General features: G+C 70.8%; 35 protein-coding genes (1 of these 35 cut by a window edge). 17 read left to right on the top strand and 18 right to left on the bottom strand.

What is annotated here, in order from left to right:
* Window positions 1-8,514, bottom strand: partial view of a type I polyketide synthase gene (locus HNR67_RS44435; protein ID WP_185002990.1) — the 5' portion only. It extends 5,412 nt beyond the left edge of the window; 8,514 of the gene's 13,926 nt are visible here — the first part of the coding sequence; it begins with the start codon at window positions 8,512-8,514; its stop codon lies beyond the left edge, outside the window.
* Window positions 8,507-16,462 (bottom strand): type I polyketide synthase, encoded by a 7,956-nt coding sequence (locus tag HNR67_RS16160; RefSeq protein ID WP_185002988.1) that lies wholly within the window; start codon window positions 16,460-16,462, stop codon window positions 8,507-8,509. Before HNR67_RS16160 ends, HNR67_RS44435 begins: the two co-directional genes overlap by 8 nt.
* A gap of 362 nt (window positions 16,463-16,824) precedes the next feature.
* On the opposite strand from HNR67_RS16160, the gene HNR67_RS16155 reads away from it, so the two are divergent.
* Both HNR67_RS16155 and HNR67_RS16150 read left to right on the top strand, forming a co-directional pair.
* Window positions 16,825-17,679 (top strand): metallophosphoesterase family protein, encoded by an 855-nt coding sequence (locus HNR67_RS16155; protein ID WP_312987372.1) that lies wholly within the window; start codon window positions 16,825-16,827, stop codon window positions 17,677-17,679.
* Window positions 17,676-18,320, top strand: coding sequence for a 4'-phosphopantetheinyl transferase family protein (locus HNR67_RS16150; protein ID WP_185002986.1), 645 nt, complete (start codon window positions 17,676-17,678; stop codon window positions 18,318-18,320). The genes HNR67_RS16155 and HNR67_RS16150 overlap by 4 nt, the downstream gene beginning before the upstream one ends.
* A 59-nt stretch (window positions 18,321-18,379) precedes the next feature.
* Here HNR67_RS16150 and HNR67_RS16145 read toward each other — a convergent pair whose 3' ends face one another.
* The gene (locus tag HNR67_RS16145) at window positions 18,380-23,959 is read right to left on the bottom strand and encodes an SdrD B-like domain-containing protein (protein ID WP_185002985.1); all 5,580 of its coding nucleotides are present in this window, start codon (window positions 23,957-23,959) and stop codon (window positions 18,380-18,382) included.
* A 426-nt stretch (window positions 23,960-24,385) separates the two neighbouring features.
* On the opposite strand from HNR67_RS16145, the gene HNR67_RS44430 reads away from it, so the two are divergent.
* Together HNR67_RS44430 and prcB are read left to right on the top strand one after the other, a co-directional pair.
* Complete coding sequence (locus HNR67_RS44430; RefSeq protein ID WP_246492526.1) at window positions 24,386-25,483, top strand: NlpC/P60 family protein; 1,098 nt, start codon at window positions 24,386-24,388, stop codon at window positions 25,481-25,483.
* Window positions 25,484-25,524: 41 nt separating this feature from the next.
* Window positions 25,525-26,304, top strand: a complete 780-nt coding sequence (gene prcB / locus HNR67_RS16135; RefSeq protein ID WP_185002984.1) for a proteasome subunit beta — start codon at window positions 25,525-25,527, stop codon at window positions 26,302-26,304.
* Between the two features lie 843 nt (window positions 26,305-27,147).
* Here prcB and HNR67_RS16130 read toward each other — a convergent pair.
* The 15 genes from HNR67_RS16130 to HNR67_RS44425 form a co-directional block, all read right to left on the bottom strand.
* A complete protein-coding gene (locus HNR67_RS16130; RefSeq protein WP_246492525.1) occupies window positions 27,148-27,978 on the bottom strand; it encodes a nitroreductase/quinone reductase family protein in 831 nt (276 codons plus the stop codon).
* Between the two features lie 294 nt (window positions 27,979-28,272).
* The gene (locus tag HNR67_RS16125) at window positions 28,273-28,911 is read right to left on the bottom strand and encodes a hypothetical protein (RefSeq protein ID WP_185002982.1); all 639 of its coding nucleotides are present in this window, start codon (window positions 28,909-28,911) and stop codon (window positions 28,273-28,275) included.
* Window positions 28,912-28,951: 40 nt separating this feature from the next.
* Window positions 28,952-30,700, bottom strand: a complete 1,749-nt coding sequence (locus HNR67_RS16120; protein WP_185002981.1) for a hypothetical protein — start codon at window positions 30,698-30,700, stop codon at window positions 28,952-28,954.
* Window positions 30,701-30,776: 76 nt separating this feature from the next.
* Window positions 30,777-32,777: an AAA family ATPase gene (locus tag HNR67_RS16115; protein ID WP_185002979.1), complete on the bottom strand. Its 2,001-nt coding sequence runs from the start codon at window positions 32,775-32,777 to the stop codon at window positions 30,777-30,779.
* Between the two features lie 179 nt (window positions 32,778-32,956).
* Window positions 32,957-33,358: a hypothetical protein gene (locus HNR67_RS16110; protein ID WP_185002978.1), complete on the bottom strand. Its 402-nt coding sequence runs from the start codon at window positions 33,356-33,358 to the stop codon at window positions 32,957-32,959.
* Between the two features lie 21 nt (window positions 33,359-33,379).
* Entirely contained in the window at window positions 33,380-33,784 is a 405-nt protein-coding gene (locus HNR67_RS16105) for a hypothetical protein (protein WP_185002976.1), read from the bottom strand.
* A 19-nt stretch (window positions 33,785-33,803) separates the two neighbouring features.
* Window positions 33,804-34,271 (bottom strand): stress protein, encoded by a 468-nt coding sequence (locus HNR67_RS16100; RefSeq protein ID WP_185002975.1) that lies wholly within the window; start codon window positions 34,269-34,271, stop codon window positions 33,804-33,806.
* Window positions 34,272-34,291: 20 nt separating this feature from the next.
* Window positions 34,292-34,807 (bottom strand): stress protein, encoded by a 516-nt coding sequence (locus HNR67_RS16095; RefSeq protein ID WP_185002973.1) that lies wholly within the window; start codon window positions 34,805-34,807, stop codon window positions 34,292-34,294.
* A gap of 139 nt (window positions 34,808-34,946) precedes the next feature.
* Window positions 34,947-35,975: an ABC transporter permease gene (locus tag HNR67_RS16090; RefSeq protein ID WP_221489921.1), complete on the bottom strand. Its 1,029-nt coding sequence runs from the start codon at window positions 35,973-35,975 to the stop codon at window positions 34,947-34,949.
* On the bottom strand, window positions 35,972-37,507 hold the full coding sequence (locus HNR67_RS16085; RefSeq protein ID WP_185002971.1) for a sugar ABC transporter ATP-binding protein: 1,536 nt from the start codon (window positions 37,505-37,507) through the stop codon (window positions 35,972-35,974). Before HNR67_RS16085 ends, HNR67_RS16090 begins: the two co-directional genes overlap by 4 nt.
* Before the next feature lie 12 nt (window positions 37,508-37,519).
* Entirely contained in the window at window positions 37,520-38,479 is a 960-nt protein-coding gene (locus tag HNR67_RS16080) for a sugar ABC transporter substrate-binding protein (protein ID WP_185002970.1), read from the bottom strand.
* Between the two features lie 39 nt (window positions 38,480-38,518).
* Entirely contained in the window at window positions 38,519-39,595 is a 1,077-nt protein-coding gene (locus HNR67_RS16075) for a LacI family DNA-binding transcriptional regulator (RefSeq protein ID WP_185002968.1), read from the bottom strand.
* Between the two features lie 335 nt (window positions 39,596-39,930).
* Complete coding sequence (locus tag HNR67_RS16070; RefSeq protein WP_185002967.1) at window positions 39,931-40,653, bottom strand: VOC family protein; 723 nt, start codon at window positions 40,651-40,653, stop codon at window positions 39,931-39,933.
* 174 nt (window positions 40,654-40,827) lie between these two features.
* Window positions 40,828-41,376 (bottom strand): snapalysin family zinc-dependent metalloprotease, encoded by a 549-nt coding sequence (locus tag HNR67_RS16065; protein WP_185002965.1) that lies wholly within the window; start codon window positions 41,374-41,376, stop codon window positions 40,828-40,830.
* 107 nt (window positions 41,377-41,483) lie between these two features.
* Complete coding sequence (locus HNR67_RS44425) at window positions 41,484-41,840, bottom strand: hypothetical protein (RefSeq protein WP_185002964.1); 357 nt, start codon at window positions 41,838-41,840, stop codon at window positions 41,484-41,486.
* Between the two features lie 48 nt (window positions 41,841-41,888).
* Here HNR67_RS44425 and HNR67_RS16055 point away from each other — a divergent pair, with 48 nt between their 5' ends.
* From HNR67_RS16055 to HNR67_RS15995, 13 genes are all read left to right on the top strand, one after another.
* Window positions 41,889-42,842 carry an o-succinylbenzoate synthase gene (locus tag HNR67_RS16055; protein ID WP_185002962.1) on the top strand — a complete coding sequence of 318 codons (954 nt, stop codon included), beginning with the start codon at window positions 41,889-41,891 and terminating at the stop codon, window positions 42,840-42,842.
* A 70-nt stretch (window positions 42,843-42,912) separates the two neighbouring features.
* Entirely contained in the window at window positions 42,913-43,689 is a 777-nt protein-coding gene (locus HNR67_RS16050; protein ID WP_185002960.1) for a DeoR/GlpR family DNA-binding transcription regulator, read from the top strand.
* Window positions 43,690-43,795: 106 nt separating this feature from the next.
* A complete protein-coding gene (locus HNR67_RS16045) occupies window positions 43,796-44,878 on the top strand; it encodes an ABC transporter substrate-binding protein (protein ID WP_185002958.1) in 1,083 nt (360 codons plus the stop codon).
* Entirely contained in the window at window positions 44,868-46,424 is a 1,557-nt protein-coding gene (locus tag HNR67_RS16040) for a sugar ABC transporter ATP-binding protein (RefSeq protein WP_185002956.1), read from the top strand. The genes HNR67_RS16045 and HNR67_RS16040 overlap by 11 nt, the downstream gene beginning before the upstream one ends.
* A complete protein-coding gene (locus tag HNR67_RS16035) occupies window positions 46,421-47,380 on the top strand; it encodes an ABC transporter permease (protein ID WP_185002955.1) in 960 nt (319 codons plus the stop codon). The genes HNR67_RS16040 and HNR67_RS16035 overlap by 4 nt, the downstream gene beginning before the upstream one ends.
* Window positions 47,377-48,378 carry an ABC transporter permease gene (locus HNR67_RS16030; protein WP_185002953.1) on the top strand — a complete coding sequence of 334 codons (1,002 nt, stop codon included), beginning with the start codon at window positions 47,377-47,379 and terminating at the stop codon, window positions 48,376-48,378. Before HNR67_RS16035 ends, HNR67_RS16030 begins: the two co-directional genes overlap by 4 nt.
* Window positions 48,379-49,080: 702 nt before the next feature.
* Window positions 49,081-51,114, top strand: coding sequence for a hypothetical protein (locus HNR67_RS16025; protein WP_221489919.1), 2,034 nt, complete (start codon window positions 49,081-49,083; stop codon window positions 51,112-51,114).
* Window positions 51,115-51,119: 5 nt separating this feature from the next.
* Complete coding sequence (pelF, locus tag HNR67_RS16020; protein ID WP_185002951.1) at window positions 51,120-52,568, top strand: GT4 family glycosyltransferase PelF; 1,449 nt, start codon at window positions 51,120-51,122, stop codon at window positions 52,566-52,568.
* Entirely contained in the window at window positions 52,565-54,022 is a 1,458-nt protein-coding gene (locus tag HNR67_RS16015; protein ID WP_185002950.1) for a hypothetical protein, read from the top strand. The genes pelF and HNR67_RS16015 overlap by 4 nt, the downstream gene beginning before the upstream one ends.
* A gap of 33 nt (window positions 54,023-54,055) precedes the next feature.
* Window positions 54,056-55,051: an SDR family NAD(P)-dependent oxidoreductase gene (locus HNR67_RS16010; protein ID WP_185002948.1), complete on the top strand. Its 996-nt coding sequence runs from the start codon at window positions 54,056-54,058 to the stop codon at window positions 55,049-55,051.
* Between the two features lie 32 nt (window positions 55,052-55,083).
* Window positions 55,084-55,830, top strand: a complete 747-nt coding sequence (locus HNR67_RS16005; RefSeq protein ID WP_185002946.1) for a sugar phosphate nucleotidyltransferase — start codon at window positions 55,084-55,086, stop codon at window positions 55,828-55,830.
* A 110-nt stretch (window positions 55,831-55,940) separates the two neighbouring features.
* Window positions 55,941-56,858: an NAD-dependent epimerase/dehydratase family protein gene (locus tag HNR67_RS16000; RefSeq protein WP_312987360.1), complete on the top strand. Its 918-nt coding sequence runs from the start codon at window positions 55,941-55,943 to the stop codon at window positions 56,856-56,858.
* Window positions 56,846-57,568 carry a spherulation-specific family 4 protein gene (locus HNR67_RS15995; protein WP_185002943.1) on the top strand — a complete coding sequence of 241 codons (723 nt, stop codon included), beginning with the start codon at window positions 56,846-56,848 and terminating at the stop codon, window positions 57,566-57,568. The genes HNR67_RS16000 and HNR67_RS15995 overlap by 13 nt, the downstream gene beginning before the upstream one ends.
* The last annotated feature ends 103 nt before the right edge of the window (window positions 57,569-57,671 follow it).

Here is a 57,671-nt window from a genome sequence, read left to right as displayed (position 1 = left end):
TTCGCGTTCGGCCGCGGTGCGCCCGGCGAACCGGTCCACCGGGGCCTCCGCGACCACCTGTTCGGCCGCGAGCAGCAGTTTGACCTCGGGGATCTCGCTGATCAGCGGCCGCTCCCGCATCGCGGTGAAGCCGGGGGCGAACCGGGCCCAGTCCACCTCGGCCACGGTCACCGTGACGTCGTCGGCGTCCAATGCCTGCTGCAGTGCGGAGATCGCCAGCTCGGGCGCCATCGCGGGCAGGCCGAGCCGCCGCAGCTGGTCGGCCACGGAGCCGTCGGCGACCATGCCGCCGCCGTCCCACGGTCCCCAGGCCACCGCGGTGCCGGTCTTGCCGAGCGCGCGGCGGTGCTGCACCAGCGCGTCCAGGTAGGCGTTCGCGGCGGCGTAACCGCCCTGGTGGCCGCTGCCCCAGGTGCCCGCGATCGAGGAGAACACCACGAACGCGTCCAGCTCGCCGGTCAGCTCGTCCAGGTTGCGGGCGCCGTCGACCTTGGCGCGCACCACGTTCGCGACCGCGTCCGAGGTGGTGTCCATGAGTGCGGCGAACTCCACCGCGCCCGCGGTGTGCAGCACGGCGTTGACCGGGTGCTCGGCGAGCAGTGCGGCCAGGGCGTTCCGGTCGGCGACATCGCAGGCGGCCAGGGTGACCCTGGCACCCAGCGCGGTGAGTTCCGCGCGAAGTTCGGTCGCGCCGGGGGCGTCCGCGCCGCGGCGGCTGGTGAGCACCAGGTGCTCGGCCCCGTTGCCCGCGAGCCAGCGGGCGACCCTGGCGCCGAGTCCGCCGGTGCCACCGGTGATCAGCACGGTGCCGGTGGGCTTCCAGGTGCGGCGGCTGACGGCGGGGGCGCGGTCCAGGCGGCGCACGTGCACCCCGGAGGAGCGCACCGCCACCTGGTCCTCGGTGCCCGCGGCCAGCACGCCGGCGATCCGGCTGAAGGCTCGGTCGTCCAGGCGTTCGGGCAGGTCCAGCAGGCCGCCCCAGCGCTGGGAGAGTTCCAGTCCGGCCACCCGGCCCAGGCCCCAGACCAGGGCCTGCTCAGGTGCGCGCACCGGGTCGGCCTTGGCCACCGACACCGCGCCGCGGGTCAGCAGCCACAGCGGCGCGGCGATCCCGGCGTCGCCGAGGGCCTGCACCAGGGTGAGCGTGCCCGCCAGGTCCAGCACGGCCAGCACACCATCCACTTCGGACAGTTGGGCGGCCAGCCCGGCCCGATCGGTGCCCGGCTCAAGCACCAGCTGTCGGATCTGCGCGCCCTGCCGGGTCAGCCCCTCGGCCAGCTCAGTCTCCGGGGTGGCGCTGACCAGCAGCCAGTTCCCGGACAGCTTTCCGGTGAACCCGGTGCGCGAGCGCCAGTTCACCCGGTACCGCCAGCCGTCCACAGTGGACTCGGTCTGGCGACGCTTCCGCCAGGCGGCCAGGGCGGGCAGCACCTCGCGCAGCGGGGCGGCGTCCACGTCCAGCACCGAGGCGAGTTCGGTCAGTTCGGCCTTGTCCACGGCGGCCCAGAACTCGGCCTCCACCTGGTCGGCCTCGGTGACCTCGGTCCGCCCGGCCTCCAGCCAGAACCGTTCGCGCTGGAAGGCGTAGGTGGGCAGTTCGATCCGCCGTGCGCCGGATCCGGCGAAGTAGCCGGTCCAGTCCACCGCGACCCCGCGCACGTGCAGCTCGGCCAGTGCGCCGACCGCGGCCAGCGGTTCCGGCCGGTCGCCACGCAGTGCGGGCACAAAAGCCGCCTCCGCCAGGCATTCCTGGCCCATCCCGGACAGCACCCCGCCCGGCCCCAGCTCGACGAAGGTGCGCACACCCTGCTCGCCGAGGGTACGCACGCCGTCGGCGAAGCGCACGGCCTCGCGGACATGCCGCACCCAGTAGTCCGCCGTGCCCAGTTCCGCACCGGCGATCGCGCCGGTCACGTTGGACACCACCGGGATCTCCGCCGCGCCAAAGGCGACGCTGTCCGCGACGGTCCGGAACTCGGCCAGCATCGGCTCCATCAGCGCCGAGTGGAAGGCGTGGCTCACGGTCAGCCGCTTGCTCTTGCGCTCACCCAGCCGCGCGACCAGGTCGGTCACCGCGGCCTCAGCGCCGGAGACCACCACGGAGGTCGGCCCGTTGATCGCGGCGATGTCCACGGCGAGCCCGTCCAGCAGCGGCCGGACCTCGTCCTCGGTGGCCTGCACGGCCAGCATCGCGCCACCGGTGGGCAGCGCCTGCATCAACCGGCCCCGAGCCGCGACCAGCTTGGCGGCGTCGCGCAGCGACAGCACCCCGGCGACGTGCGCGGCGGCCAGTTCGCCGATGGAGTGCCCGGCCACGAAGTCCGGTCGCACACCCCAGCTCTCGTACAGCCGGAACAACGCGACCTCGATCGCGAACAGCGCGGGCTGGGTGAACTCGGTCTGGTGCAGCTCGGCGGAGTCCAGGATCTCGCCGACCGGCCGGGCGAGGTGCCGGTCCAGCTCGGCGCAGACCGTGCCGAAGGCGTCCGCGAACACCGGGAACGCACCGGCCAGCTCGCGGCCCATGTCCAGCCGCTGGGAACCCTGTCCGGAGAACAGGAACGCGGTCTTGCCCGCCACCGGCGAGCCGAGCACCACACCCGCGGCCGAGCGGCCCTCGGCGAGGGCGGCCAGTGCGGCGGCCGGGTCCTCGGCGACGAGCACGGCGCGGCGGTTGTGCGTGGCCCGGCTGGTGAGCAGCGAGTAGGCAAGATCCAGCTGGTCAGCGCTGGTCAGCGGTTGCAGCGCCGCGGCCTGGGCACGCAGCGCGGTCTCGCTGCGTGCGGACAGCGCGAGTGGGAGCACGGCCGGGGCGACCGGCTTGCTCGGCACGGGCACGGATTCCGGTGCCTGCTCCAGGATGGTGTGCGCGTTGGTGCCGCTGATGCCGAAGGCGGACACCGCGGCCCGCCGGGCCCGCCCGGTCCGCGGCCAGTCGACCTGCTCGCTCAGCACCGACACCGCACCCGCGGACCAGTCCACGTGCGGCGAGGGCTCGTCCACGTGCAGGGTCTTGGGTGCGATCCCGTGTTGCAGGGCCAGCACCATCTTGATCAGTCCGGCCACACCGGCGGCGGCCTGGGTGTGCCCGATGTTGGACTTCACCGAGCCGAGCAGCAGCGGGTGGGTCCGCTCCTGGCCGTAGGTGGCGAGCAGGGCCTGCGCCTCGATCGGGTCGCCGAGTTTGGTGCCGGTGCCGTGCGCCTCCACCACGTCGACGTCCGAAGTGGACAGTCCGGCGTCGGCCAGTGCGGCCCGGATGACCCGCTGCTGGGCCGGTCCGTTGGGGGCGGTGAGGCCGTTGCTGGCGCCGTCCTGGTTGACCGCGCTGCCGCGGATCACCGCGAGCACCGGGTGGCCGTTGCGCTGGGCGTCGGAGAGCCGCTCCACCAGGAGCATGCCCGCGCCCTCGCCCCAGCCGGTGCCGTCCGCGGCGGCCGCGAACGCCTTGCACCGGCCGTCGGGGGCGAGCCCGCGCTGGCGGGAGAACTCGACGAAGACACCGGGGGTGGACATCACCGTGACGCCACCGGCCAGGGCCATGCCCACGTCGCCGCGGCGCAGGGCCTGCACCGCCCAGTGCAGGGCGACCAGGGAGGCCGAGCAGGCGGTGTCGACGGTGACCGCGGGGCCTTCCAGGCCGAAGGTGTAGGAGATGCGGCCGGAGATCACGCTGGCCGCGTTGCCGGTGCCGAGGTAGCCCTCGACGCCTTCGGGCGCGGTGGAGAGCAGTCCGGCGTAGTCCTGGCCGTTGGTGCCGACGAACACGCCTGCCTTGCTGCCGCGCACGGTGGCCGGGTCGATGCCGGCCCGCTCGAACGCCTCCCAGGAGGTCTCCAGGAGCAGCCGCTGCTGCGGGTCCATGGCCAGGGCTTCCCGCGGCGAGATGCCGAAGAAGGCGGCGTCGAAATCGGTTGCGGTGTCGAGGAATCCACCCTCGCGGGCGTAGCTCTTGCCGGGGCGGTCGGGGTCCGGGTCGTACAGGTCCGGGTCCCAGCCGCGGTCGCCGGGCAGCCCGGTGAGCACGTCCGCGCCCTCGGTGAGCAGCCGCCAGTAGTCCTCGGGGCTCATCACACCACCGGGGAACCGGCAGGCCATGCCGACGATCGCGATCGGTTCGTCGTCCACAGTGGACGTGACGACCTCGGCGATCTCGGTGACCGCGCCGAGCAGTTCCTCCAGCAGGAAGTCGGTGAGGGCCAGCGGGGTCGGGTAGTCGAAGACCAGGGTGGTGGGCAGGCTCAGGCCGGTGGCGGTGGCCAGGCGGTTGCGCAATTCGACCGCGGCGAGCGAGTCGAACCCGGCCTCGCGGAAGGCCCGTTCCGGGTCGACCGCCTCGGCCCCGGCGTGCCCGAGCACGGCGGCCACGCTGGTGCGGATCTGCTCCAGCAGGAAGGCATGCCGTTGCGCGACCGGGGTCTTGGCCAGTTTGGCGGCGAGCGCGGATTCGGGCTGGGCGGCGGCCGGGGCGGCCACGGCCTTGCGGCGGTGCAGTTCGGGGATGTCGCTGATCAGGCGGCTGGGCCGGACCGCGGTGAAGGCGGGCGCGAACAGCTCCCAGTCCAGGTCGGCGACGGCGATCACGGTGTCGTCGCGGTCCAATGCCCCTTGCAGGGCCAGCATCGCGGTGTCCGCGGCCATCGGCGGCAGTCCGGCGCGGCGCAGGCGTTCGCCCACCGCGGCATCGGCCATGCCGCCGTCGGCCCACGGGCCCCAGCCGATGGAGGTGGCCGGCAGGCCCTGGGCGCGGCGGTGCTGGGCGAGGGCGTCCAGGTAGGCGTTGGCGGCGGCGTAGTTGGCCTGGCCGGCGGTGCCGATCTGGCCGGTGATCGAGGAGAACAGCACGAACGCGTCCAGCTCGCCGGTCAGCTCGTGCAGGTTGCGCGCGGCCGCGACCTTGGGGCGCAGCACGGTGTCCAGGCGTTCCGGGGTGAGGCTGGACAGCAGGCCGTCGTCGAGCACCCCGGCGGTGTGGATCACCGCGTTGACCGGGTGCGCGGCCAGCAGCGCGGCCACCGCCTCGCGGTCGGCGGCGTCGCAGGCGGCGATGGTGACGGTGACGCCGAGCGCGTCCAGGTCGGCGGCCAGTTCGGTCGCGCCGGGCGCGTCCAGGCCACGGCGGCTGGTGAGCAGCAGGTGCTCGGCGCCGTTGTGCGCCAGCCACTTGGCCACCCGAGCGCCGAGCGCGCCGGTGCCACCGGTGACCAGCACGGTGCCGCGCGGCCGCCAGGACCGCTGCGGCGCAACGGAACCGTCGTGCGCGAGCCGCCGCAGGTAGGTCCCAGAAGGACGCAGCGCGAGCTGGTCCTCGGTGCCGGTGAGCGCCCCGGCCAGGCGGGACAGCGAACGCTCGTCGAGGTCGGCGGGCAGGTCGATCAGGCCACCCCAGCGTTCGGGGTGTTCCAGTGCGGCAACGAGTCCGAGGCCCCAGACCTGGGCCTGGTCCGGGTTGGGCAGGTCCTCGCCGTTGACCGCGACCGCGCCCTGGGTCAGGCACCACAGCGGGGCCGGGCAGCGCGCGTCACCGAGACCACGCACCAGGGTGCGGGCTTCGTGCACGTCGCCGAGGGCGAGCACCCCGGCCAGGTCGAGCACACCGGCGATGTTGATGGCCCCGGCCGCGTCGGCGATCTCACGGACTTCCGCGCCCGCCGCGGTCAGCGCCGCGACCAGCTCGGGCCGGGCGTCGCCGACCAGCAGCCAGGTGCCGGTCAGCGCACTGTCCACAGTGGACGCGGACTTCCAGTTGATCCGGTACCGCCAGTCGTCGGCGAGTGAGCGGACCTGGTTGCGCGGGGTCAGCTCCAGCCAGAACCGCTCGCGCTGGAAGGCGTAGGTGGGCAGGTCCAGGCGCTGGCCGCCGTCGAACAACGCGGTCCAGTCGATCTTGACGCCGCGGGTGAACAACCGGCCGAGCGCGGTGATCGCGGCGGCCGCCTCGGGGCGGTCCTTGCGCAGCGCGGACAGGAAGGTCGCGGTGGGCGCGGAGTCCTGGCCCATCCCGGCCAGCACGCCGTCCGGGCCCAGCTCCAGGAAGGTGGACACCCCGGCCTCGGCCAGCGTCCGCACGCCGTCGGCGAAGCGCACCGCGCCGCGGACGTGCTGGACCCAGTACTCGGCACTGCCCAGCTCCGCACCGGCGATCGTGCCGGTCACGTTGGACACCACCGGGATCCGCGCGGGCGCGTAGTGCACGCTCTCCGCGACGGTGCGGAACTCGGCGAGCATGCCGTCCATGTGCGGGGAGTGGAAGGCGTGGCTGACGGTGAGCCTGCGGGTCTTGCGCCCCTGCCCGGCCAGCAGGTTGGCGACCTCGGTGGCGGCGGTCTCGTCGCCCGCGATCACGGTGGCGTTCGGCCCGTTCAGCGCGGCAATGCTCAGCTCGGCCTCGCGACCGGCGAGCAGCGGGCGCACCTCGTCCTCGGTGGCCTGCACCGCGATCATCGCGCCACCACCGGGCAACGCCTGCATCAACCGGCCACGCGCGGCGACCAGCTTGGCGGCGTCGGCCAGGGTCAGCACCCCGGCCACGTGCGCGGCAGCGAGTTCGCCGATGGAGTGCCCGGCCACGAAGTCCGGGCGCACGCCCCAGGACTCGTAGAGCCGGAACAACGCCACCTCGATGGCGAACAACGCGGGCTGGGTGAACTCGGTCTGGTGCAGTTCCTCGGCGTCCAGGACCGCGCGCAGCGGCCGGGCCAGGTGCTGGTCCAGTTCGGCGGCCACCGCGTCGAAGGCGGCGGCGAAAACGGAGAAGGTCTCGGCGAGTTCACGGCCCATGGCCAGCCGCTGGGAACCCTGGCCGGTGAACAGGACGGCGAGCTTGCCGGGGGTGACCGCGCCGGTGTGCACGCCGGGTGCGTCCAGGCCCTCGGCGAAGGCGGCGAGCGCGTCCCTGGCCTCGGTCAGGCCGGTGGCGGCGAGCACCGCGCGGTGCTCGAACCCGGCCCGGTTGGCCAGTGAGAACCCGAGGTCGAGCAGGGTGGCCGGGTTTCCGTCCACAAAGGACACCAGCTGGGCGGCCTGGGCGCGCAGGGCCTCGGGGGTCTTGGCGGACAGCGCCAGCGGCACGGTTTCCAGGACCTGCGCCGGGGTGACGACCTCGGTCTCGACCGGCGGGGCGGCCTCGATGATGGTGTGCGCGTTGGTGCCGCTGATGCCGAAGGAGGACACACCCGCGCGGTGCGGGCCGTCGGTCTCCGGCCAGGGCTGGGCCTCGGTGAGCAGGGCGACCGAGCCGGCGGACCAGTCCACGTGCGGGGAGGGCTCGTCCACGTGCAGGGTCTTGGGCAGCAGGCCGTGCCGCATGGCCATGACCATCTTGATGATGCCGCCGACCCCGGCCGCGGCCTGGGTGTGGCCGACGTTGGACTTGAACGAGCCCAGCAGCAGCGGGTTCGGCCGGTCCTGCCCGTAGGTGGCCAGCAGGGCCTGCGCTTCGATCGGGTCGCCGAGCTTGGTGCCGGTGCCGTGCGCCTCGACCGCGTCCACTTCGGACGGTGCGAGCTGGGCGTCGGCGAGGGCGTCCCGGATCACGGCTTCCTGGGCCAGGCCGTTGGGTGCGGTGAGGCCGTTGGAGGCGCCGTCCTGGTTGACCGCGGTACCACGCACCACGGCCAGGATCGGGTGCCCGTTGCGCTGCGCGTCGGAAAGCCTTTCCAGCAACAGCATGCCCGCGCCCTCGGACCACGAGGTGCCGTCGGCACCGGCGGCGAAGGACTTGCAGCGGCCGTCGGGGGCGAGGCCGCGCTGGCGGGAGAACTCGACGAAGGAGTTGGGCGTGGACATGACCGCCGCGCCACCGGCCAGCGCCAGGGTGCACTCGCCCTTGCGCAGCGACTGCACGGCCAGGTGCAGCGCGACCAGTGAGGAGGAGCAGGCGGTGTCCACGGTGACCGCGGGGCCTTCCAGCCCGAAGGTGTAGGCGACCCGGCCGGAGACCACGCTGCCCAGGTTGCCGGTCAGCAGGTAGCCGGCGACCTCGGCCGGCGCGTCCTCGGGGCGGTTGGCGTAGTCGTGGTACATCAGGCCCGCGTACACGCCGGTCTTGCTGCCGCGCAACGAGTCCGGGTCGATGCCCGCCCGCTCGATGGCCTCCCAGGAGGTCTCCAGCAGCAGCCGCTGCTGCGGGTCCATGGCCAGGGCTTCCCGCGGGGAGATGCCGAAGAAGCCGGGGTCGAACTCGGGTGCGCTGTGCAGGAACCCGCTTTCGCGCACGTACACGCTGTCCGGGCGCTCACCGGTGGGGTCGTAGAGCGCGTCCAGGTCCCAGCCGCGGTCGGCCGGGAACGGCGAGATGCCGTCCCGGCCACCGGCGACCATCTCCCAGAGCTGTTCCGGGGTGGCGACGCCGCCGGGGAAACGGCAGCTCATCGCGACGATCGCGATCGGCTCGTGCTCCTGGGCCTCGATCTCCTGCAGCCGGGCCTTGGTGCGGTGCAGGTCGGCGGTGACGCGCTTGAGGTAGTCGACGAGCTTCTGCTCGGTGGACTCGGGTCCGCGAGGATCAGACACTGCCGAACTCCTTGTCGATGAAGGCGAAGATCTCGTCGGCGGTGGAGACCGCGTCAAGTTCCTGGGCGAACTCGGTTTCCGGCACTTCGAGTTCGGGTTCCGCGACCGGGGCGGCCGGGGCGGGGGCGAGCCGGTCGAGCAGGTGCTCGGCCAGCTTGGCTGGGGTGGCGTAGTTGAAGAGCAGGGTGGGCGGCAGCCGCAGCCCGGTGGCGGTGTTGAGCCGGTTGCGCAGCTCCACCGAGGTCAGCGAGTCGAAACCCAGTTCCTTGAAAGAGGATTCGGCCTCGACCGAGCCGTCGCCGCTGTGCCCGAGCACCCCGGCCGCGTTGACCCGGACCACATCCAGCACGAGCTGCGCGCGCCGCTCCTCGGGGGTCGCGGTGAGTTTGTCCACAAAGGACTCCTCAGTGGCCTTGGCCGCCGCGGTGCGCCGGGTGCGTTTGGGCGCTATCAGCCCCCGCAGCAACGCCGGGACGGTTCCTTGCCGCACCACGCTGGCGTCCAGCTTGAACGGCACCGGCGCGGCCTCGGCCTGGCCCAGCGCCAGGTCGAACAGGGCCAGACCCAGCTCGGGCGGCAGCGGGGCCATGCCCGCGCGGGACATCCGGTTGCGGTCGCCCTCGGCGAGCCGGGCGGCCATGCCGCCTTCGGCCCACGGCCCCCAGGCCAGGGACAGCGCCGGGAGTCCGGCTGCCTTGCGGCGCTGGGCGAGGGCGTCCAGGGCGGCGTTGGCGGCGGCGTAGTTGGCCTGGCCCGCGCCGCCGAGCACCCCGATCACCGAGGAGAACAGCACGAACGCGGTGAGGTCGTGCTCCTGGGTCAGCTCGTGCAGGTTGATCGCGGCGTCGAGTTTGGGCCGCAGCACGGTGTCCAGGCGTTCGGGGGTGAGTGCGGAGAGCACGCCGTCGTCGAGCACCCCGGCGGTGTGGATCACCGCGGTCACCGGGTGCCGGGCCAGCAGCGCGGCCAGCGCGGACCGGTCCGCGGCGTCACATGCCTCGATGATCGCCTCGGCCCCCAGCCCGGCCAGTTCGGCGCGGAGTTCGTCCGCACCGGGGGCGTCCGGGCCGCGGCGGCTGGTGAGCAGCAGGCGGCGCACGCCGTGCCGGGTGACCAGGTGCTTGGCGAGCAGTCCGCCGAGTGCGCCGGTGGCGCCGGTGATGAGCACCAGGCCGTCCGGGTCCCAGGCGGCCTCGGTCACCTCGGTGATCTTGGCCAGCCGGGGAGCGTGCGCGATCCCGTTGCGCAGGGCGAGTTGCGGCTCGTCCGTGGTGAGCGCGGCGGGCAGGGCGGCGGCGGACTGGGCGTCCAGGTCGATGAGCTGGAACCGGTCCGGCTGCTCGGTCTGCGCGGCCCGCAACAGCCCCCACACCGCGGCACCGGCCACATCGGGGGAGTCGGCGAGCACGGCGTCCCTGGTGAGCACGACCACCCGGGACTCACTGCGCTGCAACAGTTCCAGCACCTGCGCGGTCACCTCGCCCGCGGGTCCCTCCGGGCAGGTCAGCAGCACCAGGTCGGCGGCCGGGTCCAGTTCGGCCCGCTCCTCGACCTGGATGCCGGCGGCCCGCAGGGCGACCCCGGCCTTGTACTCGTCGCCGCCCAGCAGGACCACCTTGGCGGGCAGTGTGGGCTGCTCGGGCAGGGTGAGCACCGGCCAGTCGACCCGGAACAGCGAGTCCAGTTCGGGCCGGATCCGCAGTGCGTCCGGGGACACCGGCCGCAGCACCAGCGAGTCGATGGAGACCACCGGGGTGCCTGCCGGGTCGGTGACGGCCAGCGACACCGCGTCCGGCCCGGCCGGGCTCAGCTTCACCCGCAGTGTGCTCGCGCCGGTGGCGTGCAGTCGGATCCCGGTCCAGGCGAAGGGCAGCGGCGGGTTGTCGCCCTCGGCCGCGGCGACCAGTCCGTGCAGGGCGGCGTCCAGCAGCGCGGGGTGCACACCGAAGCCCGCACCCTCCACAGTGGACGGCAGGCTGACCTCGGTGAAGATCTCCTCGCCACGTCGCCACACCCCGCGCACACCCTGGAACGCGGTCCCGTAGCCGTAACCCTTGTCCGCGAGCCGCCGGTAGAACCCGTCCAGGTCCACCGCGTCGGCCTGTGCGGGCGGCCACTCCCCCAGTTCCAGGGGCGCGTCGCCGTCCACCGCGAGCACGCCGTTGGCGTGCAGTGTCCAGTCCTCGTCGTCGAGTCGCGAGTACAGCTGCAGGTCGCGCCGCCCGTCCTGTTCGGCCGCGACCACCACCTGCACCTGCACCGCACGCTGTTCGGGCAGCACCAGCGGCGCGGCCAGCGTCAGCTCCTCCACCGCCGCGCACTCGACCTCGTCGGCCGCCCGCAGCGCCAGCTCGACCAGCGCGGTCCCCGGCACCAGCACGGAGCCCAGGATCTGGTGGTCGACCAGCCACGGGTGCGTCCGCCGGGACAGCTTGCCGGTCAGCAGCACGCCCCCGGCCCCGGCGATCGGCACCGCCGAGGCCAGCAGCGGGTGCACGCCGGAGTCCACAGTGGACGAACTCGGCGCCAGCCAGAACCGCTGCCGCTGGAACGGGTAGGTCGGCAGTTCCACCAGTCGTCCACCGGCGGTCAGCCCAGCCAGGTCAGCCGGAACACCCCGGCAGATCAGCCTTGCCAGTGCCTGCCCGGCCGACTCGGCCTCGGCACGCCCCTTGCGCAGCAACGGGATCAGCGCGGCGTCACCGGTCAGGCAGTCCTGCCCCATCCCGGACAGCACGCCATCCGGGCCAAGCTCCAAGAACGTCGACACCCCCGCGTTTTCCAGGGTCCGGATGCCGTCGGCGAACCGCACCGCCTGCCGGACGTGCCGGACCCAGTACTCCGCGGTCCCCAGCTCGTCCCCGGCCAGCTCGCCGGTCACGTTGGACACCACCGGAATCCGCGCGGCCGAGTAGCGCACGCTCTCCGCGACCGCCCGGAATTCCGCGAGCATCGGGTCCATCAGCAGCGAGTGGAACGCGTGGCTCACGGTGAGTCGCTTGGTCTTGCGGTCCACCAGCCGCGCCGCGACCTCGGTCACCGCGGCCTCGGTCCCCGACACCACGATCGCGGTCGGCCCGTTGATCGCCGCGACATCCGCGTCCAGCCCGGTGAGCAGCGGCCGGACCTCGTCCTCGGTCGCCTGCACCGCGAGCATCGCCCCGCCACCCGGCACGGCCTGCATCAACCGGCCCCGCGCGGCAACCAGCTTCGCCGCGTCCGCCAGCGACAGCACCCCGGCGACGTGCGCCGCGGCCAGCTCACCAATCGAGTGCCCGACCAGGTAATCCGGCCGCACACCCCAGGACTCCACGAGCCGGTAAAGCGCCACCTCGATCGCGAACAACGCGGGCTGGGTGAACCCGGTCTGGTGCAGCTCCTCAGTGTCCAGGACCTCGCCCAGCGGCCGGTCCAGGTGCTTGTCCAGCTCGGCACTCGCCGCGGCGAAAGCGTCCGCGAACACCGGGAACGCCCCGGCCAGCTCCCGCCCCATGCCCAGCCGCTGCGACCCCTGCCCGGAGAACAGGAACGCGACCTGCCCATCCACCACGCTGTCCCGCACCGCACCGGACTCCCCCGCCGCCAGCGCGGTCAGCCCGGCCTGGAGGTCACCGAGCACCACGGCCCGGTGCTCGTGCAGGGCCCGGCGGGCCAGCGTGTGCGCCAGGTCCACGGGCTCGACCTCGGCCGCGAGCAGCGCTTCCGCCTGGGCCCGCAACGCTTCCGGCGTCCGCCCGGACAACACCACCGGCCCGGCCTGCACGGCCTCGGCAACAGTCGAAGCGACCTCGGGTGCCTGCTCCAGGAGCACGTGCGCGTTGGTCCCGCTGATCCCGAAGGAGGACACCCCGGCCCGCCGCGGCGCCCCGGTCTCCGGCCACTCCCGCGCCTCGGTCAGCAGCGATACCGCGCCCGAAGACCAGTCCACCCGCGGCGAGGGCGTGTCCGCGTGCAGCGTCCGGGGCAGCACCCCGTGCCGGATGGCCTCGACCATCTTGATCACGCCGCCGACCCCGGCCGCGGCCTGGGCGTGCCCGATGTTGGACTTCAGCGAGCCCAGCAGCAGCGGCCGCTCCCGGTCCTGCCCGTAGGTGGCCAGCAACGCCTGCGCCTCAATGGGATCGCCCAGTGCGGTGCCGGTACCGTGCGCCTCCACCACGTCGATGTCCGAAGTGGACAGTCCGGCTTCGGCCAGTGCGCCGCGGATCACCCGCTGCTGGGCCGGGCCGTTGGGCGCGGTGAGTCCGTTGGAGGCGCCGTCCTGGTTGACCGCGCTGCCCTTGACGATGGCCAGCACCGGGTGCCCGTTGCGGCGAGCGTCGGAGAGGCGTTCCAGCAGCAGCACGCCAACGCCCTCGGCCCAGGCGGTGCCGTCGGCCTCGGCGCCGAATGCCTTGCAGCGCCCGTCCGGGGCCAGCCCGCGCTGCCGGGAGAACTCCACGAACATGCCCGGCGTTGGCAGCACCGCCACGCCACCGGCCAGGGCCAGCCCGCATTCCCCGCGCCGCAACGACTGCACGGCCAGGTGCAGCGAGACCAGCGAGGCCGAGCAGGCGGTGTCCACGGTGACCGCGGGGCCTTCCAGGCCGAAGGTGTAGGCGATCCGCCCGGACAGCACGCTCGCGGTGCCGCCGGTGAGCAGGTGCCCGGCGAACTCCTCGGCCGCCTCGTGCAGCCGGGGCCCGTAGTCCTGGGTCATCGCGCCGACGAACACGCCGGACTGGCTGCCGCGCAGGGTGGCCGGGTCGATCCCGGCCCGCTCGAACACCTCCCAGGTGGTCTCCAGCAGCAGTCGCTGCTGCGGGTCCATGGCCAGGGCCTCCCGCGGGGAGATGCCGAAGAACTTGGCGTCGAACTCGGTCGCGCCGTCGAGGAAGCCGCCCTCTCGGGCGTAGGAGGAACCGGCCTGCGCGGGATCCGGGTGGTAGAGCCGGTCCAGGTCCCAGCCGCGGTCGTCCGGGAACGGCGAGATCGCGTCCACGCCCTCGCTGACCAGCCGCCACAGGTCCGCCGGGGAGGCGACGCCACCCGGGTACCGGCAGCCCATGGCCACGATCGCGATCGGCTCGTCCTCGGTGATCCGCACCGGCGCGGCAACGGTTTCCCGTTCCACGCCATCGAGGTAGGCGGCCAGGGCGAGCGGGGTCGGGTAGTCGAAGAGCAGGGTGGCGGGCAGGGTGCGCCCGGTGGCCTGGTTGAGCTGATCGCGCAGTTCGACCGCGGTCAGCGAGGCGAAACCCAGGTCCTTGAAGCTGCGTTCCGGCACGACGGCCTCGGCCGAGGGGTAGCCCAGCACGGCGGCCGCGTGCGCCCGCACCAGTTCCAGCGAGGACCGGGTCCGCGCCGCCGCCGGAGCGGCCACCGGCAGGCTGTCCAGCCAGTACCGCTCGCGCTGGAAGGCGTAGGTGGGCAGCTCAACTCGTGTGCCGTCGCCAAACCCGGTGAAGTCAACGGCGATCCCGCGCGTCCATGCCTGGGCCAGTCCGGAGATCAGCGCCTCCACCTCGCCCCGGTCCTTGCGCAGCAACGGGATCCCGGCGCCCAGGGCACTGAGCACCCCGTCCGGACCCAGTTCCAGGAACGTGCTCACCCCGGCCTCGGCCAGCGTGCGCATGCCATCGGCGAACCGCACCGCCTGCCGCACGTGCCGGACCCAGTACTCCGCGGTCCCCAGCTCGTCCCCGGCCAGTTCGCCGGTCAGGTTCGACACCACCGGAATCCGCGCCGCGCCAAAGCTGATGCTCTCGGCCACCGCCCGGAACTCGGCCAGCATCGGGTCCATCAGCAGCGAGTGGAACGCGTGGCTCACGGTCAGCCGCTTGCTCTTGCGCTCGGCCAGCTTCGCCTTGACCTCGACGATGGCGGCCTCGGTTCCCGACACCACAACGGCTTCCGGCCCGTTGACCGCGGCGATGTCCGCGTCCAGCCCGGCCAGCAACGGCCGGACCTCCTCCTCGGTCGCCTGCACCGCGAGCATCGCGCCCCCGGTCGGCAGCGCCTGCATCAGTCGTCCCCGCGCGGCGACCAGCTTGGCCGCGTCCGCCAGCGACAACACTCCGGCGACGTGCGCGGCGGCCAGCTCGCCAATCGAGTGCCCGGCAAGGAAATCCGGCCGCACACCCCAGGACTCCACCAGCCGGTACAACGCCACCTCGATGGCGAACAACGCGGGCTGGGTGAACCCAGTCTGGTGCAGCTCCTCCGTGTCCAGCACCTCGCCCAGCGGCCGGTCCAGGTGCTTGTCCAGCTCACCGCACACCTCGGCGAAGGCGTCCGCGAACACCGGGAACACCGCCGCCAGCTCGCGACCCATCCCGATCCGCTGCGATCCCTGCCCGGAGAACAGGAACGCCAGCCCACCCTCGGCAACCGAACCCCGGACCACTCCGGCGGCCACGCCATCGCGGGCGAACCCGGCCAGCGCGTCCCGGAACCCGGCCCGGTCCCCGGCCACCAGCACGGCCCGGTGCTCGAACGCGGTCCGCGTCCCGGCCAGTGCCCCGGCCACCGCGCGGACATCGATTTCCGCGTCAGCGTCCACAAAGGACAGAAGCCGTTCCGCCTGTCCCCGCACGGCTTCCGCGGTCCGGCCGGATAGCACCCACGGCAGCACCGCGGTATCCAGGGCCTGCCCAGGCTCGACCGGCTGGGCGGGCGGTTCGGCGAGCACCAGGTGGCAGTTGGTCCCGCCGATGCCGAAGGAGGACACGCCGGCGAGCAGCGGCGCGTCCCGCCAGTCGCCCAGTTCGGTGCGCACCCGCAGGTTCAGCCCGGCGAAGTCGATGTCCGGGTTGGGCGTCTCGAAGTTCAGGCTGGGCGGCAGCTGCCGGTGCCGGATGGCCAGCACGGTCTTGATCAGGCCGACGATGCCGGCCGCGCCTTCCAGGTGGCCGACGTTGGTCTTGGCCGAACCGACCAGCAGTGGTTCGGACCGGTCCGCGCCGAGCACCGCGCCCAGTGCGCCGGCCTCGATCGGGTCGCCGACCTTGGTGCCGGTGCCGTGCAGTTCGACGTACTGCACCCGCGCCGGGTCGACCTCGGCGTCCCGGTAGGCCAGCCGCAGCACCTCCTGCTGGGCCAGGCCGTTCGGGGTGGTGAGCGCGGTGGACTCGCCGTCGTTGTTGACCGCGCCGCCCTTGATCACCGCGAGCACCTCGTCCCCGTCGGCCAGCGCGTCGGCCAGGGGCTTGAGCAGCACGAAGCCGCCGCCCTCACCGCGGACGTAGCCGTTGGCGCGGGCGTCGAAGGTGTGGCAGCGGCCGTCAGGGGACTGGCCGCCGAACTTCGCGGTGGCCATGGTGGTCTCCGGCACCAGGTTCAGGTTCACCCCGCCGGCCAGGGCCAGGCTGGACTCGCCGCGGCGCAGGCTCTCGCAGGCCAGGTGCACCGCGACCAGGGCGGAGGACTGGGCGGAGTCGACCGCGAGGCTCGGGCCGTGCAGGCCGAGGGTGTAGGAGAGCCGGTTGGCGATGATGCTGCGGTGCAGGCCGGTCAGGGTGTGCTGGGTGATCGCGTCCGGGCCGCCGCGGTAGATCAGGCTGGCGTAGTCGTCCCAGATGGCGCCGACGAAGACGCCGGTGCGGCTGCCCGCGAGCCGCTCGGGCAGCAGGCCGGCGTGCTCGAAGGCCTCCCAGCCCAGTTCCAGCATCAGTCGCTGCTGCGGGTCCATGGCCGCGGCCTCGCGCGGGGAAATGCCGAAGAATCCGGGGTCGAATGCGTCGACCTGGTCCAGGAATCCGCCCCAACGGGTGTTCATCCTGCCTTTGACGGCCGGATCCACGTCGAAGAATTCATTGGCGTCCCACCGGTCCGCGGGCACCTCGGTGATCGCGTCGCGACCCTCGGTGAGCAACCGCCAGAACTCGGCGGGACCAGTGGCCCCGGGCAGGCGGCAGGACAGTCCGATGACCGCGATCTCCCGCCCCGCAACAGTGGTCTTGTCCGACATAGGTGCCCCAGCCCGCCCATCATCGCCATTACCAACACAAGAACTCGCGAGTTTCGGCGACGTTATCCCGGCGGTCACCCCTACCTTCAACCCCTAATGTGCGCAGGTGGGGTCGGGGTATGGTTCACGTACTTGCCTCATTTGTCGCCACCCAGCCACACCTATGGGCATCCTTGCAGTTCAGGGCCACATAGGGGCGGGCGGAGACACCCCAGTTCTCCGGTGTTTCAGCGATGTTTCCGGCTGACTCACCGCAGCAAGACAACCATGACGACAATGCCTTGCCAAGCCCGGAGACACAACTCACAGAGAACTTTTCTAAATAGGATTTCTCTGGTTCCGCTCGCCTTTATAGTGTGCAGGTGGCTCCCCCCGAACCGAGGCTGCTCGCCGTCAGCGACCTGCACGTCGCCTATCCGGAGAACCGGACGATCGTCGAGGAGCAGCTGCACCCCGGCCATCCCGGCGACTGGCTGATCGTGGCCGGGGACGTGGGCGAGCTGTACGCCGACATCGAGTGGGCGCTGACCCTGCTGGCGCAGCGGTTCGACACGGTGATCTGGGTGCCCGGCAACCACGAGCTGTGGACGCCGAAGGAGGACCCGGTGCAGCTGCGCGGGGACCAGCGCTACCGGCGGCTGGTCGAGATGTGCCGCGAGCTGGGCGTCTACACCCCGGAGGACCCGTTCCCGGTGTGGCGCGGCGCGGGCGGCCCGGTGGCGATCGCCCCGCTGTTCGTGCTCTACGACTACACCTTCCGCACCGACCCGGCCGACGACAAAGCGGCCGCACTGGCCAAGGCGCACGCCGCGGGCGTGGTGTGCACGGACGAGTTCCTGTTGCACCCCAACCCTTATCCGAGCCGCGACGCCTGGTGCCGGTCCCGGCTGACCATCACCCAGCGCAGGCTGGACGCGCACGATTCGAGCCTGCCGCTGGTGCTGGTCAACCACTGGCCGCTGGTGCGTGATCCCACGTTCGTGCTGCGCTACCCGGAGTTCGCGCTGTGGTGCGGCACCGAGGGCACCGCGGACTGGCACCGCCGCTACCGGGTGAGCGCCGCGGTGTACGGGCACCTGCACATCCCGCGCACCACCACCTACGACGGGGTGCGGTTCGAGGAGGTCTCCATCGGCTATCCCCGGGAGCGGAAGATGTACGGCGGCCTGCCGCGCGGCCCGCTCCGCCAGATCCTGCCCGTGGAGGAGAACCCGTGATCACCCGCCTGCTCCCGGCCCCGGTCGTCGCCGTGCAGACCAGGGTCGACCAGTCCACTGTGGACTTGTTCCCGGCCGAGGAAGCGTTGCTGGCCAAGTCGGTGCCCAAGCGGCGCGCGGAGTTCACCGCCGCCCGCTGGTGCGCCCGCCAGGCCCTGGCCGCCCTCGGCGAGCCGCCGGCGCCGATCCTGCCGGACGAGCGCGGGGCGCCGCAGTGGCCGACCGGGTTCGTCGGCAGCATCACGCACTGCGCCGGGTACCGGGCCGCCGCGGTGGCCAGGTCTACCGACGCGCACAGCCTGGGCATCGACGCCGAGCCGAACGAGCCGCTGCCCGAGGGCGTGCTGGAGGCGGTGTCCCTGCCCGAGGAACGGGTGATGCTGCGGCGGCTCGGCGTGGACCGCTCGGTGAACTGGGACCGGTTGTTGTTCAGCGCCAAGGAATCGGTCTACAAGGCGTGGTACCCGCACGCCCGCAAGATGCTCGGCTTCGACGAGGCCCGCCTGACCATCGCCCCCGACGGCACCTTCACCGCGACCCTGCTGGTACCCGGCCCGATCGTGGCCGGGCAGCAGCTGACCGGGTTCTCCGGCAGCTGGCTGGCCGAGGACGGGATCGTGCTCACCGCGATCAAGCACTGAAACGAACCGGGCCGGTGTCCACTGTGGACACCGGCCCGGTTCGTCACTCGGTCAGCGGATCAGCTGCGCCGCCGCCGTTTCCGGAAGGATCCGGCCACCAACCCGGTGCCGCCCAACAGGAGCAGCAGGCCCCAGGCGACCAGTGGGCCGGTCTCGTCACCGGTGTCGGCGAGCTTGCCGTTGCCCGGCTTGGCCGCGTTCACCGTGAGGTCGACCGTGTCGGTGTTGTTGACCAGGTTGGTCTCCACCTGCCCGTCAAGGGGTTTGGTGGTCGCGGTGCTCACCAGCGAGGTCCCTGGGGTCTTCGCCGTGGTCACCACCGTCACCGGCGGCGTCTTGCCACCAGGGAGCAGCACGTCCGGCCGGGTGCAGACGACCTCCTGGCCGTTGACCTGGCAGGTCCAGCCGTCCCCGGTCACCGAGGTGATGGTCAGGCCCGGCGGCACGGTCTGCCGGTATTCCTGGCCCTGCACCGGGGTGTTGCCGGTGTTGCTGACCACGCCGGTGTAGGTGACCTTGTCGCCGGGGTTGGCCGTCGGCTTGTCCACGGTGAGGTCCACCGCGAGGTCCGGCTTGGCCTTGACCAGCCCGGCGTCCACATCGGACCGCTGGCTGATCTTCCCGTCGGTCACCGCGATCACGATGGCCGGGGTACGGCCGGTCGCGATGTTGGCATCCGACCCGGTGCCGTCGGTTCCCTTGCCCACCAACGTGAACGCCTGGCCGGCAGGCAGCTGGAACGCGACCTGGTAGCTACCGGCAGGCACATCGGTGAACCAGTACTTGCCGTCGGCCCCGGTGGTGGTCTTGCCGACCTCGGTTCCCTTGTCGTCCAACAGGGTCACCGTCACCCCGGCGACACCCGGCTCACCCGGGTCCTGGACGCCGTTCTCGTTGGTGTCCGACCAGACGAAGTCGCCGATCGCGCCGAGCTGCTCACCGAAGTCGGCCTTGCCGGTGCCACCCGCGGGCACGGTCACCTTCACCTCGTTCGGCGTGGTGGTGCCGTAGCCGCCGGGCTGGGTCTCCCGCACGGTGTAGTCACCGGGCGGCAGGCCGGGGAAGGCGTAGTTGCCGGAGGCGTCGGTCTTGGTCCGGCCGACCTCCTTGCCGTCCTTGTCCAGCAACACGATCTCGGTGCCGGGCAACCGCTTCGACTCAGTGGGATCGATGACCCCGTCACCGTCGGTGTCCACCCACACGGTGCCGGTGATCGCGGCCCCGACCTCACCGAAGTCATACCCCGTGGCGGCATTGCCGTTGGGCAGCGTCAGCTTGATCGAGTCCGGCGGCACCAGCGTGCCACCAGCCGAACCGAGGGCGTCCTTGCCGTCGGTGTAGTCCGCGGGCTGGGTCTCGGTGATGGTGTAGTCACCGCCGAGCAACCGCTCGAACAGGTAGTCGCCCTTGGCGTCGGTGGTGGCGGTCTTGATCGCCCCGTCCGGTCCGGTGAGCGTCACCTTCGTGCCGGGGATGCCGGGTTCGGACGGGTCCTGGACGCCGTTGTTGTTGGTGTCCACGTACACCGTGCCCGCGATCGAGGACCGCTTCTCGGTGAACACGTACCCGCTGCCGCTCTGTCCGGGCGTCAACGTGATCCCGGTGAACGTGTCCGGCTGCTGCGGCGTGCCACCCGCCGAACCCGGGGTGTCCGGGCCGTCGCCGAACCCAGGCGGCTGGGTCTCGGTGACGGTGTAGGTGCCGGGCGGCAGGTTCGGGAAGGACCAGGTGCCGTCCGGCTTCGTGGTCGTGGTGGTGGTCTTGCCGTCCTTGTCCGTCAACGTGATCGTCACGTTCGGGATCGGCGTGCCATCGTCCTCGACCACCTTGCCGGAGATCCCGGCCGGGGGCAGCTCACCGAAGTCGTAACCGGTCGCCGCCGTCCCACCGGACAGGCTGATCGCGGTGACCGTGTCGTTGCCGACCGTGCCACCCGCCGAACCCGCCTTGTCCTTGCCGTCCAGGTAATCCGCAGGCTGAGTCTCCTTCACCGCATAGGTTCCGGAAAGCAGCCGGTCGAAGGTGTACTTGCCGTCCGCGTCCGTGGTCGCCGTCTTCGAGACCGGCTGCCCATTCGCATCCGTGCCCGTCAACGTGACCGTGACACCCGCGATCGGCCCCTCACCGGCATCCCGCACACCGTTGTTGTTGGCATCGGCGTACACCTGCCCGGCCAGCGAAGACCGCTTCTCGGTGAACAAGTAGTCGGTGCCACTCTGCCCGGACGTCAACGTGATCCCGCTGATCGTGTCCGGCTGCTGCGGCGTACCACCGGCCGAACCCGGCTTGTCCGGGCCATCGCCGAACCCAGGCGGCTGGGTCTCGGTCACCGTGTAGGTGCCCGGCGGCAGATTCGGGAACGACCACGTGCCATCCGGCTTGGTAACGGTGGTGGTCGTCTTGCCATCCTGATCGGTCAACGTGATCGTCACGCCCGGGATCGGCGTGCCGTCGTCCTCGATCACCTTGCCGGAGATCCCGGCCGGGGCAAGCTCGCCGAAGTCGTAGCCCATGCCCGCGCTGCCCGCGGGCAGCTTGATGTCGGCCACCTTGTCGTTGCTGACCGTGCCACCGGCGTTACCGGCCTTGTCCTTGCCGTCCAGGTACCCGGCCGGCTGGGTCTCGGTCACGGTGTAGTTGCCGGACAACAGCTTCGTGAACTCGTAGTAGCCGGAGGCGTCGGTGGTCGCCGTCTTGGTGACCGGCTGCCCGTTCGCGTCCGTGCCGGTCAAAGTGACTGTCGCGCCACCGATTCCGGCCTCGCCACTGTCCATGACGCCGTTGTTGTTGGTGTCCACATAGACGTGCCCACCCAGCGTGGACCGGGTTTCCTTGAACACGTAGTCGGTGCCGCTCTGTCCCGGCGTCAACGTGATCCCGCTGATCGTGTCCGGCGGTTGTGCCGTGCCACCAGCGGATCCCGGGGTGTCCGGGCCGTCACCGAACCCAGGCGGCTGGGTCTCCGTCACCGTGTAGGTGCCCGGCGGCAGGTTCGGGAACGACCAGGTGCCATCCGGCTTCGTGGTCGTGGTGGTGGTCTTGCCGTCCTGATCCGTCAACGTGATCGTCACGCCGGGGATCGGCGTGTTGTCGTCCTCGATCACCTTGCCGGAGATCCCGGCCGGAACCAGCTCACCGAAGTCGTACCCGGTCGCCGCGGTCCCACCGGGCAGGTTGATCGCGGTGACGGTGTCGTTGCCGACCGTGCCGCCCGCCGAACCCGCCTTGTCCTTGCCGTCCAGGTAATCCGCGGGCTGGGTCTCGGTCACCGCGTAGGTGCCGGAGAGCAACCGGTCGAACAGGTACTTGCCGTCCGCGTCCGTGGTCGCCGTCTTCGAGACCGGCTTGCCGTTCGCGTCCGTGCCGGTCAACGTGACCGTGGCGCCCGCGATCGGCGCCTCACCGGCATCGCGCACGCCGTTGTTGTTGGCATCGGCGTACACCTGCCCGGCAAGGGAGGAACGCTTCTCGGTGAAGATGTTGCCGGGTGCGTTCTCACCCGGGTCCAGGGTGATGCCGACGATCTTGTCGGGTTCGGTGGGTGTGCCACCGCCCGGTCCCGCGGTGTCCGGGCCGTCGCCGAATCCCGGCGGCTGGGTCTCGGTCACCGTGTAGGTGCCCGGCGGCAGGCCGGGGAAGGACCAGGAACCGTCCGAAGTGGACGTTGTGGTCTTGCTGACCGGGTTGCCGTCGGAATCGGTGCCGGTCAACGTGATCGTCACGCCGGGGATCGGGGTGCCGTCGTCCTCGACCACCTTGCCGGAGATCCCGGCCGGGGGCAGTTCGCCGAAGTCGTAGCCGGTGGCCGCCTGGCCGAGCGCGAGGTTGATCGCGGTGACCGTGTCGCTGCCGACCGTGCCACCGGCCGAACCGGCCTTGTCCTTGCCGTCCAGGTACCCGGTCGGCTGGGTCTCGGTGACCGCGTAGGTGCCGGGGCGCAACCGGTTGAAGGAGTAGGCGCCGTTGGCGTCGGTGGTCGCGGTCAGGCTGACCGGGTTGCCCGCGTCGTCGGTGCCGGTGAGCTTGACGGTCGCGCCGGGGATCGGGGCTTCCGCGCCGTCGCGGACGCCGTTGTTGTTGAGGTCGACGTAGACCTGGCCGGCCAGGCTGCCGGTGGGCAGTTCGGCGAAGTTGTTGCCGGGGCTGGATCCGCCTGGTGGCAACGTGACCAGGAAGGTGTCGTTGCCGCTCGGGGAGGCGTTCGTGCCCGGTGTGTCCTTGCCGTCGGTGTAGCCCGGCGGCTGGGTTTCCTTGACCTGGTAGCTGCCGGCGGGCACGTTCGGGAAGGAGTACTTCCCGTCCGCGCCAGTGGTCGTGGTCAGGCTCACCGGGTTCCCTGCCAGGTCCTGACCGGTCAAAGTGACTGTGGTACCGGCGATTCCGGCGTCATCGGGGGCGTTGAGCACCCCGTTGTCGTTGCGGTCGCTGAACACCGTGCCGGAGACGGTGCCCAGCGGCGGCCGGTAGCCGAAATCCGCGGTGAGCACGTTCTGCCCGGCCTGCAGGTTCACCGTGGTCTTGTTGTCCTTGGTGGCGTCCGGATCCCCGGTCTGGGTGTACCCGGCGGGCAGGGTGGTCGGGTCCACCCGCACGGTCCAGTTGAACGCGGGCAGCTGGTCGAACAGGTACTTGCCGTTGGCGTCGGTGGTCGCGGTCTGCACCACATTGCCTTGCGGGTCAAGGAGTTGCACCTTGACGCCGGCGATGCCGGGTTCACCGGGGTCCTGCACACCGTCGCCGTCGACATCGGTGTAGAGGGTGTCGCCGATGCTGCCGATGCCCATGCAGGTGGTGAAGAAGTTGAGCCGCACCGCGTGGCTGTCCGAGACCGAGTTGGCCGGTGCGGTCAGCGGCGGGATCGGCGGCGGGTAGCTGGGTCCGGCCTCGGCCGCCTCGTCGTCGGGGCCGTTGGAGTAGGCCAGCACGAACTCGGTGACCGGCTCGTTGGTCTTGCCGCGCAGGGTGCCCGCGGCCGCGTCCGGGGTGACGTCGCCGTTGGTGTTGAGCTGGTAGGGGCCGCCGACCGCGGTGCCGCCGGTGATCACCGGGCGGGCGCCGCCTGCCGGGGTCAGCGTGACGCCGACCGGCAGGCCCTGGCGGTTGGCGGTGAACCGGATCTGGTCCTGGAAGGAGTTCCAGGGTTCCTCGGCCGGGGAGGCGCCAAGTCCGGCGTAGTCGATGTCGCCGACGGAGAAGTCCGGCAGCAGCACCGGGTGGGAGAACTTGAACCGGAACGTCATGGTGTCGCCGACGTTGAGGCTGTTCATCTCGATGGTGAGGAAACCGGGGCCGAAGGCGCCGTCGGTTTCGGTGTAGGTGCGCGGATCCCAGCCGAACAGGCTGCCGCCGGAGTTGGCCTCACCGATGTCCTGCAACGGGTTCGAGTCGTCGCCGTTGCGGTTGGTGGGGTCGCTGAGGCTGATGTTGAGGTCCAGGCCGGAGCCTGCGATGTTGGTCGCCGCGGTGCTGGATGAGTTGCGCGGCCACTTGACCGCGCCGTTGGCGCCCCAGGTGATCGGCACCGCGGTGGTGCCGGTCGGGCAGACCGGCGGTTGTGCCTGCGCCTCCGGTGGGGCGATGCCGCCGCCCGCGACGGTCAGGCCGCCGACCAACAGTGCCGGAGTGATCCCCGCGGCCACCCTGCTCCGCCAGCGTCTGTGCCGCCGGCCTTCACCACTGGACACCGAGATCCTCCCGTACGCTCACCACGCCACGGACGGCGCGCCGGGACGATCATCGGCGCTGCTAAACCAGTCCTCGCCCGGAGAACCCCGAATGGGGAACGCTTTCGCCTTGTCTGGTTACCGTGAAGTGGGGACCGTCCACCCCGGACTGATGAATGAATTCACTGGGTAACCAAGTTTCCCGCGCAAGGACCTGGCGTCGTCCACAGTGGACTCGGACTGGCGCGAACGGATGAATCCGGCCCGCCGCGAGCAGGGTCCGGCCAGCACTCGACCCCGGGCTGTGCTAACCCTGGCCACGCACAGCGACCGCAGTATCGACGAGCACCGCGGGGAGACCACCGAATGCCGTCTGGCCGAGTCGGGGCGCGTTTCGCCCTCATGACCATCGGAGTGGCCACGCTCGTGTCGGCGCCGACCGCGGCGCTGGCCGCACCGGCCGACCAAGGCCCGGAAGCCGTGCCGCCGGTGGCGCCACCGGTCGCGCCGCCCGTGCTGGCCCCCGTGCTCACCCCGACCGACCAGCCGGACGCCCTGGCCGCCGAGGCGCTGGCCAGGGTCGCCGAGACGCAGCGCAGGCTGGCCGCGGTCGAGGCCGAACTGACCCGGTTCGACACCACGCTGCGCGCGGGTGACCTCAAGACCGCGCGGCTGGCGATCGGCGGGGTGGAGAAGCTCTGCGCCGACCCGCTGCCCGCACTGCCGACCGAGGCGATGCCGCAGGGCTGGGCCGGGGTGGTGGCCGCCTCCGCGGACCGGTTGCAGCGCGAGCACCTGCGTCGCCGGGACGAGCTGTGCGCGAGCCTGCCCCAGCTCGCCGGGCGGCTGGCCGAGGCGCAGCTGCGGCAGCGGATGGAGCGGGTGGCCGCGGCGCTGCCCGCGCTGAAGGCGGGTAGCCGGGACGCCGAGTCGGTTGGTCAGCTCAAGACGCTGCTGATCAAGGCCACCGGCGCGAAGCTGACCGCGAAGAACCCGTCCTACGGCCCGAGCACCACGGCCGCGGTGCGTGAGTTCCAGGCCAAGCGGTCACTGCCGGTGACCGGCCGGGTGGACAAGGTCGTCTGGCGGGAACTGCTGGTGGCCAACGGCGGCCCACTGACCCCGGCGGTCTTCAGCGGCAAGGCCGCGCCGAGTGAGCGGGCGGCGGCCGCGGTGCGCGCGGCGCTGAGCCAGCTCGGGCTGCCGTACGAGTGGGGCGCGGTGAAGCCTGGTGAGAGCTTCGACTGCTCCGGGCTGACCAGCTGGGCGTACCGGCAGGCGGGTGTGACGCTGCCCCGGCACTCCACCGACCAGGCGGTTGGTTCGCCTGTTGCGCGGGAGGACCTGCGGCCGGGTGACCTGATCGTGTGGCAGGGGCACGTGGCGATGTACGTGGACAAGGGCCGGATGATCGAGGCCGGTGACCCGGTGCGGCTGACCGCGCTGCGCACCAGCAACGTCGGCATGCCCTTCCTCGGGTTCTTCCGGCCCACCGCGTAGGCCGCTTGTCCAGGTAGGCCCCGTGCGCTTAGCTGATCGACATGGCCGACTCCTCCTTCCTCCGCCACCTGTCGACCGAGGCCCCGCACCTGCTGCCCTGGCATCAGGTCCCGCGGAGCAAGGTCAACGCCCCGCACGGCACCACGGTGCTCGCGGTGGTCTTCGACGGCGGTGTGGTGATGGCAGGCGACCGCCGGGCAACGGCGGGGAACCTCATCGCCCAGCGTGACCTGGAGAAGGTCCGGCAGGCCGATGAGTACTCGGTGGTCGCCTTCGCCGGCACCGTCGGCATCGCGGTCGAGCTGGTCCGGCTGTTCCAGGTCGAGCTGGAGCACTACGAGAAGATCGAAGGCGTCTCGCTGACCCTGGAGGGCAAGGCCAACCAGCTCAACTCCATGGTCCGCGGCAACTTCGGCCTGGCCCAGCAGGGCCTCGCGGTGGTCCCGCTGTACGCGGGCTTCGACCTGACCCGCGGCGTGGGCCGGATCTTCGGCTACGAGATCATCGGCGGCCGCACCGAGGAGAAGAACTACGCCGCGGTCGGCTCCGGCTCGATCTTCGCCACCAGCTCCCTGAAGAAGCTCTTCCGCCCCGGCTTCACCGAGGCCCAGGCCGTCCGAGCCTGCGTGGAAGCCCTCTACGACGCAGCCGACGAGGACACCGCGACCGGCGGCCCCGACCTGACCCGCAACATCTTCCCCGTGATCGCGACAGTCACCGCCGACGGCTACCGCCGCTACCCCGACGACGAAGCCGCCACAGTCGGCCACACAGTCGTCAACACCCGAACCACCAACCCCGGCGGCCCCACAACCCTGTAACCCCCTCCACCCCACCCGCCGTGTTGGCCGTTCTTGTACGCCGTGTTGGCCGTTGTCGTACGGAGTGTTGGCCGTTGTTGTACGGGTCGTTGGCTGTTGTGGGACGGGGCGGGGTTTGGGGTTGGGGGTAGACCCCCACGACGAGGGTTGTCGTGTGTTCTCCGTACGGCCTGGAGCTTGCTGACCGCGCCCCGAGGAGCGGCCCCTGCAACCTGCCGCCGCCCTAGCCTCCCAAACGCGACGGGGGCCGCTCCTCGGGGTGTGGTTGGCTTGCGGAAGGCCGTACGGAGAACACACGAGCCCTCGGAGCCACGCTGGAACCGGCCCCGGCAACACAAACCCCGCCCCGCAACCTGCTTGCCCGGCTCTTGATCTGCCCTCCCCCCTCCGGTGGTCTGCCCGGCCGGCGAGGCCATCTTTTCCGCTCTTGATCTTTGCGCTGTTGGCCTCTGGTGCTGAGGTACACGAGCGACGATCAAGATCGTCCTCGCCGGACGGGCAGGAATCAAAGGATGGGGGGGAAAATCCAAGAACAAGAGCAAAGATGAAGAGCAGTGCTCGTGCGGTTCCCCCATCCCCGTCAGCCCTCCGATACCAAACCACATCCCGGGCACGCAGACCGTTGCGGTTGAGAGGCTAGGGCGGCGGCAGGTTGCGGTCTGCGCACCCGGGATGTGGTGTGTCCTCTCCAGGCTGACGGGGATGGGGGAACCGCTCGGGGAGTGTTGAAAAGCCACCCCGGCCGCCCGTCCCCGGGCTCCGCCCGCACGCAATCGCCTATGGCGTACAAGAACGGCCAACACTGGGTACAACAACGGCCAACACGCCGGGAAGGGGTTGGGGTTAGGACATGGCTACTTCCAGGACTGGGATTAGTTGGGCTTCTTCGTAGTCCAGGTGGCGTTCCAGTTCGTTGGTGAGGCGTTCGACTTCGGTCAGGACGACTGCTGGGTCGGCGTCCACGTTGTCCAGGGTTCGTTGGAGTTCGGCTGTCAGGTCGGCGATTCGGACGTGTTCCTCGCGTAGGCGGTCGATGGTTGGCTGGAACTCCGGGTAGCGGTCGCCCAGGTAGGGGAAAATCGCCATGTCCTCGCCGGTGTGGTGGTTGTGCAGGCCCTGGCACAGGGTCAGGCAGTTGATGCGTAGCTGGACGCCCAGGGTTCGGCCGGACTTGGCGAACTCGCTGCGGATCATGGCCAGCTCGCGGCGGAACGCGTTGTGCACCAGCTTCAGGGCCTCGGAGGCGGAGCCCGCGTTCGGGGGGCCGCCGGAGGTCGCTTCCAGGATCACCACCGGGATCACGCGGGTGGTTTTGGACTGGTATTCGGCCCAGCCTTCGTCTGCCTCTACTGCTCGGGCGAAGGCTTGGTCGCGGGCCTCGCCGGTGAGGACGGTGGCCTTGGCCTCGTAGGTGAAGACGCCGTCCTCGACCGTCAGCTCCGGGTTGGCGACCAGGTTGTGGTACCAGTCGGGGTGCTTGGGGGAGCCGCCCGCGCTGCCGATGATGAGGGAGCGGCCGTCGCCGTCGGGGTAGTAGCCGACGGGGTTGGTGTGCGCCTTGCCGGAGCGGGCTCCGGTGGTGGTGATGAGGAGCAGGCGCGAACCCTCGAAATAGCCGCCGACGCGGCCGTTGTTGGCGCGGAACTCCTCGATTACCTGCTTGTTGAAATCCATTGGTCTCCATTCTTTAGGCATGACTGATAGCCGCTCGTCGGAACGAGCGGAAAGCGAATTCGGGCAGCCGTCAGCGCGACGGGTGTTATGGGTGGAGGCGTACGTCAGCGCACGTCAAGGCGCTAAGGGGGTGCGCGAAGACGACGGGATACGACACCGTCGTGGGATGTTGCGGAAATGGGTGGCGGGCTCCTGGCCCACCCTGGCCTCACTCGGAGGCCGGGGACCCAACTCGGTAGTGGCTCAAGGCCGACCCGGCAGTCACGGGATTGACTCTAACCGGCGAAGTGTTGTTCAGGCAACCGGGTGTGATTCGGAATTGCGTCGGCGGAGCTGGCGGAGGAGAAGCAGGCTCAGCAACCCGCAGAAGACCACGGCCATGTGACCGTCCACGGGCGGCCGGGTCGGGTCGGGCGGCAGGCTCTCCCGGATCAGACCGCCGACACACATCGCGGCAGCGGTCCAGGTGAACACGGTGAGCTGCACCTTGGTCAGGCTCATGATGCGGTGCGAGGTGATCTTGTCCAGGACCAGGGTGACCAGGTCGCGGAAGCGGCGGGTGGCGGCCATCGACCACACCCACAGCGCCAGCACCACGAACAGCAGCAGCCCCAGGTCCGCCAGCAATCGCAGTGGTAGCGGCCCGAATCCGGTCACCTGGTTGCCGACCCCGCCGACGATCGAGCTGATCAGCAGTACCGGCAGTAACGCGAGGAACCAGCGGCCGAGGAACTTCGCCGCCAGGACTCGCTTGCGCGGTCCCTGCCGCACCTTCGGCGGGAGCGGGGGCGGCGGGACGAAGGTGACCTCAAGCTCCGGCTCCGGCGGCGCCGCGTGGTTCAGGTGGAAGTGCACGCCGCCGTGGATCGCCCCGGCCTGCACCGAGTTCCCGGTCACCGGGCCGTTGATGGTGTTCGGTGACTGCTCGGTCACTGTGCGTCCCCTCCCCATGGCAGGGGTCAGCTTAGACGGGTCACTCCAGGGAGAAGACGAACACGTCGTCGTCGACTCGCTTGGCCACGATGTTCAGCTCGCCCAACGGGGCTGACCTGGCGCGTTGGAAGGCCGGGTTGTTGCGGGGCCGGTTGTGCACGACCACCGTGCGCACGCCCAGCTCCCGCAGGTGCGCCGCGCTGGCCGCGTCCGGGAAGTTCTTCGTCTTCTGCCGCAGCTCGTCGGTGACCTTGGGCAGGAAACCGCTGCCGCCGTTGGCCAGCACCGGGAAACCGTCGGTGGAGAAGAACATGGTCTGCTGGTCCTCGATCTGGTCCGAGGGCAGGATCAGCACCGGGGAACGCAGGGTGCGCATGGCCACCGGCGAGGTGGGGACCTCGGGGTGCGCCGTGCGGTTGGCGCCCTCGGTCAGCACCAGCAGCGCGGGCAGCAGCAGGGCGACACTGACCAGTGGGCGGTTGCGGGTGGGGGCGCGTTCGCACAGGTAGGTGACGCCGCCTGCGGCGAGCAGGCCGAGCAGCAGGGTGGTCCAGACGACCAGGCGGCTGGGGGTGCGGATGGCGTCCCAGGCCGGCAGGTAGTGGTAGAGCAGCAGGTAGGTGTACTCGCCGTCGCCGAGGACCTTGGTGCCCATGGCGAGGATCACCGACACCGCGGTGCCGACGGTCAGCCAGATCCGGGTCTTGCGGGACCAGGCGGACACGGTCAGGCCGAAGACGGCCAGGGTGATCAGGATCAGACCGACCAGCAGGGTCATCTCGGCCGGCGCGGCCAGGTCGGCGCGGCCGCGTTCGCTGACGTCGCCCCAGATCGCGGATTCGTTGGGGGCCAGGAAGAAGCCGTACCAGGGTGGGCTGTGCACGTCGACGTCCCACAGGCTGCGGCGGGCGTCCGGGTTGGCCGCGAGCACCCGCAGGTAGGGCAGGCCCATCAGGATCGAGGTCAGCGCGAAGGCCGCGCCACCGGCGACGTCGAAGCTGAACAGGCGCTTGCGCAGCGGCGGGCGGCCGGTGGTGAACCAGCGGATCACCGAGACCAGCACCACGCCGCCGAGCACGTAGGCGAAGGGCAGCCCGATGCCGAAGCCCAGGGTCATCTGCCAGGCCGCGACCAGCCAGCCGGCCAGTGCCCAGCCGGGGCGGACCCGGTCGGGCCGGTAGCCCTCGCGCAGGCTGAAGCCGTGCCCTCGGGCCAGCATGGCCAGGGCCAGCGCGATGCCGCCGGTGGACAGGATGTTCAGGTGCCCGCCGTGGGCCAGCCGCCAGGGCGCGAAGGCGAAGGCGAAGCCGGTCACCGCGGCGCCCTGCCAGCTCGCGCCCAGCTGCCTGGCCAGCGCGTACCCGCCGGCGCAGGCCAGTGCGTAGGCGAGGATGAACAGCAGGTTGTACCGGACCAGCGCGGCCACCGGACCGTTGCCGATCAGCCCGGCCGGGGCGTAGCCGAGCAGGCTGTCGCTGAAGGCGAGCGCGTCCTTGGCCGGGAAGAAGGCGTTGGTCTGCCACAGGTTGCCAGGATCCGACAGCAGCGCGTGACCGTTCCAGGCGACCTGCCAGGCCTGCAACAGCGGATCGGCGGTGTCCTGCGGGATGGTGTCGGTCAGCCCGGCCAGCGTTGGCCAGGTCAGCACGATCGCGGCGAGCAGCGAGAACCCGGCGGCCAGGACGGGTTCCCTGGTCAGCCAGTGTTTCAGCCGGACACCGAAAACCGCCCCGGCATGGGGGCGGTCGGTCAGCAGCGCGGTCTTCGACCGTTGGTTTTCGTCCACCACCGTGAAAGACGCTCCAGCATGGCCTCTAGGTTGCCCTGATCGGCAAACCTTACTGGTCCACGCGGTGACGGCGTGGTCAAGCCGCTTGATTCGCCCAGTGCCACAGCGAGTCGCACAGCCGGTCCAGCCCGGTGGCCAGGTGCCTGCGGTAGGTGCTGAACGGCAGGCCGAGCCGGGCGGCGGCGGCCTCCCTGGTGGCGGTGCCGGTGACGAAGGTGACCACCAGCGCGCGGTGCGCCTTGCCGCAGTGCGGGTCGGCGGCCAGGCCCTCGATGGCCGTGGTGAGCACCTCGCGCAGCGCCTCCTCGGCCCGTCTGCCGCAGTGCGCGGCCAGCAGCCGGGTGCGCACCAGCGCACTGGTGGCCAGCGCCTCCGGCCGGTGCAGGGCACGAACCGCCTCGCGCACGGCCTCGTCGAACTCGGCCCGGCACAGCACCCCGGCCTCGGCGGGCGCGGTGCCCTCCAGCAACCGCAGGTCAGCGGCCTCCAGCCACTGCTCCACCGGGCGGTTGCGCCAGTCGTGGGCGTAGAGCGCGAACAGCCGCCCGCCGATCTCCAGCGGCTCGCCCGCCGGGGGCTGCTCGCTCTCGGTCATCCAGCTCCGCCACGGCTCCCCCGCCTCGGCCACCAGGTAGGTCCAGGCCAGCCGCTCGCCGCGGAGCATCTCGGCCAGCAGCCGCCACCGGATCAGATCCCTGGCCGGGGCCGCGCCGGGGTGCCCGGCGCGGAGCAGGGAGAACCGGGCCAGGCCGAGGTGCTCGCCCTCCCGGACCGGGCTGGTGGACTCGGCGTGCCGCCAGGCCGCGGCCACCACCGGGTCGGCCAGCTCCTCGGGTTCCGGCCGCAGCAGGCGCAGCCACGCGGTCACGCCGATCAGCTCGCCGGTGTCCGCGCAGCGCTGCACCCGGAACGCGCCGGGTTGCCTGGCCAGCCACCACTCGACCCGCTCCGCCTCGCCACTGGACCTGGCCAGCTCCAGCACCTCGGCGTGATCGCGTTCCTGGCACAGCGATTCGAGCACTTCCCCGTCCCGGCGCCACTGGTGCTGGTAGGTCGGCACCCCGCTGTCGCGGTAGAGGTAGCGCAGCGCGGCGGCCTCCCGCAGCACCGCGGCCGGTGCGGCGGCGCGCACCCTGGCCAGTGCCTGCCCGCGCAGACTCCGGTGCAGCTCGGCGAATCCGGCCGGATCGCGCCAGCGCAGGTCGGCCGAGAGCACCGCGCGCACCACGTCGTGCGGCACCAGCCCGAACCGCCCTGGGGAGACGAAAGGCAGGCGCCGCAACCACTCGAACAGCGGGGCCGCGTCGTGTTCGGGCAGCACCGCGCGCAGCAGGCCCTCGGTGGTGCCGTACGCCCTGGCGCAGACCTCCAGCGCCCGGCGGTGCGCCGGACTGGGCACGTCCCCGGCGAGCAGGTGCGGCAGCAGCGCGGCCACCACGGCCTGTTCGGCGATACCGCTGTTCTCCTTGTCCCGCACCGCGATCCCGCCGGCCAGGCTCAGTGCCAGCGGATGCCCGCCGGCGAACCGGGTCACCGCGGCCCACCGGCTGTTCGGCACTCCCCTGGCGGCCAGCAGCTCCTCGACCGCGGGCGCGGGCAGCTCGCCGAGTTCGCGCACGCCCAGCACCTGGTGCCAGCCGGGGGCGGCGGTCCAGCGCGGATCGGGCGCGCACCGCCCGGCGATGACCACCAGCGCGGTCACCGGGAGGTCCGGCAGGAAGGACTCCTGCAGCCAGGGCGCGAGGTGCTGGCAGTCCTCGAAGGCGTCCACCAGCAGCACCGCGTCCGGTTCGGTCAGCGCCGCGGCCGCCAGGCGGAGGAAGCCAGCCGGCGTGCCGCCGACGTCGCCGCCGAGCACCTCGAACACCGGGCGACCCCGGTCCGCGGCCAGTTCGGCGTAGTTGCGCAACAGCGTGGACTTGCCGATCCCGCCTGGTCCGTGCACGAACAGCACGGCCGGGGTGGCGGCCTGGCCTGCCAGCATGGCGGTGAACTCGGCGAGTTCGGCTTCGCGGCCGAAGAACTCACGCCTGCGCTTGTCGCGCAGCCGGTCGGCCAGCACGGTGGGGCGGTTCATGGGGCTGAGGTAAGCAGCACGAAGGCCCCGGGGCGAGAGGAAAAGCCGCCCACAGGGCCGATCCGGTACCTCAGGTGAACGGGAAGCGCCCTCGCGGACCCCCCGATCGTGCATTGTGGACAGTCCGGGAAAGCGCTTGCGGGGTGCGGCCCGGACTGGGCCACACCCCGCGCGGGCGATCAGCGGGCGTGGAAGTTGACCTTCTCACCGTCCCGGTCGAAGACCCCGTAGAAGGCCCAGTTGCGGTAACCGCCGTCACCCTTGTGCTGGAAGTACCCGCGCCCCTTGAAGACCACCCAGTAGAAGGTGGAGGGGGCCCAGTGCTCGTTGCACGCCATCGCCTGCTTCTGCCCCTGCGAGACAACCCCCTCGAACCAGGAGTCAGCCCGCGCGGAGTCCTTGTAGACGATGATGTTGTTGCTCTTGTCCGCACCCCAGTTCTGCAGCTCGTCGATCTTCTTGCTGAGATCGCAGGTGTGCAGGTACTCATCGGCGAACCCGGTCGCGGGTGCGGCCACGGCCACCGTGCCCACCAGGGCGAGTGCGGTCAGCACCTTGACGCTGATGCTCTTGACGCTCATGGTTCTCACTCCGATCAGGGGTCAGCGGGGGAAGAAGCGGACGGTCTCGCCGTCGCGCTGGAAGTTGCCGACGAAGGCCCAGTTGCGGTAGCCGCCGTCGCCCTGGTGCACGAAGGTGCCTTCCCGGAACGCGGCCCAGAAGTAGTTGGAGTGCTTGACCGTGTTCTTGCACTCGTGCGAGTTGGCGAAGTCCTGCGCGGCCACACCCCGCAGATCGCTGCTGGCGCGGGCGGATTCCTTCCAGACGATGATGTTGTACTGGTTGTTGGTGTCCCAGCGCTGGAGTTCCTTGACCTTCTCGCTGAGGTCGCAGGTCGGGAATCCGGCTGCGGCTGCCTCGGCCGCGCTGGGCAGGGTCATGGTGAGGGTGGCGGTCCCGGCGGCCACGACGGCGGCCAGGGCGGCAAGACGGTGAGTGATCTTCATGTTCCTCGCTCCTCCTGGCTCAGGGCCTGCGGAAATTGACGGTGCCGCCGTTGCGGTCGAACCAGCCGCGGAAGCCCCAGTTCTGGTAGCCGCCGTCGCCCTGGTTGACGAACTTGCCGCTGTCGAAGACCCAGAGCCCGTAGAAGACGCCGTCGTAGTCGACGTTGGCGTACAAGGCTTTCCCGTTGAGCTGTTCCTGGTAGTTGTTGGACAGGTTGAACAGCAGCACGTTGTAGCGGCCGCCGGTCTGCTCGAAGGCGACGTCCACGGCGCGGCGGACGAACTTGTCCCGGTCCTTCTCGTTGACCTTGCTCAGCTCGTGCGCGAGCTTGAACCCGGTGCCGGTGCTGTCGGTGTGGATGGTCACCGACGGGGAGGTCTGGACCGAGGCCACCGCGGCGGTGTCGGCCAGCGCGGGGGTGGTGGCCACGCCCAGCAGGGCCAGTGCGGCCAGCGGCAGGGCGGCGAGCAGCTTCTTGATCTTCATGACAGTGGTCTCCTGCTCGCTCACGGCTTGTGGAAGTTGACGGTGCCGCCGTTGCCGGGGCGGTCGAACCAGCCGCGGAAGGCCCAGTTGATCCAGCCGCCGTCGCCCTTGTTCACGACCGTGCCGGAGTCGAAGACGTAGATGTGGAAGTCCGGGTAGGCGTCGCTGTGCACCCGCGCGTCGTAGACCTTGCCCTGCAGGTTGACGTCATAGGGGTGGTCGGCCTTGATGACCAGCACGTTGTAGCGCTCGCGGGCGTCGTAGAAAGCGCCCTCCATCAGGCTTTTCACGTAGCCGCCGCGGTTCTGGTGGGTCTTGATCGCATCGGCCACGATGCCGTAGATCTTGGTGGTGATGTCGACGGTGTTGGTGAACACGTCGATCTTGATGCCCGACGCGGCGGCGATACTGGCAGGCGACTGGATGGCGGCGGCCCGCGCCGGGGCGGCGACGGCGGTCGCGCCGGGCAGCAGCACGCCACCCACTGCGGCGGCGCCGAGCAGGGCCGCGGTCACCCGCTTGCTGACGATTCCCATTGGTACTCCCCGATTCCGGCCCGGCCGGGGCGGCTGGGCTTGGGGGAATACTGCGTCGGGAAGCGGCTCACTCCCCAGACCGTTCCCGGCCCGAAGAGTGCTCACCTGTGCTCACCGCGATCCTGCGGGCAGCGGTGGGTCAGACGGTGATGACGGAGTTGAGGCGGGTGGCCACCCGGCGCCGGTAGGCGTCCAGCACCACCGCGACGATGATCACGCCACCGGTGATCATGGTGCGCTGGAAGTCGGAGACGCCGAGCAGGATCAGGCCGTTGCTGAGCACGCCGAGCAGGCAGGCGCCGAGCAGGGTGCCGATCATCGAGCCGCGGCCGCCGGTGAGGCTGGCGCCGCCGATGACCACCGCGGCGATCGCGTTCAGCTCGTAGCCGTTGCCCAGGATCGGGCTGGCGATGTTGAGCCGGGCCATGTAGACCACCGCGGCGATGCCAACGCACACCCCGGCGATCACGAACACGCTGACCTTGACCCAGCCGGTGCGGTGCCCGGCCAGCCGGACCGCCTCCTCGTTGGTGCCCACCGCGTAGACCAGCCGCCCGAACACGGTGCGGCTCAACACGAACCAGCCCAGCGCGACCAGGGCCAGCGCGACCACGAACACCGCGGGCAGGCCGAGGAAAGTGGCGGTGCCGAACAGGGTCAGCTCGCGCGGCAGGTTGTAGATGGTCTGCGCGTTCGTGTACTCCTGCGCCGCGCCGCGGGCCACGTAGAGCATGCCCAGGGTGATGATGAAGGAGGGCACCTTCCAGCGTTCGGTGACCGCGCCGTTGACCAGTCCGCACAGCGCGCCCACCAGCACCGCGGCCAGCACGCCCAGCAGCAGGCCGGTGCCGGGACTGAGCGCGTCCCAGGTCATCAGGCTGCCCGCGACCACAGCGGACAGCGCGAGCACCGAGCCGACCGAGAGGTCGATGCCGCCGACGAGCACCACGAAGGTCATGCCGACGGCCAGGATGGTGTTCAGGGTGATCTGGGTCATGATGTTGCGGATGTTCTGGCCGGTGCCGAACTGCGGGGCGAAGGCCAGGAACACCAGCACCAGCACCAGCAGCGCGACGCCGATCCCGGCCTCGCCGAGCACCTGGCCCAGCACCTTGCTGCGCGAACGGTCCGGCGCGGTGGGTCCGGTGGTCGGCACGTCGGTCTTCAACTCGGCCCGTCCTCTTCGTCGGTGCTGGTCAGGTAGCCGGAGTAGGCCAAGGCCAGGATCTTCTCCCGGTCGAACTCGGCCCTGGTCAGCTCACCGGCGATCCGGCCGCGGGAGAGCACCAGGATGCGGTCGCACAGGCCGATCAGCTCGGGCAGGTCGGAGGAGACCACCAGCAGGCCCTTGCCGCCCTCGGCCAGTTCCAGCAGCAGGCGGTGGATCTCGTAGCGGGCGCCCACGTCCACGCCCCGGGTGGGTTCGTCCACGATGAGCACGCCGGGGTCGGCCAGCAGCCACCGTCCCAACAGGACCTTCTGCTGGTTGCCGCCGGAGAGGGCGCGCACGGCCTGCCGCACGCCGGAGGTGCGCACACCGAGCCGGTCGACCAGGGTGCCCGCCACCTGGTCCTCGAGTTTCCCGCTGCGCAGTCCCCAGTGCGCCACCATCGGCAGCGCGGCCAGGGAGGTGTTGGCGGCCACCGTCATGTCCAGCAGCAGGCCCTGGTCCTTGCGGTCCTCGGCCAGCATCCCGAGTCCATTGTGGACTGACTTGGTGGGGCGGCCGTTGGGGATGGGCTTGCCGCACACCAGGACCCGGCCACCGGCGCGGCGGTCGGCGCCGTAGAGCGCGCGGACCGCCTCGGTGCGGCCGGAGCCGACCAGCCCGGCCAGGCCGACCACCTCGCCGGCGTGCACCGCGAAGTCCAGTTCGCCCGCGCCGCCGTGCACCCGCAAGGCTTCCGCGCGCAGCAGTTCGGCGCCGGGGGCGCGGGCGGTGGCCGGGCGGGGCGGGTATTCCTCGGCGAGATCGCGGCCGACCATGAGCCGCACCAGTTCGGTCGCGCCGACGCCGGCCGCGGCGCGGGTGGCCACGGATTTCCCGTTGCGCAGCACGGTGATCCGGTCCGCGATGGCCAGCACCTCGGCCAGGTGGTGGGAGATGAACACGATTGCGGTGCCCTCGGCGGCCAGTTCGCGCAGGATGCCCTGTAATCGGGCGGATTCGGCGCCGGTGAGCGCGGCGGTGGGCTCGTCCAGCACCAGCAGCCTGCTGTCCGCGGCCAGCGCGCGGGCGATCTCCACGAGTTGCCGGGCGGCCAGGCCGAGCCTGCCGACCGGGGTGCGCGGGTCGACCCGGAGGCCGACCCGCGCCAGTGCCGTCACCGCGTCCTGGCGGATCTTTCGCTTGTCCACCAGACCGAATCGGCGGGGCAGGTGCTCGAAGTACAGGTTCTCCGCCACCGACAGCTCGGGCAGCAGCTCCAGTTCCTGGTGCACCACCCGGATCCCGGCCCGCAGCGCCGCGGCCGGACTGGCCGGCCGGTGCGGCGCGCCGTCGAAGGTCATCTCGCCGCTGTCCGGTGTCTCCATGCCGGACAGGCAGCGGACCACAGTGGACTTGCCGGCCCCGTTCTCCCCCACCAGCGCGTGGATCTCGCCGGGCGCGACGTCGAGGTCGACACCGGCCAGCGCGATCACGCCGGGGTAGCGTTTGCCGAGTCCGCTCAGTCGCAGCAGCGGTTCCCCCTCAAGCACCCCTGCCCCGCCTCAGCCGACGTTCGACTTGGTCTTGACCTCGACCGGGGTCTTCTGCCAGCCGGTGACCTTCTCGCCCTTGACCATGCGCACGGCCTGGTCGATGCCGCGGGCGGCCTGGGCGGAGGCGAACTGCTCCACGGTGGCCACCACGGAACCGTTGAGCAGCAACGGCTTGATCGCGGGGATGTTGTCGAAGGAGACGACCTTGATCTTGCTGGCCAGGTTCTGCTCCTCGATCGCCTTGACCGCGCCCAGCGCCATGCTGTCGTTGGCCGCGAGCACGCCCTTGACGTCCGGGTTGGCGGTCAGCAGCGCGCCGAGCACCGAGTGCGCCTGGTCGGTCTCCCAGTTCGCGGTGCGCGAGGCGGTGAGCACCATGCCGCTCTGCTGCACGGCGTCCTTGAAGCCCTTGACCCGCAGCTCGCCGTTGGCCGCGCCGGGGATGCCCTCCAGGATGATCACCTTGCTGCGGGCGCCGATGGCCTTGCCCAGCTCCATCCCGGCCTGGCGGGCGCCCTCCCGGTTGTCGGGGCCGACGAAGGGCACGTCCAGCCCGGCCTGACGCAGTGCGCCCGGCTCCAGCTCGACGTCGATGTTGACCACCTTGATGCCGGCGTCAACGGCCTTGCGGACCGAGGCGACCAGGGCGGTGGAGTCGGCGGGGGCGAGCACGATCGCGTCGACCCGCTGCGTCACGCACTTCTCGACCTCGGCGACCTGACCGTCCACATCGGTCTCGTTCGGGATGCCGCTGGCGATCAGCTTGATCCCGCCCTGGGCCTCGACGTGTTCCTGAGCGCCCTTCTGCATGGTCTTGAAGAACTCATTCGCCAGGGACTTCATCACCAGGCAGACCTTGGGGTCACCGCTGGGCGGCGGCACGGTCAGGCCGTTGCTCTCCTGCCCGCAGGCGGCCGCGGTGAAGGCGACGGCGGCCGCGGCGGCGATGACAGAGGCTTTCCTCGGCACGGACGAACTCCTTGTGGGGCTTCGCGATGATGGCGGTTGTTACTCAGCGCTCGGCGGAGCGGTGCAGGGTGGGACGGCCGGCGACGCGGAGGCCGAGCAGCCGCCACCGGCGGGATCAGGGCAGCCGCAGGAACCGCGGCGCAGCAGCGAGACGGGCAGCACGATCCGCTTGCCGACCGGGTCCTCCGCGTCCAGCAGGAGGCGCACCGCGGTCCGGCTGAGTTCGGCGATCGGCTGGCTGACCGTGGTCAGCGCGGGCACCGGGTAGGCCGATCCCGCGATCCCGTCGAAGGAGGCGATCGCCAGGTCCTGCGGCACGCGCAGACCGAGTTCCAGCGCGGCACGGAGCACGCCGACGGCCTGCTCGTCGCTGGTGACGAAGAAGGCGTCCGGGCGTTCCGCGCTGGTGAGTCCGGAGAGCAGTTCGGTGGCCGCGGTGTAGGCCGACATCCGGCCGAACGGCGTGTGCAGCAAGGGAAGCGCGTCCGGATCGACCTGCGCGGCGATCAACGCCGACCGCCAGCCGAGCACCCGGTCGTCGGTGGGTGAGGCGCAGTGCGGCCCGGCCACGCAGGCGATCCGGCGGCGGCCGTGTTCCAGGAGGTGGGTGACCGCCGCCCGCGCGCCGCCGATGTGGTCGGCGACCACGGTGCCCGCGGCCAGCCGGGGCAGTTCGCGGTCCACCAGCACGCAGCGGACGCCCGAGCTGACCAGGTCGTCCACGCACTGGGTGGGGGCGCAGGCGGGGATGAGCATGAGGCCGTCGACCTTGCGGTCCAACAGGATCCGGACCTGCTCGGCCTCGCGGTCGGGGTCTTCCCGGGAGTTGGCCAGCAGCAGGGAGTGGCCCGCGGCGAAGGTGTCCTCGGCGATCTGGGCGGCCAGTTCGGCGAAGAAGGGGTTCGCGTTGTCGGGCACGAGCAGGCCGAGGGTGCGGGTCCGGCTGGTCCGCAGGGAGCGGGCGACCGCGTTGGGCCGGTAACCCAGTTCGTCGATCGCGGCCAGCACCCGGTCCCTGGTGGCCGGGGCGACGTTGCGCGGACCGGCGTTGAGCACGTAGCTGACCACCGACTCCGAGGTGCCGGCGAGCCTGGCGACGTCGCGCCGAGTGACCACGGGACGCTCTTTCAACTCGTGTTGATGACCCGGGGAACGAGATCACGGATTGGTGTCGAAGCGCAAGTTGCCCAGACGGAAACCCTACGACCGGAGGACTCACCTGGGTCCCACGGGGGACTCGACGGCGAAGAGCGGCCCCCACACGGCCAACACCCCGTACCAAAGCGGCCAACACACCGTCCACAACGGCCAACACCCGGTACCAGAACGGCCAACACGCCGGCGGGGTTTCAAGCTCCCGGCGTGTTGGCCGTTCTGGGACGGTGTGTTGGCCGTTGTTGTACCGGGTGTTGGCCGTTGTTGTACGGCAGGTTGGCCGTTGGGGGGCGGGGTTAGCGTGGGGGGTGGAGGCAGAACTCGTTGCCGTCTGGGTCTGCGAGGACTACCCAGTCGGTTTCGGTCTGGCCGATGTCCACGCGCTTGGCGCCCAGGGCGAGCAGGCGTTCGACCTCCGCCTCCTGGTTGCCGTCGGCTGGTGGGGCCAGGTCGAAGTGGACTCGGGACTTGCCGAGTTTGGGGGCCACGGGTGGGCCGCCCCAGGTGACCTTGGGGCCGCCGTGCGGGGAGCGGATGGCGGTTTCCTCGTCCTGGTCCCAGACCAGGGGCCAGTTGAGGGCCTGGTGCCAGAAGTAGCCGACCTGCTGGGTTCCGTCGCCTGCCAGGGCGCCCAGGAAACCGCAGTCGGCGAGGAAGTTGTTGCCCTCGGCGAGGACGCAGAACTCGTTGCCCTCGGGGTCGGCCAGGACGACGTGGGTTTCCTCGGGGAGCTGGCCGATGTCCAGGTGGCTGCCGCCGAGTTCGAGGGCTCTGGCGACTGTTTCCCGCTGCTCTTCAGGGGTCTGGCTGGTCAGGTCGAAGTGGTACAGGTTGGGGCCGCGCTTGGGCTCGTCGGTGGGCTGGAAGCGGAGATTGAAGCCGGTGTCGTCGCCAGGGAGCAGGGTGGGACCGGTTCGCGGATCCTCGACCAGCTCCCACTTCAGGACGCCTGCCCAGAACTGGGCCAGGCGCAGGGGGTTGTGCGCGTCGAAGCAGAGCGCTTGGAGGTTACTGGTCATCCCGCTCCGCACCTCCGATCTGTTGGCTCATCGCCGCAGGTGGGGCGCGATTCCGCGCCCGCGGGGAGTGCGACGCTAGGCGCTGGGTGGGCGGGGCGCAAAAGATTTGTCCTGCTCCGGGTACGCCGACGGCCCGGACCGCGAGGGCGATCCGGGCCGTCGGTGCCGGCGCGCCTACGCGGCGGCCAGCTCCCGGTCATACACCGTGGACCTGATGTCCGGCGTGCTGAAGCCGCCCGCGAACAGCTGGTTCACCCGCGCGGCTTCCTGCGCGTTGGGGTTGGGGTTGCGGCAGGAGGTGCCCGCGCTGCCGCCGGACATCAGCTGCGAGCACACGCCGTTGTAGTTGTCCGGCAGGCCGAGGATGTGGCCGATCTCGTGCGCCATGATGCGCAGGGCGTAGTGACCCGCGTTGACGTCGTTGCGGTCGATGTAGACCAGGCCCCGGCCCAGCCCTTGCGGGTAGGCGCGGCTGCCGCCGCCGACGGTGACCCGGATGGTCATGGTCGCGCTGCCGCCCGCGACCAGGCGGACGTTGGGGACGCGCTGGTTCCAGATCTGGGCTGCCTGGTCCGCGGTGCCGCGGTACTCGCCGGCGCCGGTGGCGTTGTAGTACACGGTGCGGGCCTGGGGTGCGGCGATCGCCGACGGGGTCAGGCCGATCAGGGTGATCAAAGACAGCAGGGTGGCTGCCAGGATGCCGAGCAGACGTTTGGCTGACATGGGGCTCCTTGCCGAGCAGGGGTCGCAAGAAGTCGCGCAGGTCGGGCAGGGATGCAGTCGATTGCGCGATCGAATTCAATTTAAGTCGCGCAGGTGGGAGCGGGTTATCAGAGTTGGGTATCAGCGCTGGTGATGGCGTTGAGATGACCGGCGAGGGCGGTGCACTGCTCCGGCGACAGGTGCAGCGGCCAGGTTTCGGCGGGCAGGGTGGCGGTGAGGGTCACGCCCTGCGGTGCGGGGGCCACGGACAGCGGGCCGAGGGTCACGGCGGTGGCGGCACGCAGGGCGGTGGCCAGGGTCGCGGTGTCCTCGGCGGTCAGCGGGAACTCGTACTGGCGGGTGCAGCCCAGGCGGAGCAGGAGTTCACCGGTGGGCGTGCGTTCGAGCTGGCCGGTGCTGGTGCCGCCGTCGTCGTCCTGGGCGGTCCAGGTCCGGTAATACGTTGGCAGGTCCCGGGTGCGCATCCCGCACAGTATTCGGGTAGGACTGTCCATTGGCGACCCGGAGGTGCTGTGCACGTCTACTCGATCCCGTTGCGCACCCGCTTCCGCGGCATCACCGTCCGCGAGGGCCTGCTGCTGGCGGGACCTGCGGGCTGGGGTGAGTTCTGCCCGTTCGAGGACTACGACGACGAGGTGTCCGCCCGCTGGCTGGCCACCGCGGTGGAGGCCGCCGAGGTCGGCTGGCCCGAGCCGGTGCGGGAGCGGATCCCGATCAACTGCACGGTGCCGGTGATCCCGGCCGAGCGGGCGTATGAGCTGGTGGCGGCGTCGGGGTGTGGCACGGCCAAGGTCAAGGTGGCTGATCACCCGGACTCGCTGCCCGAGGACCTGGAGCGGCTGGCCGCGGTGCGGGACGCGCTGGGGCCGGACGGGAAGATCCGGGTGGACGCCAACGCGGTCTGGGATGTGGACACCGCGGTGCGCTGGATCCGGGCGATGGCCACCGCGGCGGGCGGGCTGGAGTACGTGGAGCAGCCCTGCCGGAGCATCGAGGAACTCGCGCTGGTGCGGCGGCGGGTGGACGTGCGGATCGCGGCGGACGAGTCGATCCGGCGGGCGGCCGACCCGCTGCGGGTGGAGGTGCGGGCGGCCGCCGACGTCGCGGTGATCAAGTGCACGCCGCTGGGCGGGGTGCGGCAGGCGTTGCGGGTGGCCGAGGCGACCGGACTGCCGTGCGTGGTGTCCTCGGCGCTGGAGAGCAGCGTCGGACTGGCCGCGCAGCTCGCGCTGGCGGGTGCGTTGCCGGAACTGGACTTCGCCTGCGGGCTGGGCACCCTGTCCCTGTTCACCGGTGACGTGACGCGGGAATCGCTGCGGCCGGTGGACGGATTCCTGCCGGTGCCGAGGGTCGCGCCACGGCCGGATCCGGACCTGCTGGCGACCTACGCGGCCGCGCCGGACCGGGTGCAGCACTGGACCAGGCGGTACGAACGGGTTCGGGCGGTCCTGAACCGGCCACGCTGAGATACCGAAACGGCCAAGACCCGGGTGTCGGTGGGTGCTGCGACCGAATGTGTCCGTTTACGATCACCCCGTGTTCGCTGACGAGCGCCGACAGGTGATCCTGGAGCTGGTTCGCTCCAATGGCGCTGTCTCGCTGCGCGAACTCGCCCGGATCGTCAAGACCAGCGAGGTCACCGTCCGCCGGGACCTGCGCCAGCTGGAGGGCGAGGGCCTGCTGACCCGGCGCCACGGCGGCGCGGTGGCCACCGACCGGCCCGCCTACGAGCCGACGCACACCGAGAAAACCCACGTGGCCAGTGACGAGAAGGCCGCCATCGCCGACCTCGCCGCCGAACTGGTCTCCCCCGGCGACGCCATCGTGCTCGGCGCGGGCACCACCACCCAGGCGCTGGCCCGCAGGCTGTCCCGGCTGGCCGAGCTGACCGTGCTGACCAACTCGCTGCTGGTCGCCCAGGCGCTGGCCCGCTCCCGCGGCATCGAGGTGATCATGCCGGGCGGCACCCTGCGCGGGTCGATCTTCGCCCTGGTCGGCACCGCCGCCGAACGCGGACTGGCCGGACTGCGGGTGCAGCGCGCCTTCCTCTCCGGCAACGGGCTCACCGCCGCGCGCGGGCTGTCCACCCCCAATGTCTCGGTCGCGGGCACCGACCGGGCCATGGCCTCGGCCGCCGACGAGATCGTCGTGCTGGCCGACCACACCAAGATCGGCGTGGACACCATGGTGCAGACCGTGCCACCGGAGTCGATCACCCATCTCGTCACCGACGGGGCCGCGGACGCCGCCGAACTGGCTGCCCTACGCTCACTCGGCGTTCTGGTGCACATCGCCGGGACAGAAACCACATAGTTATGCAAAAGCTGACGAAAACCGATCACATTCGTTCATAGTGACCACCGATCCAGGGGCAACTGGTCGATTTCCGCCCAGTCCATGATCCACGAAGGAGTGGACAATGACTGCTTTGCAGGTTCGATCCCTCAAGTCCGGCGCGGTGCTCGCCGCGGCGGCCGCACTTGTGCTGGCCGGCTGCGCGAACCCGGAGAACTCCGGCAACCCCGGCGCCACCAGTGGCGGTGGTGAGCAGGTGACCAAGTCGGCGCAGCCGGACGGCGGAACCACCTGCAAGATCGACGCCTACGGCACGCCGAAGATCGACCTGAAGAACGCGATCGTCGGCTTCTCCCAGTCGGAGAAGGAGGCGAACCCGTTCCGTATCGCCGAAACCGCCTCGATCAAGGCGGAGGCGGCGAAGGTCGGGGTCAAGCAGCTGCTGACCACCAACTCCAACTCCGACCTCGGCAAGCAGATCTCGGACATCCAGTCCATGCTCGCCCAGGGCGCCCAGCTGCTGATCGTGGCGCCGCTGAACTCCGATGGCCTGGAGCCTGCCCTGCGTGCCGCGCGGGAGAAGAAGGTCCCGGTGCTCACCGTGGACCGCAAGCTCAACGCCGCCAAGCCGTGCGTGGACTACCTGGCCTTCATCGGCTCGGACTTCGTCGACCAGGGCAAGCGCGCCGGTGAGTCGATGATCAAGGTGACCGGCGGCAGCGCCAAGGTGGCCATCCTGCTGGGCTCCTCCGGCAACAACGTCACCACCGACCGCACCAACGGCTTCAAGGACGCGGTCAAGGGCACCGCCGGGATCACCGTGGTGGCCGAGCAGACCGGCGACTTCTCCCGGGAGAAGGGCCAGACCGTCACCGAGCAGCTGCTGCAGTCCAAGCCGGAGATCAACGCGATCTACGCGGAGAACGACGAGATGGCGCTCGGCGCGATCACCGCGGTCCGCGCGGCAGGCAAGACCCCCGGCAAGGACATCAAGATCATCTCGGTGGACGGCACCCGGAACGCGGTGCAGGCCATCGTGGACGGCAACGTCAACGGCGTGATCGAGTCCAACCCGCGGTTCGGCCCGCTGGCCTTCGCCACCATCCAGAAGTACCTGGCCGGTGAGGCGATCCCGGAGAAGATCATCATCTCGGACAAGGCCTACGACGAGGCCAACGCCAAGGCAGAGGTCAACGGTGCCTACTGAGCACACCCCCGCTCCGGCCCCGGCCGTCCTTGAGGCGGCCGGGGTCGGCAAGCACTTCGCCGGTGTGCACGCGCTGCGCGAGGTCGACTTCACCCTGCGGGCAGGCCAGGTGCACGCGCTGGTCGGCGAGAACGGCGCTGGCAAGTCGACCCTGATCAAGGTGCTCACCGGGGTGTACCGCCCCGACGGCGGGGAGATCCGCTTCCGCGGCGAGCCGGTCGGCTTCGACCGCCCGGCCGCCGCCCAGGAGGCGGGTATCTCCACGGTGTACCAGGAGGTCAACCTGGTCCCGTCGATGTCGGTGGCGCACAACCTCTTCCTCGGCCGGGAACCACGCGGACGCTTCGGCACCGTCGATTTCGGCCGGATGCGCCGGGAGTCCGCGACCCTGCTGGCCGAGCTGGGCATCCCGGTCGACCCGCGCCGCGAGCTGAGTTCGCTCGGCCTCGGCGTGCAGCAGATGGTGGCCATCGCGCGCGCAGTGCAGACCGAGGCGCGCGTGGTCATCATGGACGAGCCCACCTCCTCGCTGGAGCCACGCGAGGTGGAGACGCTCTTCGACGTGGTGCGCAGGCTGCACGAGCGCGAGGTGTCGGTGGTCTACGTCAGCCACCGGATGGAGGAGCTTTACACCATCTGCGACTCGGTCACCGTGCTGCGCGACGGCCGGACCGTCCACAGTGGACCGATGGCCGGGCTCAGCAGGCTGGAGCTGGTCGCGCTGATGCTGGGCCGGGAGGTGGCCGAGGTGCGCCGCGAGGGCACCACCGCCTTCTCGGATAGCCACACCGGCGCGGATGACGCCAAGCCACCGGTGTTGCGGGCCAAGGGTTTGCGCAAGCGCGCGGTGCTCACCGGGGTGGATGTGACCGTGCAGCCGGGTGAGGTGGTCGGCCTGGCCGGGCTGCTCGGCTCCGGCCGCACCGAGACGGTGACCGCGCTGGCCGGGCTGCTGCCGCTGGACGGCGGGGAGATCTCGGTGGCCGGCAAGCCGTTGAAGGGCGGTTCGACCGCCGCGGCGATCCGCGCGGGCATGGTGCTGGTGCCGGAGGACCGCAAGGCCGAGGGCATCATCCCGCACCTGTCCGTGCGGGAGAACATCGTGCTGGCCGCGCTGCCCAGGCTGTCCAGGGCCGGGATCACCTCCCGCGCCCGGCAGGACAAGGTCGTCGACATCTTCATGAAACGCCTGCGGATCAAGGCGTCCAGCCCGGAACAGCGGGTCAGCGAACTCTCCGGCGGCAACCAGCAGAAGGTGATGCTGGCCCGCTGGCTGGCGGTGGAACCCAAGGTGCTGCTGCTGGACGAGCCGACCCGCGGCATCGACGTCGGCGCCAAGGCCGAGGTGCAGTCGCTGATCGAGGAACTCGCCGAGCAGGGCCTGGGCATCGTGATGGTCTCCAGCGAGCTGGACGAGCTGGTCGCCGGCGCGGACCGGGTGGTCGTGCTGCGCGAGGGCGGGTCAGTGGCCGAACTGCGCGGGGACGAGGTCACCGCGGACGGCGTGCTCAACGCGCTGGCCGAGGCCAGGGAGGAAAGCTCATGACAACGGCCACCGCCGCTCCTGCCCGGTCCAGCACGATCGGGCTGGTCCGGGACTACGGCGTGTACTTCGCGCTGGGCCTGCTGTTCCTGGTGAACCTGGTCCTCACGGACAACTTCCTCACCGCGGACAACCTGCGCACCCAGGCCGTGCAGATGGTGCCAACGCTGATCATCGCGCTCGGCATGGCGCTGGTGATCGGCACCAAGGGCGTCGACCTGTCGGTCGGCTCGGTGATGGCCATCACCAGCGCGCTGCTGCCGCTCTACCTGGGTTACGGCGCCGGGCTGTCGGTGGGCGTGTGCCTGCTGGCCGGCGCGGCGGCCGGGCTGGTCAGCGGCTACCTGGTGGCTTTTGTCGGTGTGCAGCCGATCGTGGCCACGCTGGCGTTGCTGGTCGGCGGCCGCGGGCTGGCACTGGTGATCGCGGGCGGGCAGCTCAAGGACATCCGCAACCCGGAACTGCGTGAGCTGGGCTCGGGTTCGGTGCTTGGCGTGCCGTACACAGTGCTGATCGCCGCGCTGCTGGCGGTGCTGGTCGGCCTGCTGGTGGCCAGGACCACCTTCGGGCGGCAACTGGTGGCGGTGGGCGGCAACCCGAAGGCGGCCGCGTTCGCCGGGCTGCCGGTCAAGCGGGTGCTGCTCACGGTGTACGTGATCAGCGGTGTGCTGGCCGCGATCGCCGGTGTGCTGGCCACCTCGCGGCTGGCCGCGAGCGACCCGTCCCGGCTGGGCGAGCTGATCGAACTGGCCGCGATCACCGCGGTGGTGGTCGGCGGCACCCCGTTGACCGGCGGCCGGGTACGCATCCTGGGCACGGTGGCCGGGGCGGCGCTGATGCAGCTCATCACGGCCACGCTGATCAAGAACGATGTGTCGGCCTCGCTGGCGCAGATGGCCCAGGCACTGATCATCGCGGCCGCGGTGCTGGTGCAGCGTGAAGGGAACGGTTCGCGATGACCACGGCTCCCGCCACCGCCGCGCCCGCCGAGGCGAACCGCCGCGGCCAGCAGGTGGCCCAGCTCGTCCAGCGGCACGGCGCGCTGATCGTGCTCGCGGTGCTGCTCGCCGTCGGCGGCCTGGCCTTCGACACCTTCCTGACCGCCTACAACCTGGGCAACCTGGCCGTGCAGGCCAGTTTCCTGGCGGTGATCGCGCTGGGCATGACGATGGTGATCATCACCGGCGGCATCGACCTGTCGGTCGGTTCGGTCTACGCCCTCTCCGGCGTGCTGGCCGCCTACGGCGCCAGGGAATGGGGCCTGCTGGGCGCGTTCGCGCTGCCACTGGCGGTCAGCGCCGCCATCGGCCTGGCGCACGGCCTGCTCGTCGGCAAGGCCAAGATGGCCGCCTTCATCGTCACCCTGGGCGGCCTGCTCTTCGCCAGGGGCCTGCTCCAGTTCCTCACCGCCGAGGGCAGTCAGACCTACCTGGTCCCGCAGACCGAGACCGCCTTCCTGGAACTCGGTCAGGGCCGGATCCTCGGCCTGGGCATCCCGGTGCTGATCGTGCTGGTGCTCTACCTGCTGGGCGGCCTGGTGCTGCAACGAACCCGGTTCGGCATGCGCCTGTTCGCCATCGGCGGCAGCGAGGACGCCTCCTCGCTGATGGGCCTGCCGGTGGCCCGCACCAAGGTCAGCGTGTACGTGATCTCCGCCGTACTGGCCGGCCTGGCAGGCATCCTCTCCGCCGCCCAGCTCGGCTCCGGCGTCACCGTGATCGGCGTCGGCCTGGAACTGGACGCCATCGCCGCGGTGGTCATCGGCGGCACCCTGCTGGTGGGCGGTGCGGGCTCGGTCGGCGGCACGCTGGCCGGGGTGGCGCTGCTGTTCGTGATCCGGGACGTGATCAACCAGGTCGGCGGCTTCGACTCCAGCATGCAGCTGGTGGTCAGCGGCGGGTTCCTGGTCGTGGTGGTGGTGCTGCAGACGCTGCTCTCGCGGGCGAAGCGGCGGTAGCGACAGAAGTCCCCGGACGGCCCGAGCCAATGCGGCTCGGGCCGTTCGGCGTTTCCGGGGTTCCCGAATGGCGGGACGCCGTCACAAAGTAGCCACAGAACTGCGCCGGTCGGCACCCATCGCGCACACCACGCTCCCCCGCTGATTGGCCATCAGTTCACGCCTCAGCCACCCCAGGGGGTTTCGGTGTACCGACTTTGGGGGATATACCTTGTGACAGTCTCTGTCATGTCATCGATTGCGTGCCGAGTGCGTGTTGCATGATGTCCGGTTTAGGATTTTCCACCTGAAGAAATCTTCAGGTAGTACCCGTCATATCAAGTATGCCCGTATACCAATCAGTAGCCCCATAGACCGCTTTTATCCAGCTCAGCGCAACTTTGGTCGCACCATTCGGACAAATAGGCGACGAAAGACACACTGCCGCCGAATGGTCTAACAAAGCGCGCATTCAGCCTAGTTTTGGTCACAAAACCGCTGCTCAGGTCACAGTTCTTGCCTTGTCAAGGGCCTAAAGGGCGGGCGTGGATGCGGTTTTTCACGCATGACGCATCTGTTATCAGCGGGGACAGGCTGGACACGTAACGGAAACTTGTGCCTAGCGATGAGTTTTATCGGAGTCGCAATGGCGGCACTTCCTTTCACCAAGCACGTGTGGTCACGGACACGTGCATGAACGGGGTTTTCGTGAGATCTCTGCGTGTGCTTCGCCCTGTCTTGCTGCGGGCCGCGGCCGCCACCGCGTTCGTGCTGACGATCAGCATGACCCCGGTGGCCTCGGCCGCGGACACACCCACCCGGATCGACCTCAACGTCCTCGTCGTCACCGACGGCGGTTCCTCCGCCGAGGCGATCCGCTCGGCCCTGGTCAACGAGGGTGTGCCCAACACCGTCGTCCGGCTCGCCGACGCCCAGCGCCCGGTGCTCACCAGCGCTTTCCTCTCCGACACCGTCAACTCCACCCCTCGCGCGAAGTTCCAGGCCGTGGTGCTGCCCAACGAGGCGCCCGCCGGGCTCGCCCAGGCCGAACTGGACGCGCTGGCCGCCTACGAGGCCAAGTTCGGGGTCCGCCAGGTCAACGCCTTCACCTACCCCAACACGCGGGTGGGCATGAACACCCCGCACTACGCCGGTCAGCTCGACGGCACCACCACCCAGCTCACCGCGACGGCGCTGGGCGGGGCCTTCCGCAACCTGCGGGGGCCGGTGCCGGTGGAGAACGGCGACCCCGCGGTGTGGGAGGCATACGGCTACCTCACCAACCCGCTGCCGGACGACCCCGCCGCGGGCACCAGCTTCCAGCCCTTCCTGACCGGCGTCTCCCCCGACGGCGCGCAGCAGGGCGTGCTGGCCGGGGTGCTCAAGCAGGGCACCCGCGAGCAGCTCACCTTCAACTTCGCCTACAACGCCGAGCAGACCCAGTTCAAGATCCTCCAGCACGGGCTGATCAGCTGGCTCACCAAGGGGATCCACTTCGGGCACCACCGCTCGTACCTGAGCGTGCACATCGACGACGTCTTCGACGGCGACGCGCGCTGGGACGCCGTGCACAACTGCACCCCCGGCGACATCGACTGCCAGGGCGAGGTGCCCGAGCTGCCCGCGATCCGGATGACGCCTGCCGATGTCACCAAGGTCGTGCAGTGGCAGCAGCAGAACAACTTCAAGCTGGACATGTACTTCAACGCCTTCGGCAGCGACGAGGTCATCGCCGCCCAGGGCTCGGACCCGCTGACCACCGCGCTGCTGCAGAACAAGGGCCAGTTCCGCTGGGCCAACCACACCTACTCGCACAAGTTCCTCGGCTGCGTGCAGGACACCACCGTGGTGCCGTGGAAGTGCGCGACCAACCCGGACGGCACGGTGAAGTGGCTGCCGCAGGCCGACATCGTCACCGAGATCAACAAGAACTACCAGTGGGGCACCCAGAAGGGCCTCGCGTTGCAGCGCAACGAGATGCTCGCCGGTGAGCACTCGGGCACCAAGATCCTGCCGCAGCAGGGCCAGGACAACCCGAACTTCGTCGCCGCGCTGCGCCAGACCGGCGTGACCTGGATCGGCCTGGACGCCTCCCGCGAACCGGGGCTGCGTCAGGTGGGCACCGCCCAGGGCGTGCCGCGCTACCCGATCTCGGTGTACTACAACGTGGGCACCCGCGCGGAGATGACCGACGAGTACAACTGGATCTACACCTCCCGCGCCAACGGCGGTTCCGGCATCTGCGAGGACAACCCGCACACCACCACCTGCATCCAGCCCTTGGGCGCCAACGGGTTCGACTCCTACATCGTGCCCACCCAGATCCGGCTCGGCATGCGCTTCATCCTCGGCAACGACGCCCGCCCGCAGTACGCCCACCAGTCCAACATCGCCGAGGACCGGCTGCTCTACCCGATGGTCGAGGGCATGCTCGCCGGCTACCGCAACGCCTTCGCCGCCAACGCGCCGATCGTGAACCCGCGGCTGTCCGAGGCGGGCACCGTGATGCAGCGGCAGAACAACTGGCGGGCCCAGGTCGCCGCGGGCAAGGTCTCCGGCTACATCCTCAACGGCCGCGTGCACACCTCCGCACCCAGCGGGGTCGACGTGCCGATCACGGTCCCGGAGGGCACCCGCACGCCGGGTCTGCTCGGCGGCCTGATCCAGGGTCCGTTGTGGGGCCAGGTCTACGCCGGTGAGCGTTCGGACTGGCGGCGCAGCACCGGTGGCGCCTTCACCCTCGTGCTGCCGGCCTGACTCCGATGGACGTCGCGCTGATGACCGAGGGCACCTACCCGCACAGTTTCGGCGGGGTGAGCGTGTGGTGCGACCAGCTCGTACGCGGGCTGCCGCAACACAACTTCCACCTCGTGGCGCTGGTCTCCACCGGACAGGAGCCCACCGCTTGGGAACTGCCGGAGAACGTGGCCTCGCTGACGCTGATCCCGTTGTGGGGCGCGGAGCACCACGGCCGCAGGCCGGGCCGCAAGGCCCTGCGCGGCTTCGGTGAGCTGTTCCGCGAGCTGCTGGCCACCCTCACGGTGGCCGGGCTGCCGGACAAGGAGGCGCGCTTCACCACGGTGCTGCGCCGCCTGTTCGAGTACGCCCAGCTCGCTGACCTCTCGGCCAGCCTGCGCGATGAGGACGCGGTGCGGGCGATGATGGACGCCTGGCGGGACTGGCCCGAGAACCTGGGCAAACCGCCGACCGTGGCCGACGCGGTGACCGCGGTCGAGCTGCTGGAGCACTCGCTCCGGCCGCTCGCCGCGCCACCCATCCTCGCCGATGTCTCGCACTGCGTGGCCAACGGACTGGCCGCGCTGCCCGCGCTCACCGCGAACTGGTGCCACCAGACCCCGCTGCTGCTCACCGAGCACGGGATCTACCTGCGGGAGCGCTACCTGGGCTACCGCAACTCGCCCTACCGGCACCCGGTCAAGGCACTGCACCTGGCCTTCTTCCGGCAGGTGTGCGAACTGGCCTACCGCACCGCGGCGCTGGTGGCGCCCGGCAACATCTACAACAAGCGCTGGGAGGAACGGCTGGGCACCGACTCCGCTCTCATCCGCACCGTCTACAACGGCGTCGACCCGGCGGACTTCCCCGCGGTCGAGGCCGAACCCGAGACGCCCACGCTGAGCTGGGCTGGCCGGGTCGACCCGATCAAGGACCTGGAGACGTTGATCAAGGCGTTCGCGCTGGTGCGCAAGGAGGTGCCGGACGTGCGGCTGCGCCTGTTCGGCGGCACCCCCAAGGGTGGCGAGGGCTATGCCAACCGCTGCAAGGAACTCGCGGCCAGCCTCGGGGTCGGCGACAGCGTGGTGTTCGAGGGCCGGGTGGACGACATCAGGGACGCCTACGTGGCCGGGCACGTGGTGGTGCTCTCCAGCATCTCCGAGGGCTTCCCCTACACCCTGATCGAGGCGATGACGGTCGGCCGCGCGTGCGTGGCCACCGATGTCGGCGGGGTGCCGGAAGCCGTTGGCGACACCGGGATCGTGGTGCCGCCAAGGGATCCGGCCGCCATGGCCAAGGCGTGCGTCGAGCTGCTGGCCGATCGGGACCTGCGGCACGCGATGGCCGCCGCGGCCCGGCACCGGGCGCTCGAACTGTTCACCGTGGACAAGGCCGTCGGCACCTTCGACGAGCTGTACACCGGGCTCGGCGTGGTGACCGAGCGGTCCCGGCGACTGCCGGCGGCCGCGTCATGAGCGCGGGCACGGTGCCCGAGCTGGAGCCGATCGGGGTGCTCGGCGGGCCGGAGACACTGCCGGACGTCCGCACCCTGGACATCCCGCCGCGGTTACGTGAACTGGCGCACCGGTTCGAGTCGTTGTGCGCCAACGCCGTCGACCCACTGGAGGTCGCGGCTGGGTTGGAGGCCGACGGGCTGTCCGACCAGGCGGTCAAGGCCCGCTACGGTTGCCCGGACGTCTTCGCGCTGGCCGAGGAGCTGTTCCGGCTGGTGCCGAGGGCGCCGGCCGAACCGGCCCCGCTGCCCGAGGTCTGGGCGGCCAACCCGAAACTGCACCTGCTGCGCGGGGTGCTCTTCGCCCTGCCCGGCCTGGGTTACACCGCGGCCACCCCGCTGCTGGTGCGGCCCGCCGCGCTGGCGGTCCTGGTCGGCTCGCTGGTGCTGTCCTGGACGATGAGCCAGGGCCTGTCCTACCTCGGCTACGTCCGCCTCGGCCTCGGCCGCGCCGACGCCGCCTATTCGGTGCTGCGCAACGGATTGTTCTTCTGCGGCACCCTGGTGGCACTTGCCTCGGCCGGGCTGGCCTGGTTCAGTGACGCTGGCTGGTCCGTGCTGGCATTGGGTGTCGGGCAGGGCATCTACCTGCTGGCCGCCACCGTGCTGCTGGTGCGCGGCGCGGAACTGTTGCTGCTGCTGGCCCTGGCGCCCGCGGTGCTGGCCGGTGGCCTGCATCTGCTTGGCGGGCACCGGTTCCTGCCGCACTGGGCCGAACTGCTCGGCCTGATCGGCTCGGTGCTGCTCACCGTGGGCTTCGCGGTGTGGCGCACCCGGACCGGGAAACCGGTGCGGGCCAAGGCCAGACCGAACTGGACCGAACTGCGCAACGCGTTGCCGCACGCGCTGTTCGGGCTGTGCGCGGCCGGACTGCTCGCGCTGCCCGTGGTGTGGGCGGTGCTGCCCTCGGCCCCGGACATCCCCGGCGCCGCGCTGGCCGCGCTGCCGGTGTCGCTGAGCATGGGCTTCGCCGAATGGTGCCTGTTCGGCTACCGCAGGCGGATGGGCCGCCTGCTGCGGGAGAGCACCACGCTGGCCAGCTTCGCGCTGCGCTCGCGGTTCGTGCTCACCGGGGTGCTGACCCGCTACCTCATCGCCGCGGCCGCGCTGTGCGCCGTGGTGCTGTTCACCGTGCCAGGAGCCATCCCGGCCGCGGTCCCCACCTACGCCGCCTACCTCGCCCTCGGTGGCGCGCTCTTCCTGGCCCTGCTGGTGCAGGCGCTGGGGCTCAACACCATCGCCCTGATCGCCTGCGGCGCGGCCCTGGCCGTGGAGGTCGCCTTCACCCTCACCGGTGGGGCGCTGCGCTGGCCGCTGGGCACGGTGTGGGTGCAGCTCGCCGTCGGGCTCGCTCTGCTTCTCGTTCTCTACTGCCACGCGGCGCTCTCGCTCGGCAGCGCGGTCCGTCACCGCTGAAACCCGAAGTCCCCCAGAAGAAAGAGGAACACCGTGTCCAACGTCGTCGCCGTCACCGGCGCCGAGGGCTTCATCGGCTCCCACCTGGTCGAGCGACTGGTCGCACACGGCCACCGGGTGCGCGCGATGGTGCTCTACAACTCCTTCAGCTCCTGGGGCTGGCTGGACTCGCTGCCCGCCGAGGTGATGGACCAGGTCGACGTGGTCCTGGGCGATGTCCGCGACCAGGCCAGCGCCCGTGAACTGGTGGAGGGCGCCGAGGCCGTCTACCACCTGGCCGCGCTGATCGCGATCCCCTACTCCTACCGGGCACCGCGGTCCTATGTGGACACCAACGTGATCGGCACGCTGAACATCCTGGACGCGGTCCGCGCCGAGCAGACCCCGCGCCTGGTGCACACCTCCACCAGCGAGACCTACGGCACCGCGCTGACCGTGCCGATCAGCGAGGCGCACCCGCTGCAGGGCCAGTCCCCCTACGCCGCGTCCAAGATCGGCGCGGACAAGATGGTGGAGTCCTACCACCTCAGCTTCGACGTGCCCGCGGTGACCCTGCGGCCGTTCAACACCTTCGGGCCGCGCCAGTCCGCCCGCGCGGTGATCCCGACCGTGGTGAGCCAGCTCGCCGCCGGGGCCACCGAGCTGAAGCTGGGCGCGCTCGACCCGACCCGCGACTTCCTCTACGTCAAGGACACCGCGGCCGCCTTCCACACCCTGGGCACCGCGCCCGCCTCGGCCGTGGTCGGCGAACTGTTCAACGCGGGCACCGGCGAGGAGGTCTCGGTCGGCCAGCTCGCCGCGGACATCGCGCGGGTGATGGGCGTGCAGGCCGACATCACCGAGGACGCCCAGCGGATCCGCCCGAAGAACTCCGAGGTGCAGCGACTGGTGTGCGATGCGGCGAAGCTGCGCGAGCGCACCGGCTGGGCACCGGCGTACAGCAGGGACGAGGGCCTGGCCGAGACCATCGAGTGGTTCCGGGAACCGGCCAACCTCGCGCACTACAAGCCCGGCATCTACACCCAGTGATCAACCACAGCGACAGACAACAAGGGGCAACGATGCACGCGATCATCCTGGCCGGTGGCAAGGGCGTCCGACTGCGTCCGTACACGACCTGCCTGCCCAAACCGCTGGTCCCCATCGGCGACGAGTTCTCCATCCTGGACATCGTGATGACCCAGCTGGCGCACAGCGGTTTCCGCAGCGCCACCCTGGCCATCGGATACCTGGGCGACCTGATCCGCTCCTATGTCGGCGACGGCAGCAAGTGGGGCATGGCGGTGGACTACGCAGAGGAGGACAACCCGCTGGGCACCATCGGCCCGGTGGTGCAGCTGCTGGACTCGCTGCCCGAGCACTTCCTGGTGATGAACGGGGACGTGCTCACCGACCTGGACTACGGCGCGCTGCTGGCCAGGCACAGCAGCGAGAACGCGCCGCTGACCGTGGCCACCTACGAGCGTCAGGTGAAGATCGACTTCGGCGTGCTGACCGCGGACGAAGGCAAGATCGTCGAGTTCACCGAGAAGCCGACCCTGGACTACCGGGTCAGCATGGGCGTCTACGGGGTCAGCCGGGAGGCGCTGCGCGGGTACACCCCTGGCCTGCCGCTCGGTTTCGACGAGCTGGTGCTGGACCTGCTCAAGACCGACACCCCGCCCAGCTCGTATGAGTTCAACGGCTACTGGCTCGACATCGGCCGTCCGGACGACTACGACCGGGCCAACGCCGAGTTCCCGGTGCTGCGGCACAGCCTGCTCAAGGACACCCCGCTGCAGCACCCACCGCTGAAGGCATCCGCCTGAGGTAACGGTTTCCCCGGTGACGACCGACCCGCCGTCCGCCGTCACCCACACCGTCCACAATGTCCATCCACAATAGACAGACAACAAACCATGATCGTGAGGAGAACGCAGTGCCCCGCGTGTTGTTGCTCGGCGCGACCGGCTTCATCGGCCGGCACGTCCTCCACCGGCTGCTCAGGCGCGGTGACCTGGAGGTCGTGACGGCCGCACGCGGGGCGCTGCCCTCCTCGCCCTGGCACGTCAGGATCGACCTGACGGCCGAAGGTTCTGCTGCTATCGGCGGATTGCTCGCGCAGACCGCCCCCGATGTCGTCGTCAACTGTGCCGGTGCGGTCGGCGGGAATCCCGCCGATCTGGCCGCCGCCAACATTGATCTGCCTGCCGCGCTGGTCCGGGCCGCCCTGTGCGGACCCGAACGATTGCGTCTGGTGCATCTCGGTTCGGCTGCGGAATACGGCAGAGTGGTGACGGGCGAGCCGGTCACCGAGCAGACTCCGACCAGACCGGTCGGCGTCTACGGGATCACCAAACTGGCCGCCACCCGGTTGGTCTGCCTTGCCCGCGTGGCAGGCCTGGATGCCGTGGTACTGCGGGTGTTCAACCCGATCGGCCCCGGTTCACCGCCCGGCAACGTCGCCGGACGGCTGGCCCAGGAGCTGCTTCGGGCCCAAGCGGAGGGCGACGAGGTCCGGCTCGGCCCGCTCTCCGCGGTGCGGGACTTCATCGACGTCAGGGACGTCGCCGAGGCAGTGCATGCCGCGGCTTTCGCGCCCGTCATCGATGAGCCCGTGCTCAATGTCGGCAGTGGAGAGGGCATCACAGTGGGCGAGCTGGCCAAGGCGCTCACCGGGATAGCCGGCTACACCGGCCCGATCGGGCAGGCTGACTCAGGTTCCGCGCGGTCAGCGGAGGTGCCCTGGCAGCAGGCCGAGATCAGTGCGATCGGGAAGGCCCTCGACTGGCGGCCCGCCATCGACTTGGCCACCTCGCTATCGGACCTCTGGCAGGAGGCGCAATGCCGCACATGACCCTGGAACCGGACCGCGGGCTACTCGCGGTTCCAGCCTACTTCCACCCCTCGGCCGCCCCGGCCGACTGGCAGACGCTGGTGAACGCCGCCGACTACCTGCGCATGGTGATCCTCAACATCGACAGCGGCCCAGGGCTGGCGAAAGAGATCATGTTCAGCGCCGTGGTGCAGCGGCTCAAGCTGGCAGGCATCCCGGTGATGGGCTACGTGGACACCGGGTACGGGCGCTGCTCGCGGGAGCTGGTGCAGCGTCAGATCGCCCGCTACCACGCCTGGTACCGGGTGGACGGGGTGTTCTTCGACCAGGTCTCGGCCGATGCCGAGCACCTGCCGCAGTACCGCGGCCTGGCCGCGGCCGCCCGCGGTATGGGCGCGCGCACGGTGGTGTTCAACCACGGCGTCTACCCGGCCTACGGGTACGCCAAACTGGCCGACCTGCTGGTGACCTTCGAGGGCAGGCTGCGCGAGCACGAGAACCTCAAGGTGCCTGCCTGGGCCTACGGCCTGCCCGCACAGCGGTTCTGCCACCTGGTCTACGGCACACCGCGCGCGGAAACCGAACGGACGTTGCAGCGCGCCTCGCGGTTCAACGCGGGCGCGGTGTACGTGACCGACCTGGACGGAGCGAACCCGTGGCGACGACTGGCGGGGCATTTCAACCGGCAAACGCTTGCCGTGGGCCGCTGCGGCCCACGACGGGTCTCCTAGCCCTGCTGCTGACCGGTCTGCTGGCCGTCAGCGGCTGTACCCACGGCAGCGCCGCCGAGGACGAGGCCGCCACCTCCTCGGCGACCTCGGCGACCGGGCCCAC

It is taken from the genome of Crossiella cryophila (assembly GCF_014204915.1).
GTDB lineage: Bacteria > Actinomycetota > Actinomycetes > Mycobacteriales > Pseudonocardiaceae > Crossiella > Crossiella cryophila.
This window is presented reverse-complemented; position numbering and strand designations above follow the sequence as displayed.

What these genes read in the sequence shown, in the direction of transcription:
- HNR67_RS16030 (WP_185002953.1), top strand. Translation starts at nt 47,377, where the DNA reads ATGACCACGGCTCCCGCCACCGCCGCGCCCGCCGAGGCGAACCGCCGC.
- HNR67_RS44425 (WP_185002964.1), bottom strand. Translation starts at nt 41,840, where the DNA reads ATGCGCACCCGGGACCTGCCAACGTATTACCGGACCTGGACCGCCCAG.
- HNR67_RS16105 (WP_185002976.1), bottom strand. Translation starts at nt 33,784, where the DNA reads ATGAAGATCACTCACCGTCTTGCCGCCCTGGCCGCCGTCGTGGCCGCC.
- HNR67_RS16015 (WP_185002950.1), top strand. Translation starts at nt 52,565, where the DNA reads ATGAGCGCGGGCACGGTGCCCGAGCTGGAGCCGATCGGGGTGCTCGGC.
- HNR67_RS16070 (WP_185002967.1), bottom strand. Translation starts at nt 40,653, where the DNA reads ATGACCAGTAACCTCCAAGCGCTCTGCTTCGACGCGCACAACCCCCTG.
- HNR67_RS16045 (WP_185002958.1), top strand. Translation starts at nt 43,796, where the DNA reads ATGACTGCTTTGCAGGTTCGATCCCTCAAGTCCGGCGCGGTGCTCGCC.
- HNR67_RS44430 (WP_246492526.1), top strand. Translation starts at nt 24,386, where the DNA reads ATGACCATCGGAGTGGCCACGCTCGTGTCGGCGCCGACCGCGGCGCTG.
- HNR67_RS16035 (WP_185002955.1), top strand. Translation starts at nt 46,421, where the DNA reads ATGACAACGGCCACCGCCGCTCCTGCCCGGTCCAGCACGATCGGGCTG.
- HNR67_RS16115 (WP_185002979.1), bottom strand. Translation starts at nt 32,777, where the DNA reads ATGAACCGCCCCACCGTGCTGGCCGACCGGCTGCGCGACAAGCGCAGG.
- HNR67_RS16130 (WP_246492525.1), bottom strand. Translation starts at nt 27,978, where the DNA reads ATGGATTTCAACAAGCAGGTAATCGAGGAGTTCCGCGCCAACAACGGC.
- HNR67_RS16110 (WP_185002978.1), bottom strand. Translation starts at nt 33,358, where the DNA reads ATGAGCGTCAAGAGCATCAGCGTCAAGGTGCTGACCGCACTCGCCCTG.
- HNR67_RS16065 (WP_185002965.1), bottom strand. Translation starts at nt 41,376, where the DNA reads ATGTCAGCCAAACGTCTGCTCGGCATCCTGGCAGCCACCCTGCTGTCT.
- prcB (WP_185002984.1), top strand. Translation starts at nt 25,525, where the DNA reads ATGGCCGACTCCTCCTTCCTCCGCCACCTGTCGACCGAGGCCCCGCAC.
- HNR67_RS16100 (WP_185002975.1), bottom strand. Translation starts at nt 34,271, where the DNA reads ATGAAGATCAAGAAGCTGCTCGCCGCCCTGCCGCTGGCCGCACTGGCC.
- HNR67_RS16160 (WP_185002988.1), bottom strand. Translation starts at nt 16,462, where the DNA reads ATGTCGGACAAGACCACTGTTGCGGGGCGGGAGATCGCGGTCATCGGA.
- HNR67_RS16095 (WP_185002973.1), bottom strand. Translation starts at nt 34,807, where the DNA reads ATGGGAATCGTCAGCAAGCGGGTGACCGCGGCCCTGCTCGGCGCCGCC.
- HNR67_RS15995 (WP_185002943.1), top strand. Translation starts at nt 56,846, where the DNA reads ATGCCGCACATGACCCTGGAACCGGACCGCGGGCTACTCGCGGTTCCA.
- HNR67_RS16005 (WP_185002946.1), top strand. Translation starts at nt 55,084, where the DNA reads ATGCACGCGATCATCCTGGCCGGTGGCAAGGGCGTCCGACTGCGTCCG.
- pelF (WP_185002951.1), top strand. Translation starts at nt 51,120, where the DNA reads ATGGACGTCGCGCTGATGACCGAGGGCACCTACCCGCACAGTTTCGGC.